This window comes from Candidatus Cloacimonadota bacterium (genome assembly GCA_021734245.1).
Lineage (GTDB): Bacteria > Cloacimonadota > Cloacimonadia > Cloacimonadales > TCS61 > B137-G9.
Genome location: JAIPJH010000005.1, coordinates 1 through 57,671, shown reverse-complemented (window position 1 = coordinate 57,671; position 57,671 = coordinate 1). Strand labels below are relative to the sequence as shown.

Sequence of the window (57,671 nt, the reverse complement as noted above, 5' to 3'; positions counted from 1 at the left end):
AATTATACAACTTTTTTTACTTTGTTGCTTTTGATGCAAGTAGAGCAAACTCTTACTTTTTTTACTTTGCCATCTATCTCTGCCTTCATTTTCTGAAGGTTAGGATAGAATTTTCTTTTTGTGGCGTTCAAAGCATGACTTCGGTTGTTTCCAACCTGTGCGCCTTTGCCGCAAATATCACAAACTTTCGACATAATTCACCTTCCTAATCACTTAATTTTCATCAGGTTGGACAAAAAAAAATGTAAGCTTTCATCTGGCAAGGAATTTTATTGGGAGAAAAAATATTTTGTTTTTCCACAGGAAAAAATTTATTTATTGTCATATAGAATAGCAAGTGAGAAATATGATAGAGAATGATTAAAAAAGGTTTGAGGGAAATGGAGAGAAGCAGTTTCGAGCAGATATTGCGGAAGCAAAATAAGAAGATATTCAACTACCTTCTCAAAATTCTGCGCAACCGCGAAGATGCTGAAGACATTTTGCAGGAAACCTTTGTTGCCTTTTACAAAAAAATGGAAACGATCAGCCAGGAAGCTCATGTTTCCTATCTTTATAGAACTGCTCACAACAGAGCTCTAAACCTTATCAAAAAAAGAAAAAAACGCGATAAACATTCTATCAATTATTCTGAGATGGAGCATCTTCCTGCCGGAGAAAAAGAAGCAGAAATAAATAATAAAAATATTGAAATTCTTAAGTCAGCATTTTCCCAACTGCCACAAAAATATGCTACCATATTGGAGATGCAGTTTTATCAGAAAATGAGTTACAGAGAAATTGCAAAAGTTTTAGAAACAACAGAAAAGGCAGTGGATAGCAGGTTGGTACGTGCCAAACGAAAACTAAAAAAAATAATTTCGCAGGAAATGAAGCGAAAAAAAGTCTTTAAAAGCAGAGGTGAGAAAAATGAAGAAGAAAGAATGCAGATATTCGCATAAATTGAATGCTTATGCCGACGGTGAGCTTTCTAAAAATGAATTTGAAGAAATTCAAAAGCATTTGAAAAGCTGCTCGGCTTGCCAGCAGAATTTACGCGAGATCACAAACTTGAGTTCTTTCCTGGATAAATATGAAGAAGAAGAAGTTCCAGAATACTTGAATCAGAGAATTCTGGCTACTGTACAAGAAATGGAAACAAAACATTACTGGTTCGGTAAAAGAATTGTCAGCTTTTCCATCGCAGCTTCGATGGCAATTTCCTTTTTAATTGGAATTCTTCTGGCAGACGTTACTTATCAAAAATCATTTCCTGATAATTCCACAACAGCCAGCAGCAGTGTTTTCAATTTTGGAGAAGAGACTCTTTACAGTTTTTTTGAAGGAGAAGAATAATGCAAACGCGAAACATAAAATACCTGCTGCTCATATCGCTGGCATTCAATCTTGCTTTTCTGGGTGGTTTTGCTTACAGGTTTTTCTTTGCACCTTTTCCTCGTGCGGCTATCCATCCCCACGAAATGAGACCGCCAGCCAGGCAGTTTTTCTATGAAAAAAGAGATGAATTACAGGTATGCGGCAGAGAATTTACCGAAAGTAAAAAAGATTTCCTAAAATCTCTCGTCGCTCCTGATTTTCAAGAAGAAAAAGCTTTGGAAATGATGCGAATAAGTGTAGAAAAACACATGGAAATGGAAACTGAGATCGGAAAATCTATGATCGAGCTTCGGAAAAAAATGAGTGCTGAAGAGGCTAAACGGATATTTGGACAAATGCAGATGCATGAAAGACGTTTTGAAAGACACCCGGGTAGAAAAATAAAGAATAAGTTTTAATATTTACCAAAAATAGAAGTGAAAAGTTGGAAATGTTCAATAATTCCGAACTCAGTAAATTGAACAATTTACCCAAAAAAAAGAAAAAAAATGGAGGAAGAAATGAAGAGAATAATTGTAACACTGGTATTAGTAGTAGGAATTGCAGCTGCATTGGCAGCATTTGATGGAATGGGCGAAAGAAATGGCTGGCAAGGTAGAAAAAATCAAAAGATGATGAACCAGGAAATGCAGCATCATGGCATGGGAAATCCAATGGGAATGTTGTGTGAAAATCTGGATTTGACTGATGCACAAAAAGACAAGATCGATGAACTCAAAATAGCTCATGATAAGAAAATGATTCAGTTACACGCTGATGAGAAAATCCTGCAAGTCGATAAAAAAACAGCCATGATGGATCAGGATTTTGCAAAAGTAAAAAAGCTGACTGATAAAATTTATGATCGGAAGAAAGATATAGCTTTAGCTAAGATCGATCATCACGAAGATGTGTGGAATGAACTAACTCCTGAACAGCAGGAAGAAGCAAAAGAAATGAGAATGATGGGACATCAAAACAGGAAGATGCAAAACAAGAAAATGGAACATTGCAAGGAAGATAAGTAGCATAAAATGCACTTAAGTAAGGGAAATAAATACTGAAAACTGACGTGCGTTCTCCTCAAACAGGCCGGGTCGTAAAAGCGATCCGGCTTTTTGTCTGAAATTAAAACTCAGGAAATAAACAAATTTCAGATCTCCAATCCAAACATATCTTCCACGCGTTCCTGCATGAATTTAATAGCATCTTTAATTCCTTCATTATAGAAGAACGGACCAATTTTTTTCGTAAAGAAATCCAATAGTAAAATAGCTGCCAGCTCACCGATTTCTTCATTTCGTTCATTGTAAAAGAAACTGATAATTTCTTCGATAATCTTTTCTCTTTGTTCTTGGGAAAGCTCTATTTTCTTTTTCTTCATATTTTCCTTATCCTCGTTTCACAGCTCCCGCTGTGAAATGCTGATCTTGGGCAGCTCCTGCTGCAGGAAGTATTAAGAACTGGCAGCCGGAGCTATGTGAATATAATTGAACCCAATTGTACGCAGATTATTGGTTAATCCGCCACCACTTCCACCTTCATCCTGTCCGGATCTTCAAAAAATACTGCATAATAATCTGTTCCTCCGGCAAATGGATGGCGATCTTCATACAAAATTCTGATTCCCTTTGCTCGCAGTTTTGCCGTTAAATCATCTACGGATTCTCTGCTGGAACCATGAAAGGCCAGATGATTCAAGCCGGAACGGCAGCGATGATATTTTACGTCTCGATATCTCTCTTCGGTCTGCACAAAAACGATATAAGTTTCTGCCAGCTTGAAGCTGATTCCGCTTTCCCAAATCTGAAATTTTCTGTAACCTAATTCTGATAAAAACCAGCTCCAGAATTCTTTTGTCTTTTGCAGATCATCCACGTAGATCTCTATGTGATGCAGTTTGCCGAAGTTCACTACATTCTCCATTCTGTTTCTCCATATTTCTAACTCCCATTGCGGTAAATTTCTGCAAGCCAAATTTATTGTAAAAACCTGTCATTTTTTCATCACAAACCAGATCGATCATATAAAATTCCTTCAATTCTTCCAGCATCAATTCCACCAGTTTCCGGCCAATTCCCTTTCCCTGATATTCCGGCAAAACTTCTAACAGCGGAATATAAGCCGCCTGAACTCCATCCGATATTGCATTGATAAATCCAAGCACTTTTCCATCTTCAACTGCTGCCAAAAACTTGTAACTGTATTGCAGGATTTCATAATGCTTTTTGGGGGAAGGCGAATTTGGCCAGCCAACGAAAAATCCGGTCAGCATTTCGGGTTTTAAATTATTAATTTCCGATGTATATTTTATCATTTTCTTCCTTTTTTCATAACCGTCCTTCGACTTCGCTCAGGATGACACAAGTGGTTACTGAATTGATTATTGTTTTTCACTTCTTTCTTGTTTCATTGCTTCCGCTGCGAAACTTTTATTTTCGCAGCTCTTGCAACAGTTTATTGATTTTTCGGTAGCCTGATCTGCGTGACGAGATTTAATTTTATTGATATAATTCATTACTTTTCCAATCTTTTTATCAGGATATTCAATTTCAAATTTTACTGATAATTTCTTGGAAATCTCATCAAACATTTCAATCATAAAAAACAGGCTTTTCCAGCAATCATTTAAATCATACTTTGAGAAAGTTTTGTGCAATTTTTGAATAATATCTGCAGATATCTTCTCTTCCAGATTTTTGCCCAGACTGTTCATTCCCTGCAGATTCCAATTTGCTTTTTCTGCTGCCTGCCAGATTATCATCTGCTGCAGAAAATATTTGATCGGTCCATTTGAAAGTTTGCAGGCAAACCAGAGATTTCCTCGAGACAGATATTTGGCAATGATAGCAGCTTCGAAATAGAAGTTGTAGATCGTTTGCAGGAAAACATCTTTTGAAGGTTTAGTTACCGGGTAACCATCGTAAGAAGGTTTGGTTAAGTTGTCTGCAATATTCAATTTATCTAATAAAATTTCATAGCCGTTTTTGTAAAATTCCGGCAATTCCTGATTCTTTATCCAGCTTTCCAGAATTGAAACCGGCCACAGCGAAAAATCTACTCTGCGGGAATTTTGGTAGATCACCAATCTCGTGCGAATGAATGTATCTCGATAAAAAGTTCTCTCTTTTTGAAAAACGACGATTTCATCGAATTGTGTGAACCACTCATCATTTTGCAGGAATTGCTCAGTGTCTTCCACAAAAAGATTGATATCGAAATCGGATAACTCATCCTTTTCTTCACCGGCAGCCAGTGAGCCTTCCAGAATGATCACTTTGATCTGGTCGATCGTCTCTGCCCAATCGATGATGTTTGTTAAAATTTTTTCTTTATTCTTCATATGTGAACAAATAAATTCTCTACCAGTTCTGGCAAATAATTTCTGAAACAATTGACACAAAAACGATCATCATTTCATTCATCAAAATATGAATTTGATAATGATTGAAAAAAGTAGGAAGATTGTAGCTTTGGCTTTGATCATTCTGGTTTGTTCGCCTTTGGCGGGTCAAACACCGGAAATGATCGAAATACCAGCTGGAAGCTTTGTGATGGGTGCTGACAGTTTAGGATTAATTGAACATCCTGTAACACTTACCAACAATTTTGAAATTGGCAGATTTGAGATTACTGTTTTGGAATTCTGTGATGTCTTGAACTATGCTCTATCCGAAGAAGAATTACTGATAATTCCAGAAGAAAGTGTGAAAAATCTAAATGGTGATCAACAGGAACTCTTAGATCTTGATTCAAATACATGTATGATAGATTTCACTGGGTTTGAATTTGTTTTTTCAGCGGGAATGGAGCAGTTTCCTGTTGTGGAGCTGACCTGGTACGGAGCAGCATTTTATTGCAATATTCTTAGTCGGATTCATGGGTTTTCTGAGTTATATGACCTGAATTCGTGGCAGTGCCAGATCTATTCTGAAAGTGGATTCAGACTTCCAACTGAAGCCGAATGGGAATATGCTGCAAGATATAATGACCAGCGCTTTTATCCCTGGGGAAATGAACCGCCGGATTCTACCAGAGTGAATTGTTTTGGCCTGGGAATTGGAGGTTTAGCAGAAGTGGGAATTTATTCACCGAACGGAGACAGTGAACTGGGTTGTTCTGAATTTTGCGGAAATGTCTGGGAATGGTGTAATGACTGGTTCGATGAATATTCTATTGCTTGCCAAATTGATCCGACTGGACCCGATAACGGAATAAGAAAAGTGATTCGTGGAGCCGGTTGGATGAGTCCAATTTCACAAGTTTCTGCTGTCCAGCGATCCCGAAATTATCAGGATCACAGCTATTTTGACTTTGGTTTCAGAATTGTATTTATTCCGGAAGAAGTATCAATTGATGATGAACTGGAAACAGAACCAGTAAAATTCAAGGTTTATCCAAATCCATTCAATCCAAGTACAACGATATATTTTGAAATCACCAGTCTTCGCAATGCTACGAGCAGGCAGGCGAATTCACACGAATTATCACGAATTGAAATTTACAATCTGAAAGGGCAGAAAGTGAAAACTCTCCCCGTCAACCCTTCCCAAAGTCACACAGGTTCCCTCACCTGGAATGGAACTGACGACAGAGGAAAACCAGTTTCAAGTGGAATGTATTTTTATTCAATCAGGACCGAAAATAAACATATTTATAAAGGAAAAATGCTGCTGCTGAAATAACTGCATCCAGGTTGTAGTATTCAATGTTCCTCTTCACCTGTCTGCTGCCTTCATTTTGAACTGTTTCCAAAATGGAAATAGTTAAATTGTTTGAAACTGTTCGGAATATCCAAACAGTTGAAGTTCGTAGAGTTACTCAAAATTTTCGATAAGTTCAGAATTAATCGAAAGAATTTCTCGTTGCTCTGCATCGGGATTTTCCAAATTTTCTCCCCTGTTTGAGGGGAGATCCGGCGTGTGCCGGAGAGGGGTAAATAATGAAAATTCGATTTTCAGCTTGCTGAAATAAATTTGGCGAAATACCCCTTGGCTCTGCCACGGGGAGAGTCAAATTTAAGAATTTTCTTTATTTCCTTCACAGCTACTAATCTTCGTGTCTTTCCAAAATCTCTTTTACTTCCTTCAATTCTCTGATTATCTTTTTCTTCACTTCATTCTTATCGACTGTAAAATCAAGTTCAATCTGGTTTGGTTGTTTTTTTACTACCTTCAGTTTTTTACGAGCACCTTCGATTGTAAGTCGCTGCTCATAAAGCATGTGTTTAATTTTTTTTAAAAGCTCGATATCTTCCGGTGTGTAACGGCGATTTCGACCCAATCTTTTGCGTGGCTTTACCTGTGGAAATTCCTTTTCCCAATAACGCAGAACATGCGCTTTCAGGTCCAGCAAATTACAAACTTCACCGATCGTATAATAAAATTTACTCATTTTATTCTCATTCAGACAAGATCACAGGATCATTCTGTTCACTTTTCTTGAATTTAAGTTTCTTTTTCACGATTATCCAAATTAGCATTATACCTGCTCCAAACACAAAAACAATTGGAAACCACCAGAAATATTCTGTAAAGAAAGAATTTTGAGTACATAGTAACAAATTATTGGAAAGGATCGTCTGCTCGAATAAATTGGATTGCTGCAAAACTTCTCCGGTGGGAGAAACGATCATAGAAAAACCAGTATTTGCGCAACGATAAATAGAACGGCGAGTTTCCACAGCTCGAATTTTGGTCATCACTGCATGCTGATACGTTCCGGCAGAACGTCGGAACCAGGCATCGTTAGTAATATTGACGATAAAATCTACACCATGTTTAGCCATTTTTGTTGTTAACTCTTCAAAAGCAATTTCAAAGCAGATCAGCGGAGAATAAGTATAATCCTCAACTTTGTAAAATTCTTGTTTCGTACCGTATTCCCAGTTTGCCTGCCCCAGATGAACATTCCATAAAAACGGTAGAAATTTTAAAAAGGGCATTCTCTCGCCAAAGGGAACCAGAATATTCTTCACATAATAAGCATCGATCTTGCCAGTTTTGCCAAAACGGGTAGCTGCATTATAATAATAATAACGTTCTCCTCCAGGATGTGATTTTCCGGCAAATTCATAATGCGGCATTCCCATAAAAATATCAGCATCTATTTCATTAGCCAGCTTTTGAACAAGATTTTTATGAACGCGACTTTTGAGGGTATAAACCGGAAGTGCCGATTCCGGCCAGATGATCATATCTGGATGCTGCTCTGCGGCTTGCTTTGTCAACTTTGTATATCTTTCCACAGTTGTATCTTTAAACGAATCCTGCCATTTCATTTCCTGGGGAATGCTGGCTTGAACCAAGGAAATTTTAGTATTGGTTTCTTCAATCTTCAAAGTATTCAAGCGTAAAATTCCAAATCCAGCCCATAAAGTCATTAAAATACTTAATATTATAAAATTCTGCTTGAAATTCGAATTCATTTTCCAGAGCAGAAAACTGACGGAAATAATGAAAACTGAGATCAGGTAAATACCACCAATTTCGGCAATTTGAATAAAAGGAAGATAATCTGCTAAAGAATAGCCGATATTAAACCAGGGAAATCTGAATTCACCAAAATTCTGTAAATATTCAAAAGCCATCCACGAACAGAGAAATGAGAGAAATCTCAGCTTGGAAAAATAGTTCCAGACTAAATTTATAAGAATAAAAAGTAGCGAAAAATAGAATCCAAACAAAATGAAAAGACCAAAAAAACCACCCAAAGTTACCAGGCTGATCCAGTGCAGAGACACGAGAGTATAAACTACGGCAAAAACGATGCCGGCCTGGATCTGTTTTTTGTAGGAACGGTTTTCCGAAAACCAGGAAAAAAGTGGGATAAAACCGAAGAATACAAGAAAACCCAGATGGATCGGAAGGCGGCTGAGTCCCATTATTAATCCCGCTAAAGCTGGTTTGTAAAAATGGGAGGTTCGAAAGAAATTAGCGAATTTCATATTGCAGCTTACCTATCAGGATTTTAGATTTTCCCACTAAAATCGTAAAACCATTTTTTTGATGAAATTTCCGCCACTTTTGCACGGAAATGCAAAAACGAGATTCACTTTGTAAATGCTGAATATAATATGGTTCCAACAAAAATTTCTGTTGTCTTTGAATTTGATAATAACCAGTTAGTTCAGTTTGTTTCTGTCCAAAATTATCAAAGATGAGTGTGACATTATTTTCTTTGTCGTTAATAATTATTTGATTGTTATTTAAAATCAGGTTTGAAGGTGTTTTAAGAAGTTGAAAACTACCAAACTGAAAATCATCGGCGGAAGTGAATAAATTGGTAGAAACGATTTCATTTCGGGAGCGATCGTAAATGTAGAAAGTTTCATCCAGAGCAACATCAAAAAGCACAGGCTCAACGAAATTATTCAAAGAAAATTCAGTAATAAATTTTCCTTCATCATCAAATTTTTTAATTTTTTTGGCAAAACTATCCAAAGCCAGAAGACTGCCGTCTGGAGCTAAAGTAATGTCAGATAGATTGCTGAAATTTACTTGGTCAAAACCCATTCCACCGATCGTATTTACACGTTTGCCATATTTATAAATATGGATCAAATTATTACCTTTTTCCTGTACGAAAGCAGTTTTGTAAGTAGAAGAATAGAGGCATTTTTGTGGAGTGAAATCGGGATAAATTTCTATAATAGTTTCAAAGCTGACGGGAACATAATTTTGCTGTAACTGAATTTCTGAGCATGATGCAAGAACAAAAATAAATAGCAATAGAATATGAACAGGTTTCATGATCTTATTCTACGAATTTAATATCTTTCAGTTTTCCTTGGATGGTGGTTCTGCCCTGCCAGGTGTTAAATTCCAATGAATAGGCAATATCAACCAGAGAACCTTTTTTGAGGAAAGGTAGAAAATCACCCAGATTAAAGCCGATAAGATCGAGTGTGCAACCGTCTTTCATCACTTTTAGTTTGAGATGATTTTTTCCAACATTATAAGGAAAACCAATTATCATGACTCTTTCTGTGAAGAAGGTTGGACGCATATTTCCCGGTCCGAAGGGAGCAAATTTGTTCATCCATTCCAGCAGGTTTTCATTTATCTCGTAAAGTTCCAATGAAGATTCGATCTTTAGAGGTGGAATCAGCTGATCTGGAGTTACATTTTCATTCACATATTTGGAAAGTTTGTTCTCCAGAATATCCAGATATTCCATCAAAACTGAAAGACCGGCAGCATATTTATGACCACCGAAAGTTTCCAGATAGCCTTCTACAGATTGCAGGGCGTCGAATAAATTGAACCCGGAAATACTTCTTCCCGAACCACTTCCCACGCCGTCTTTAAAGCTTATCATGATAGTTGGTTTGTAATATTTTTCTACCAGTTTGGAAGCTACAATTCCAATAACTCCTGGATGCCAGCCATCCGAAGAAACTACTATCAGAGAATTCTCATCCATGTTTTTATATTTCTTTTCAATTATGTCGCAGGCTTCCTGGAAAGTTCTTTGATCAATCTGCTGTCGTATGGAATTTTCTCGTTCAATTATTTGAGCAAGTTCTTCACTTTCTTCTTCATCGACAGAAACCATCAACTCCACAGCCCGTAGAGCGCTTCCCATTCTTCCGGCAGCATTTATGCGTGGAGCGATCCCAAAAACAATATCACTGGAATTTAATTCTTTGTGAGAAAGCCCGGCAATGTTGATAAGAGCATTCAAACCTATATTATGCTTTTCTATCAGACGTTTAAGACCGATGCTGGCAAAAATACGATTTTCTCCAACCAAAGGAACGATATCAGCGATCGTGCCAAGTGCAACCAGATCTACATATTTATCAATCAAATCGCTTGTATCCAAATTCAATTTTGTGTAAACCGCTACCAGGAGTTTATAAGCGACTCCCACTCCAGCTAGTTCTTTGAAGGGATAGCCACTTTCTTCCATTTTGGGATTGATAATGGCATAAGCTTTCGGTAAAATTTCCTTGGGATTGTGATGATCGGTTACGATAATATCGATATCAAGAGCATTTATCTGATCAACTTCTTCGATAGCATTGATGCCGCAATCTACGCTGATAATAAGTTCTGTGCCGTTTTCTTTGATCTGATCTACTCCACTGAGAGAAAGTCCATAACCGTCTATCATGCGGTGAGGAATATAAAAATCGATGTTGGCACCAATTTTTTTTAGACCGAGGTAAAGCATGGAAGTGGAAGTAGTTCCATCCACATCATAATCACCATAAATAGTTATTAATTCTTTATTTTGGATAGCTTCGATAATTCTGTTTACGGCTTTTTCCATATCGGGGAAAATAAATGGATCGTGAACATCATCCAGGTTGGGATTGAAAAATGATTTGATCCTTTCAATATCAATTGTTTCTCGGCGGATCAGCATTTCTGCTATCAATTCCGGGCATTTGATTTCTTCGATAATTTTATTTTTGTGTACTAATTGTTCTTCCGTCAAAGGCTCAGAAATCTGCCACCTTTTTTGCATTGATCTATCCTTTTTTTTCTTTTTTACAATATTACTGTGTCAAAGAAGATATTAAGCCGAATTCTGTTTATCACCTAACAAGTGATAGAGCGTCTATTTCTCTAAATCGGATATTGCTATATCCAAATGGATTCGCAAGCGACCGATTTTAGCTGCCTACCCGAAAGCGAATCGGGCCGATTCATTGCTTTCCTATTTGGCATTGCACCGGATAAGGCTTTCCGAGCATCTCGATTCACATCGAGATCTGGTGGTCTCTTACACCACCATTTCACCCTTGTCTCGAAAATTCGAGACGGTTTGTTTCTGTGGAGCTGGCTTCCCGTTGCCGGGACTTTCAGTTAGAAAGTATCCTGCCCTTTGGTGTTCGGACTTTCCTCCCCAGCACCTAATTTGAAGTTTTTGAATTCAAAAACTTCAAATTAGGTGCTGAGACAGACACTTTATCCTCTTTGACACTTATTTATTTATAATAATCAATTTTCTGGTTTTGCAACCAGCATTCTTCCACAACTTTCACAAGTTACCACGTGCTTACGATTTTTGATTTCGATAATAAGCTGTGGGCGGATAACATAATGACAACCGCTGCAACTGCCGTTTACTTCAAAAACAACAGCTTTTCTATTTTTATTTTTGATAAGAGCTGCATATCTTTTTACAACAGATTTAGGAAGCTCGGTTGCCATTTCATTTCGTTGAGCTCTTATCTCATCGATCTCTTTCTCTACTTCTATGATCTTTTTCTTCAGTTTTTCTTCGTTTGCATTGAGTTCGGTCTGAGCTTTGTTCTGAATTTCCTGTTCATCTTTTACCTGGTTTCGCAAATTGGCTTCTGCTTCCATGAGTTCGATTATCTCATCATCGATTCCTGTATTTTTGTTTTCCAGATGGCTGACTTCACTGTTCAAAGCTTTGTATTCTTTGTTGGTCTGGATTGTGAGAAGTTGATTTTTATACTTATCAATCTTTTCTTTGTTGCTTTTTATTTCAAGTTCTTTTAACTTCTGGTTCTTCAGGTTTTCATCCAATAATTTTTGTGTGTCTTCCAATTGTGCATTTGCAACTGCCAAATTTTCCTTCAGGCTGCTCAATTCTTCTGGAAGGCTTTGCATCAGACTTTCTTTTTCTCCGATGATGTCGTCGCATTTCTGCATCTCGATCAAAATGTCCAATTTCTTACTCATTTATAATCTCCTAAAAATAGTTCGCATGAAAACATGAAATTCTGCTGAAAATAAAAAAAAGCATCTACCGGGGCAGGTAAATGCTTTCGTCTATAATTAGCGAAATTTTTATAAATTATGATCTCATTTTCTTTCCACACCACTATGAAAATACCTTCTTCTTAATTTTTTATACAATAAATTTATATTACACATATTTGTCAACCTTATTAATTACCATTTCGTTATCAATAAAGGTAAAAATCATCTTTCCTTTTTCGCTTTTTACTTTGGAAGAATGATTTAAAATGCGGAATAATGTTTCAGGATAAACCTCTTTTATCACGCTGATTTTATAACGTTTGGGTGGTTTTTTTATTGCTTCTTCGATCTCTTTGGTATATTTTTCTTCCAGGAATTTGATCTTATTGTTATAATCTTGAACCAGTTTCTCATCAGGATCTTGTTTTTTCGGAGTGTTTATAATTAGTTGATTAAGCTTGAATTCTTCTCTTTTCAGCAGTTCTTTTGTATATGTGGAAAGCGCAATTTCAACTTCTGTGATAACGGGATTTTCGGAGCCGATACTGTATAATGAAATCGAGTTTGCAGATTGCAGCATCCCACCAATAACTGCACTGTTTTCTTCTCCCCAGATGCCTTCGCTGGCACTCAATAAACAATTTTCCACTTCGTTGTGGAATTTGATCTGCCCTCCACTAACGATACGAGCATTCTCAGCAAAATCCATTGTAACATCACCAGTAACAAAAATGCCATAATCCCTACAATCTTCGATATCACCATAGATCATCAGATCACCAGAAATATTCAAATTCGATTTGTAAACTACACCATTTATAACCAGATCACCATGTAGTTTCAGATCAACGTTTTCCAGGTCTTCATTGATGTAAAAGTCAGATTTTATCTGGATCTTTTGAGAGCTGTCGATGTATGGATAACCGGATTTCATAGCGATCAGCTGGTTTGTTTCATTATCAAACTTTATATCCTTTCCAATATAGTTGTAAACTGATGTATCATGTTTGCTGAATTTTGTGACGTCATTTCCAAAGATATCTTTTCCAGACTGGCTGGATAAAGCTACAGAAACTTCTGCTAAAGGTTGTCCTTTTTCGATTGAAACGAATTGCTCCATTTCGAAAACACTGAAGGAAGAATCTGGATCAAAGCATTTTGCGCGGTCAAATAGTAGTGATATTTCCGGCTTGGAATTTGGATTAGTTCCCATTGCTATCAAAAACGGTTTGCCGGCTTCTTTTTCCAGTTTTCGCTGATTATTATATTTGATGGCTGCTGAATAGCCGTGAGATATATTTGCCTGTTTCAAAAGCTTCAATATTTCATTTTCATCGATGAATACCGGTGTTTCTTTAAACGTGAGATAAGCAGCAAAATTATCTTCTGAAATAGTTAATAAAACTGTTTCGCTGCTGTTTACATAAGTTTTTCCGGGTTTCATAATACTTCCCTAACTAAAATTTTGTACGAAATCTATAACTTCCTGAGACGAAGCACCAGGGGTGAATATTGCTTTAAAACCTGATTTCTTCAGGCTGTGTATATCTTCTTCGGGAATAACTCCACCACCAAATAAAATGATTTCATCTCCAACTTTATCCTGGATCATTTCAGCGATTTTCGGGAACAAAAAATTATGAGCTCCCGAAAGTAAACTAAGTCCGAGGAATTTTACATCTTCCTGAATGGCAGCATTCACTATTTGCTTTGGAGTTTGGCGAATTCCGGTATAAATTACTTCCATACCGGCATCACGCAAAGCTCTGGCTATGTATTTGGCTCCTCTATCATGTCCATCCAAACCAGGTTTTGCGATCATAACCCTTATCTTTTGGTTTAAATTCACACAACCCTCCAATTTATGAAAAAACACAATTATCGAAATCAATCTGGCGTCAACGTTTTTCTGAAAGTAAAAAGGCTCCTAAGAAAAACTCAGGAGCCTATATAGTTTACTGTCAGCAAAAAGCGAACAGTCAATTACAAGTTTTTATTTCAATAAGATCATCTTCTTTGAGACACAGTTTCTATCAGTTTTCAAAGTGCAGAAATAGACGCCGCTTGCCACACACTTGTTATTCAAATCCTTTCCATTCCAATATATTTCATATGAACCGACCGGTTGTTCACTATCGATGAGTGACTTTACTTTCTGGCCTTTAGTGTTGAATATGTCCAATTCTATCTTTCCTGGTTTTTCAATGGTATATGTGATTTTGGTGCGTGGATTGAAGGGATTGGGAGAGTTGGAGAGCGAAGTGTTATTGGATAAAATTTCATCATCTATAATATCAGTTAGAATTTCATATTCATATATTGAAATGCACTCTAATTGTGTAACTATAGCATAATTTGTATTCGCATTTTCTACGAAAGATAAATCTCTATACCAGCTATTTAGCAAAATCGAATCAAATGGCTGTAATTGACCTGACGGATTGTTACTTAAATCATATAAGCTCAATGTGCAGTTCTTTGCTGAAAATAAAATATCATCTTTAATTTCCATTTTCCAATAATAAGAACGTGAATCTAATACGAATTGCAGAGATGGATTAATCGGATCAGTTAAATCATAATACCTATTATTAAATGAGAGATTTAGTAATTGTAAATATTGTCCGATATGTGAAAGATGACTGTAATTATCTATCCCGAAGTTAGTTATGCAGTTCTCCAAGATTGGTTGATCATTCTCAAAGTTGCTATAGATATACAAATCATTGCTTCCTGTCAGAGCTTGAAAATAAGCTACGTTGTCCTTGAAAAAACCTGTTCCTACGGCTTCAGGTAGATCAAAACTAGCAACGAGTTGAGGATTGTCAGGAATCGATATGTCATACTTATTAATTACATAATTCGGGTAGCTATATTGAATATATACTATATCACTCTCAGTCGGATTTATGATAAAATCAGATTCAAAATTTGGAGCAAAATCATATAATAATATTGGAGACGTCATATTAGAAATATCGAAAAGAGATATATACTGAAATTCATCATGATCATAATAAGATATAATTAGTTTATCACTAACTGCTTGCTGATGAATAATATAGCAACTATCGAGTATTGTTGCTACCTTGAATGGATTAGAGATGTCGGAAACATTATAAATCTGACTTCCATAGTTATAACTTGTTGTGATTAAATGGTTGTTGTGATAAATAGAATTTGTATATCTTAAAGCATCATTTAGTATTCGATCTTCATATTCTATATAACCATTATCAAAACCTAAATGAAAAATTCCATCCTGAAATGTACCTAAGTATAAGTTACTATTAAATGACAGTACATGAGAAAAACTGAAGTATAAATTGAAATAAAAGAATTCGGGAAATTCCCAAAAACTCACAAAATCCGGATTTGAATAATCGGAAATATCGACAACTTCAATACCGGAATTTTGCTGGGGTATTATGAGGTAATCATCGATTTTATTCACTCCTCCAAATTTAGAACCTGGCGTCACTGTTGAATAATCTGACAGAAACTGCCAGTTGGATAAATCAGAAATATCCCAGAAAGACACACCTGTATTTGGAGTCATTACTATCTTCTCATTTCCCAACGGATAAATGGATCCTAATCCCAAAGATGAAGCAGATAAATCGACAGAACAGAAGTATTCAATATCGGTTACATCTGAGATATTGTATAAAACAACTGTATCAATAGGATTACTATCAACGTATGCGATAATAGTATCATTAACTGCATGTGTAAATCTGCTAATTTCTATTGTGTTTATCTCATTTAAAGAATACTGATCAAGAAACACAACACCATTTACAAAACCGTTTATTACTTTGTGATATGCAAGGAAACCATTATAATTTTTTAATGACCATACTTCGTAATTTCGATTAACTGAATCAACGATTTGCAATTGATAAGGATCTGTTATGTCAATTTTATACAAAGTTGAAATCATTTCATATTCCTGATCAACAGTTGCTGCAAAAATAAAGTTATCAAAATGCTGTATTGAGTTGATCTCACCTGATAATGGAAGTTTCGAGATTTCTGATAATTCACCGTTTTCTTCACTAATGGAATATACTTCAAATGCATAAGTGGAAAAAGTATAAAGATAAGGGAAGTCAATCTCACCATCAAAATTCTGGTAATTACCGGTTACACCAAAATCAAGAACATGATCCAAAGTGAGTTCGGTTGTATAAATATTTGCAACTACCATTTGCAATAAGAAAAAAATAAATTTCTGCTTCATAAAACCTACCTAAATTTATGACTGATTTTTTTGTCAAACATTAAACTTTTTAAAACAGAAGGGGAGTTTCATTTATTTAATCATTATTTGGTTCAGGATCTGGCTCTGGCTCAGAGCCATCATCTAATGTAATGGTAATTTCATACGTCAGATAAGGAAACATTGCCCCACCTGATAATGTGCCCTGTGTTGCAGTGATATAAGTACCCTGTACACTTGTTGGTACATTATAGAAAGTTGTTGTACCTTGTGAACCTGGTTGTGTAGCTGACCATCCATTTGAAGATTCAATCGTTACTTGTTGTACAGAATTAGTATATTGAACATAAATAACTAATCCAAAACAATTTGAATAAACTAAGCTTAAGGCAAAAGTCATTAGCAAGAAGAATGTGATCTTTTTCATTTGAACTCCTTTGTTTTCCCCCCTTCTGATTTAATAGTAAACAATGTATGTAACATCGCCTACAACCACGATTTTGTATGTACCGTTTGGTTCCTCGAAAATTATAGTGTATTCAAAATCCTCCAAATCATCTTTGGGAATTTCAGGATAATTTAGTTGACCAAATAGAGAAACAGATAAAATGAATCCAAGTAGTAAAAGAAAACTTAATCTTTTCATGTTCACCTCGATTAACTCCTTTTACTATATTTACAATCGAGGTAAGTGATTTGTAACAAAAACGCAGCTAAAGTTATGCTATTAAAGAAATTAAAGTGGGGGGGATGACTCAACATGCTTTGGATTATGATGTGATTACCGGAAAAGCTTATCAGGTTGCTTTACACTATTTATCAGATGAAGACAGTGCTCGTGAAATAGCGCAGTTAACTGCCATCGAATGCTTTATAAATGAACAGGTGCTGAACATAGATACTTTATCGAACTGGATATTTACTGTGGCAAAAAATAAATCACTTAATCTGTTGAAATCGCAAAAGCGTAATATAAATGTGGATCCTATAATGCTCAATCAAGCAGTGAACTATGACAATCCTAAGAAATCGGAATTTGCAGAAATATTATCCGAAGTTCCTAAGTCAATAATCAGTGAAAAAGATAGAAAATTACTGAAACATACATTCAAGAGAGGTATAAAGTTTGCAGCCAGAGATCTAAATCAAAAAGAAAATTCATTCAGGATAAAAATATACCGACTGAGACAGGAAATAATACTATTTTACAAACTGAAAAATGATGTAAAAAGTTTTGATCCAATCCCTGGAACTAAATTGCATTACAATTTAATGAATTGTATCAAAAGGATTCAGAAATCACTTTCCTCTATGGATTACAGTTTTCTTTCTGAATTTGAATTAGATGTTATCTCATTCAGAAGACTGGAAGAAACGGATATCTCTGAAATTATTAAATATCAAATTGATATAATTAAGAAAGGTTTATACGAAGTTTTCGTTTTCTATTTCCAGGCTGATGGTCATTTTAACAGTATTAGGTTTGAGATTTCAGTTGATAAATTTGGGAAATTACAAATGCTGACTTTTCCACAGTTACCAAAAAAGATAGTGAAGATTAATAATCAAGATATTCCCAAGGATTTATGTGAAAAATTGAAACCTTTAAAAGATGGAACAATACCATTAACAAAAGAGGATTTGAACAGAGAACTTACTGAGTGTGTGCAGAATATTGAAGTTGTTTATGATATTGAAGAAGTGGAGTGATGAAGTGTAAAGTATCAACCAAGAAAATTCAATCACATTTTCAGAATTAATGATGACCGTTTCACAAACACAAAAAGGCTCCTAAGAAAAACTCAGGAGCCTATATTGTTCACAGTCAGCTAAAAGCGAACAGTCAATTACAAGTTGATTATTTCATTAAGATCATTTTTCCAATTGATGATTCATTCTCAGTTTGGATCCTATAAAAATAAATTCCTGAAGTTACGATCTTTTTATTATCATCTTTTCCATTCCATTCTACCTGGTGAATTCCTGCTGAGAAAGTAGTAGAAGTTAATTTGTGAACAGTTTGTCCTTTCGAATTGTATATTGTTATATCAACTTTTTCTTCGCTTGGAATTGCAAATGAAATTACTGTACTCGGATTAAATGGATTAGGATGATTTCCAAGAAGAGTAAGATGTGTTATGTTTAAAATATCTCCAGCTTCTGATTCTGGCTCTAATACAAAATCAACAGTAACATTTTCACCAGCTATAACAGTTACATCTACATTTGCAGGATCATCATAACCATCCAGATGGCAGGAAACAGTATAATCTCCAGCCTCAACTTCTATTGAATAATTACCATTTACATCTGTATTTGCAGTATAAGTTCCAGCACTAATTTCAGCATTTTCCAGAGGGTTTCCATTGATATCAGTTACATTTCCTTGGATGAATCCAGTTGTTATTATCAGTTCTATAACAAAATCAACAGTAACAGTTTCACCAGCTATTACAGTTACGTCTACATTTGCAGGATCCTGATAACCATCTAAATGGCAGGACACAGTATAATCTCCAGCTTCAACTTCTATTGAATAATCACCATTTACATCTGTATTTGCAGTATAAGTTCCAGCATTTATTTCAGCATTTTCCAGAGGATTTCCATCGACATCGGTTACATTCCCAGCAATAAATCCGGTAGTTGGTCCGGCAGGAACGAATTCATAGACTCCCATATCGATTTCCAATGTTCCGCTCAAATCACCATCAATTATTCTGTCATTTCCATCCAGATCGTACATGGGTAAAGCAAATGGAACGATTGTATCATCGCCACTATCAATGCAGGGAGATGTTTCGGAAAGATGAAGATCATAACCGCTCAAATCAACAAATTGTGGATCATCGGCAATAACACCTGTTCCTGTTGTACCATCGCTTACACAACTGTTATACACATCAGCAGTTCCGCTTAATACGAAAATGTCTTCTGGTAAATTATTCCACAAAATAGAATTATATAACTCCAGGCTTCCACCATTAACCCAGAATGCTCCTCCGGAAAGAAGAGATTCATTATCTACGGCTGTAATATTTGAAGCTTCTGTAGAGCAATTTGTAATTCCAATAGCAGCTCCAGAACCAAAATCAGTTGTGTTATTGAACATGATCAGGTTTGCCAATTTTACATTTGAATCTACACAATATATTCCAGTACACGCTCCAGCAAAATTGTCTATAAACCAGCTGTTGTAAATCTCTGGGTTTGAGTTATCCCAGGCACTGAATCCGGCAGCAAAAATCGAAGAAGTATTTGATTTGAATGTACATCCGTCAATTATGGGATCGGATGCGTAGGAAATGATTCCCGCACCATAAAATCCACAATCATTTTCCAAAAACATGGAATTCGATATTGCTACATCAGAGCCGTCTCCCAGAAAAACAGCACCACCGTCCCATTCACAATAATTGAACGCAAAGAAGCAATTATCGATAGTAAGATTGGAAGTATTTGTACAATAAATAGCTCCACCGTTGGAATCGGGATCTGCTCCCAGAGCAAAACCTCTTTTGAACTGACAGTAACTGATTTCTGAAGCTGGTAAAGAACTCAGATTTCCATCAATAAATCTAAGTCCGTGCCAGCCGATAGATGGATCTAAAGGTGTAAAACTGATTGAATCTGTTGCAGTTCCATTGGCTGCGATCCTGCCATAAATAATGAATTTGTAATGAGCGTTAAAAATAACATCTACTCCAGGTTCGATCTGCAATTCATCTCCCGACTGAATTGTGATCTCACCATCGATATAATACGGACTTCCAGCTGCATCCCAGGTTCCGCTCACATCGCCAGCCGGAATAACTGTAGAACAAAGTAAAACAGGGATCATTAAAATTAATAATACTACAATTTTTTTCATGATTTCAACTCCTTTTTTGTTTGTTTTATAAATTTATTCAATGGGATAGAATTTTCCCAATATTGATTAAATATCTGCGTAAAAGTTTTTGCTACATCCGTGTGCTCAAAAGATGTGAACGTGAAATGTGATATATTGCTGATATTATTTTCCAAGGTAAAAACTGCGATTTTTTGATCGAAAATAAATAATTTCATTGGCAGTTGTTTTGCCACGCGAACTTCTTCTCCCATGCTGGCAAAATATTTCATGCGTTTTACAAAATTCTCCAGATTTTCAGATTCGATTTGATGAACGGCTTTGTATTTTACTCCTTTTTTTGCACTTGCCTTTTGTACTACGTTCAAATTGTCCAAATTATCTACTTTCATAATATAAGGAGGTTTGCTGAATGCCAATACTTCTTTTTCTGCTTCTGCTTCCAGTTTTTCGAGTGTGTTCATTATCGATGAATTGCTATGCAATATCTTGATCAATTCGCTATCTTTGATTTCTTTTTCTACTTCATAATAAGGAAATAATTCATCTGCAAGTTTATCCATCAATTTTATACGCATTTTCAGGAATGTTTTATTGGAATTGAAGGCTATCTTTGGATTATTTGCCACAAATGTTCTGACCTTTCCATTCATTTCTCGAACAAATCCTTTTTCGATAAGACTGGAAATAATGCCATAGATATTTGATCTGTTCACGCCAATGTTCTGCGCAATCCTGGTGGCTGTAAGTTTATGCTTCAATAGCAGCAAATATGTTTTTGCTTCGTTCTCTGTAAGACCCGTCATCACAAGATCGTTAACAAATTTTTGCATCCACTTCCTCCTGTATTTGTACCACAAGGCGACAACAAATATATTTGGAAAATAATGTCAAACTATAATTTTTGTTGTTAAACGGTACAACATATTTAAAGAGAAAATGTTTAGTTGACAGAAAATACCTCGATATAAGAAATGCTACGCAATAGCAGCACGCTTTTGCGAGGCTGCTTTTGTTTTGGCAAAAGAAAATTTGGAGAGAGGTTATTTATGAGCTCTACTGCCGTTTTGGGTTGTGCCTGGGGCGATGAAGCAAAAGCTAAAATAGTGGATGTTTTAGCAAAAGATGCAGATTATATCGTACGTTTTCAAGGTGGAAATAATGCTGGTCATACAATACTTCTGGATAATGAAAAATATGTATTTCATCTGGTTCCATCAGGAATTTTGTATCCAGAAAAAAAATGTGTTTTAGGTCCTGGAGTTGTTATCGCTCCCTTTGATTTGATCTCTGAAATTGAAGGACTAAAGAATAAAGGTGTAATTTTTGAAGAGCGATTTTTCATCGATCCAAGAGCACATCTGGTGTTGTCAATTCACAAGAAGATGGATGGCAGACACGAATCTGATACAACTCAAACAAAGATCGGAACTACCAAAAGAGGAATCGGTCCTGCTTATTCCGATGCAACAGCCCGAGTGGGAATTCGTTTTGGTGATCTTTATGAAAAAGAATATTTGATCGAAAGGATCTCAAATTTATTTCACTATCATGAAATTCCACAATCAGAAATTGGATCTACGGTAGAAAATTTAATTGAAGCAGGGAAGATCTTAAAACCTTTCATCAAACAGATTCCATATATCTGGCAAACAATCGAAGATGAAAATATACTGTTTGAAGGAGCTCAGGGTTCACTTCTAGATGTGAATTTTGGAACTTATCCTTTTGTTACTTCTTCTCATACAATAGCCGGTGGAATTGCCATCGGCAGTGGATTTGCAAAACCTGTAGATAGGGTAGTTGGTGTCTTTAAAAGTTATTATACCAGAGTTGGAGAAGGACCTTTTCCAACTGAACTTCTGGATGATATCGGAGAAAAAATTCGAGTTCAGGGTAATGAGTTCGGTTCTACAACAGGTCGTCCACGTCGATGTGGCTGGTTCGATGCAGTAGCTGCAAAATATACAACTATGATCAACAATATTGATGAAGTTGCGCTTACTTTGCTGGATGTTCTTACCGGATTTGAAACTTTAAAGATCTGCGTTGGCTATCGTTTGAATAGTGAAAAATTATCTGAATTCCCCTACAATGCCAAGAAATTAAGCCAAGTGGAAACTGAATTTGTAGAACTTCCAGGTTGGAAAGAAGATATCACTGGTATCACAGAATTTAATGATCTTCCCGAAAATGCTAAAGAATACGTTTTTACGATTGAAGAATTATTGGGAAAAAAAATCAGCATGATCTCAGTAGGGCCCGATAGAAAACAGACAATATTCAAGACAGTTAAATAAAATTTTGTTCTTTGAAGTAATAATGGCTAAATATAGAGTAGTTAAGTATTTGAAGAAATAAATCTTGACAGTCAAGAGCTCTATTTCAGTTTGTTCCAGCTTTGTAAAAAGCAATAGAATAATAAGTTATGAAATTGAAATAGATAATTTTAATAAGGAGATTTAGATGAAAAGGACTTATCAACCTCATAACAGAAAGAGGAAAAATAAGCACGGTTTTCGTTCTCGCATGGCTACCAAAGCCGGCCGCAAAGTTTTAGCGCGTCGTAGAGCGAAAGGAAGAACTCGTCTTACTGTTAGTGATTAATTATTTTAGATTAAATCTATAAGTGATTTGTACTGTGCCACTTGATATATTCAGTAATTGAAATAGCATTAGCAGTAGTTTTATAGATGAACTTCATCACTTCAAAAAAAGAATATCAGGAAGTTTATGCCAGGCACAGCAAAAAACATGGAGAATTCTTTACTTTTCTGATCCATGAAATACCTGAAGATACGTTTTCAGCAGGCATCATTGTTAGCAAAAGGGTTGGAAAAGCGGTCAAGCGCAACAAAGTGAAAAGAAGAGTGAGAGCATATTTGCGCGAACTTGGCTCTCAACTTCCCAAGAAAAGGAAAATTGTGATAATTGCAAAGCCCCAGGCTGGTTTGGCCAGCTGGCAGGAAATAAAGAAAGACCTGGATAATTATTTCATACAATAAATTCGATGAGAATTTTTAATAAATTTATGCTGCTGCTGATTGGTTTCTATCGACGCTTGATTTCGCCGATGCTGCCATCATCTTGCAGATTTACTCCAACCTGCAGTTCATATTCTTATCAGGCTTTCCAGAAATATCCCTTTTTCAAAGCTTTGTGGCTATCTGTCGTTAGAATTCTAAAATGTCATCCGTTTCATTCCGGTGGTGATGACCCACTGCCATAGATGAAAAAGATGTCTATTATCCGCTCTTATAAATTTAGCGGAACTCACCGAAAATCTTAAGGAGAAATTATGGACAAACGCACCATTCTTGCCCTCTTACTGATTCTGGTCGTATTCTGGATCAGCAGTGAATTTATCTGGAAAAGTAATGTTCCCCAACAGCCAAATGAACAACCAGTCGAAAATGTAGAACAAACAACAACTCGATCAAATAGAGACCTGCAGCAAACTACTTCCCAACCAAATACTGAAAACTCAAATTCTATTGAACTGACAGAATCTGACGTGGCAATCGATAATAATATTACTCTGCAAAACAATCTTTTAAATTTGACATTTTCCAATTTGGGAGCGGTTATTACCTCGATCGAACTGGTTGAATACAAAATGGCCGACAAAGAAACACCGGCAAATCTGATTCCTTTGGATCAGGATATTCTGGGCATGGAATTGAAATTGGAATCAGGTAATACCATTAATTTGAGTACGATACCATTTCAATATGAAACCAGGGATCGCCAGATCATATTTGCTGCAGAAACTCAGTATGGAAAAATTCAGAAAAGTTTCAGCATAGAAAATAATTATGAAGTAAAAATGCAGATCAGGATCGATTCGGAAAGTTCCATGGAATCTTATCAACTGGCTTTTGACAGCGGAATTGCCGATACCGAAAATTATTTGAAAATGAAAAGCAGAGATTACAAAATCGTTGGTCAAATCAATAATGAATTAAATAAATTTACACTTTCCAAATTGAAAGAAGACAGAATGGTAAATGGTCATGTGAACTGGGCTGCGATAAAATCAAAATATTTTACGATCGCTGTAATTCCGGATGATCTGATCGATACAGATAAGCTGGAAGCATTCAATGCTGGTGACAGCCCGGCAATGAACTTGAATGTAAACACCGATCGCAGCATGGTTTCGCACAATTATCATTTATACCTGGGACCGCTGGTTTACAAAAACTTGGTTACCTATGGAAACGGCATTGAAAATGTAGTGGAAATGGGACCAAAATGGCTGCAATGGATTGGGAAAATTTTCAAAGGATTTATCTCTTTCTTATATAGTTTAATTCCCAACTGGGGAATTTGCATCATAATTTTTTCTATTGTTCTGAAGATAATTCTCTATCCACTTACTCATAAAAGTTTTGAATCTACTACCAAAATGCAGAAGATCAATCCGATGATGAAAGAAATTCAGAAAAAATACAAAAAAGATCCGCAAACCATGAATGCTGAACTAAAGAAACTCTACAAAGAACACGGTGTAAATCCGATGGGTGGCTGTCTGCCGATTCTTATTCAAATGCCGATTTTGTTTGCTCTATATCCCATTTTACGTTATTCCATCGCTTTGCGACAAGCCAGTTTTCTGTGGCTGCCCGATCTTTCTGAACCAGATCCGGTTTGGGCATTACCAATTTTGATGGCAGTTTTCATGTTTGTTCAGCAGAAATTGATGGCGCCTTCCAAACAAAAACTGGAAGAAATGGACGAAAAACAAAAAGCTGCTATGCAGAGCCAGAAATTGATGATGTATTTTATGCCGGTGATGATGTTCTTCATCTTCAAAGGCCTGGCTTCAGGATTAGTTTTATATTGGACAGTTTTCTCAGTAATTGGATCTGTTCAACAATATTTTATCAAGAAAAAATTCAATTAAGGAAGACATTATGCAAAGTATCATTAAAGAAGGAAAATCAACTTCTGCCGTTATTGCAGAATTCATGAAAGAAAAAAATGTAAGCTTGGACGATTTTAAATTTGAAGTGATCGATGAAGGTTCCAAAGGACTGTTTGGATTGATCGGAACAAAACCTACAAAAATTAAATTCCTGCTGCCGGACGTTTCAGAAAAGATCAAAGAATATGCAGAAGGAATTTTAAAAGGTATCAATGGTGATTATTCAGGTTTGGAAGTTACTTTTAAAGATCGAAAATATTATGTTGATATCAAAAGTAACGATCCGGGATTTTTGATCGGTAAAGAAGCCAGAATGCTGGACAGTATTCAACATCTTTTGAACCAGATGATCAACAAACAGGAAAAGAAAAAGCTAAGACTTCGAGTTGATGTTGATGGCTATCGTGAACGCAGAAAACAGGCACTTCTGGATAAAGTTAGAGATATTATTTCCAAGGTAAAAGATAGAGGACGCAGCATCACGATGGAACCTCTGCATGCGGCAAATCGCCGCGTGGTTCATCAATTTGTGGAAAAAGATAAAGAACTCCGCACCATGACGATTGGTGATGGAGAATTTAAAAGAGTGGTAATTTTACCGTCTTCAGCAAGTGGTGATGATATTCCCAAAAAACGAAACAATCGTCGCAATAATCATCGACCTTATCGAAGAAAAAAAACTGCTAATCGTAATTAGGAATTCTATATGTCAAAGAATCTGATCTTCTTCAAAATGCAGATAGGAAAATATGTTTGTAATGTGGTTTCTGCAGGTAGCTGGATGGGCGACGGCGGAGCTGCAATGGGTGTGATGCCCAAAGCTTTGTGGAAAAAATTACTTCCTTGTGATAACAAAAATAGAATTCCACTGGCTTTAAATTCTCTGCTTATCCAAACCGCTGGAAAGAACATTCTCATCGATACAGGAATTGGCAATAAACTTTCCCCCAAGAAAAAGGAAATTTACCAGGCTTCCGATTTTGATCTTCTAGAAAACTTGCATAAACTGGATTTGAAACGCGAAGAAATCGATTACGTAATTTTGACCCATCTTCATTTTGATCATGCCGGCGGAGTGGTTACAAATTTTGCTGGCAAACCTGAACTTACATTTCCCAATGCGATTCATGTTTTCCAAAAAGCAGAATGGGAAATAGCTCAAAATCCTGATGAACTGAATAAAGCTTCCTACAATTTTAAAGATGATCTACAGCTTTTAAATGAAAGTGGAAAATACAAGGTTATCGAAGGCGATTACGAGCTTTTGCCGGGAGTTAAAATTGAACGTACCGGCGGTCACAGCGAAGGGATGCAGGTTGTGCGCATGGAAAGTGACGGTGAACTGGCTTATTATGCCGGAGATATAATTCCAATGCAATCGCTTAAACATCTGGCTGTAAATTCTGCTTTCGAAATTTGCCGCAAAGATTCCTTCATTGCCAAAAAGAAAATCCTGACCGAATTGAAAAATCGAAACGGAATTTTATTTTATGCTCACGATTCACAGAGATTATGGGAGAGAATGTAGGAGCGTAATCGTCTAAATAAAATGAAACATAAACTCATAATTGTCGAAGGAATTCCCGGTTCAGGAAAAAGCACAATTGCCAAGAAAATAGAACAATATCTTATATCTAAAAATATAAAAGCAAAAATGTATCGGGAAGGAGATGCTCATCCTGCCGATCTGGCCTGGCTTGCCTGCATTCCTACTGCTGAATATATTGAACTTCTAAATAAGTTTTCCGAGCAGAAAGAAATAATAGAAAAAAATACAATAATTGAAGGTGAATTTGCTCTGGTAGCTTATTTGAATCTGGGATTCCTGATTGGTCAGAATGATCTGATGAAATACCTTGAATCCAAAGAAGTTTACGACGGCAGAGTAGGTTTTCAAATTTTTAAATATTTGCATTTCTGTCGTTGGCAGAAATTTGTTAATGATACAAAAGATGATGAAATTGTAATATTTGAATGTTCCTTTCTGCAGAATCATGTGAATGAATTGATTTTAGTATACAACAAAGATTATGGCTTCATTAGAAATTATCTTTCCGAACTTGCTGATATTATTCAATCTTTAAATCCCTTGATGATCTACCTGAAACAGCAGGATGTAAATGAAACAATTCGCAGAGTTGCTGCTGAGAGATTATCTCCCAAACCAGAAATCGAACCAGATTGGATCGATCGTGTAATTGAATATATCGGCAAAAGTAAGTACGGCAAAATGAACCAAATAATTGATTTTGATGGTTTAGTAAAATACTTTGAACATCGACAAAATATTGAATTGGAACTTCTACAGGATTTGCCGATAAAATCTGGAATTGTGTTCGATCCCGATTTTGATTGGAAAGTAATTTGGAATAAGATAGAAGCAATTTTGAATTCTTAGATGACTTTTTTCTCAAGTAACCAGGTGGTATAAATATGCAAATACTCAATTTTGATGGTGACGAGATCAATAAAATGCTTCTACTGAAATAATAAAGATCTGTCGATAATTTAAAGGGATTTCATATTGAGAAATCCCTTTTTGTTTTAACAAAGTTTTGTGCAATTCTTGTGTAAGAAAATTTTCAAAGTGATGAAATGATTCCGCAGTTCAAGAAAGCCTTAATTAGCTAACTACCTATAAAATGCTGAGATAACAATATTATGAAATATTTTCTGAATGAAAATATTATCTGGCACAGCAATTGCAATCCTAATAAAGCAAATAGGAAGAGGAAATTAATATCAAGTGCCAGATATTCTTCTTCCAATATAGTGTGTTCTTGCAGCTGATTTTGAAAAGCTTAACGTCCCACGAAATACAATTTGAGAGGTGCATAATGTTAAGCAGAAAATCAGTAAGAGCAGAAAGGCGAAAAATATCAGGTGTGTGCTAAAAAGCTCCTTCCTTTTCATCTGTTATTTTTCGCTCTTTTTCTTTAGTTAAACTTCTGAAATTTTTCGAAAATGTACAAGTAGTTTTTTTCACATTTCAATAATCATAAAATTAAATTTGCGGAACGCTATAAAATAATTACCTTCTCAAATATACCCCCAGGGGGTATTGGAGATGGGTATGAAAAGAAAAGTAAAAAATGATGCGCACTGGAAATTTATTTATTTGCGCAAGCGAATGATTGCGATCTATGTTTCTATGCTATTGATAAGTTTCTCTCTTTTTGCTCAGCAACCTTTGGATAACATGGTCGAGATGATCTGGCAGCAAAATGCTGGAATTCAGGCTATGCAGAATCAAATGGAAATGCTAAAAGAAAAAGAAACTTTAGTTCAAAAACTGATGGATCCGATGCTGGCAATAGAATACAGCAGCGTTCCCATCGATAGTTGGGTGCTGGATGAAACACCGATGAGCGGAATCCAGTTCAAACTACAGCAAACCTTTCCTTTTCCCGGCAAAAATAATCTTCGAGAGGAAATAGCATCTTCAGAGCTGACCGCTAAAAACTGGGAACTGGAAGAGATGAAACTGCAGCTGGCAGGACAGTTCAAAAAAATCTATGCCAGCCTGGCAATGGTGCGGCAATTGGAAAAAAAATCTGAAAAACACATAACTTTATTATTGCAGCTCAAATCTTCACTTCAAACTAAATATGAAACAGGAAAAGCAAATCAACACGATCTGCTCAGGTTGGATATTATGGTGCAGAAACTGCAGGATGACCTGAAGGATTTTCGGCAGAAAGATAACGAACTTACAGCAGCTTTGAATTCTATACTAAATAGGAATTATAATGAACCAATTCTAATTAATAATCTTATTACTATAGAGATATCAGAAAAATTGACGGAACTTCTGGAAACTGCCAGGCAAAACCGACCGCTGTTAAAAAAAATGGAGCAAGAAGAAAAAACTCAAAGATTGGAGATGAAACTTGCTCATCGAGACAGATTACCTGATTTAACAATTTGGGCTGGATATCGTTATCGCCAGGATATTGGGACAATGGAAAGCCCTGATTTTGCTTCGGTGGGAATATCCTTTCCAATTCCATTCGATTTTCTGGGAAGAACCAGGGCAAAATACAAGATGTTCAATTACAAACGAAAAGCTGTTGAAAATAGTTACAACGATGCTATAGCCAAGCTGTCAGCTCAATTGGAAAAGGAATTATCTTCCTACCAGCGAGCAAATGAAAAAATGGCAACTTATGAAAATGACCTGATTCCTAATGCTGAGAATGCTCTGAAAATGACACTGGCAGCTTATGAAAATGGCAAAGCAGATTTTTCATCGATCTATCAGGCTCAACTGCAGATTTTGGATTTTGAAAGAACTCTCATCAAAACCAATAACCAGATTTTAATAAGTCAATTTTCGATTGAAGCATTGACCGGATTTAAGGAGAAATAAATGAAGAAAATAATTTTGATTTTAGCAGTTACTTTACTGTTCATCTGGGGTTGCAGCGCTAGCGATAAAGCACAAGTTTCACAAACCGATCAGCATGAACATGCCGAAGGTTACTACACCTGTCCGATGCATCCTACAATAGTGCAGGATGAGCCGGGAGATTGTCCGATCTGTGGAATGGACCTGGTGTGGCAAAGCAATTCCGAAGCTGACACTTCAGAAGAAAATTCCAATGATTCCAATGTTCTTACCATCGATCCGGTGGTGGTTCAAAATATGGGAGTTCGCATCGAACATGCTGACAGGAGAGATATTGTCCGCAATATTCGCACGGTGGGAAAAGTGCAGCTTGCAGATGATAAGAGCTATTCCATAAACCTGAAATATTCCGGTTGGATCGAAGAGATTTATGCTGATGAGATCGGGCGGGAAATTAAAAAAGGTGATCCTCTCTTCCAGATATATTCACCCGAATTGATCTCTGCTCAAGAAGAATATCTAAATACAGTGAAAACTTTTGGAAAAGAAAGTGACCTGGCTATCTCAACCAAGCGTAGATTAAATTTGTGGGATCTTTCCGATAAATATTTAGACACACTTATCAAGGAAAATAATGCTCAAAAAAATCCGGTGATCTCTTCACCTTTTGCAGGTTTCATTTTGCATAAAACTATGCAGCAGGGTTCTTTTGTGAAAGCGGGTAAAGATCTTTACCATCTGGGAAACCTGGATGAAATCTGGATCATGGCCGATGTGTATGAATTCGATATTCCATTTTTGAAAGTGAACAGTAAGGTTGAAATTGACATAGCTAATTTTTACGGTAAAAAATTACACGGAAAAATCGATTATATTTATCCAACCTTAAATGAAAAAACGCGAACCCAAACTATCAGGATAGAATTAGATAATTTTGGCCATCAAATGAAACCAGGCATGTTTGCTACTCTCAATATTAATTCTGAAGTTTTATTAGATGTGCTGACGATTCCTACTGAATCGATCATCAATTCCGGAAATAGAAAAATCGTATTTATCAGCTTGGGAGATGGTCGTTATGAAGCTCGTGAAATTGAAATCGGCGTGAGTGATGATCTGGAATATTACACGCAGGTTGTGTCCGGTTTGCAGGAAGGAGAAATCGTAGTAACTTCTGGTCAATTTTTGCTGGATTCGGAAAGTCAATTGCGGGAAGCAGTACAAAAACTTCTGGATGCAAAACTGGAAACTCCCGCGGGTAGTTCACACGATCATTCTCAAAGTGAATCATTCTATTATACCTGCCCGATGCATCCGACGATTGTTCAGCATGAGCCAGGAGATTGTCCCATTTGTGGAATGGATCTGGTGAAGAAAGAAAAGTAGGAAATCATGTTAAATAAAATTACAGAATTTTCTGTTAATAACCGGGTGTTCGTTCTCATCATCACAGCTATCGTTATCGGAATAGGAATTTGGGCAATTTATAATACTCCGGTAGATGCCATTCCCGATCTTTCCGATGTGCAGGTTATCATTTTCAGCGATTATCCGGGACAAGCTCCGCAGGTGGTGGAAGATCAGGTGACTTATCCGCTTACGTCGGCGTTGCTGTCTGTACCTCATGCCAAAAGTGTGCGGGGTTATTCCTTTTTTGGATTTTCCATGGTTTATGTTATTTTTGAGGACGGAACCGATATTTACTGGGCACGTTCCCGCGTATTAGAATATTTGAATGTAGCTCAAAGCCGCTTGCCGGAAGACGTTTCCGTTCAGTTAGGGCCGGATGCAACCGGAGTTGGTTGGGTCTATATGTACACACTCACGTCAGATCGGCACGATCTGCAGCAGCTTCGCTCGATCCAGGATTGGTATCTGAAAAATGAATTGATGTCGGTTCCGGGAGTTTCGGAAGTGGCTAGTGCCGGTGGATATGTGAAACAATATCAGGTGGAAGTAGATCCGGAAAAACTGCGGGCATACGGACTAAGTTTACAGAAAGTAAACATGGCTATAAAACGATCCAACAATGATGTTGGTGGTAAACTTCTGGAAATGGGTGAAACCGAATACATGATCCGTGGAAAAGGGTACATACAATCGATAGAAGATTTAAAAACAATTTCTGTAGGATTGGATAAAGAATCCAGCACACCAATTTATCTTTCACAGATTGCCAATATCCATATCGGACCGGAAATTCGGCGCGGAATCATCGAAATCAACGGAGAGGGTGAAGCAGTTACCGGTATCATCGTGATGCGTTATGGCGAAAATGCTGTTGATGTGATAAATGGTGTAAAAACTCGTCTGGAATCTCTACAAAAAGGTTTGCCGGAAGGTGTTCAAATCCACACCTCCTACGACCGCTCTTCTCTTATTCAACGCTCTATCGATACACTTAAAAACACTTTATTTCTGCAGATGCTGGCTGTGACCATCGTAACGATGATCTTCCTGCTGCATTTACGCAGTGCTTTTGTGGCTATTTTCACTTTGCCGGTGGGAATTCTCATCAGTTTTATTATCATGAAAATCTGGGGAATTTCGGCCAATATCATGAGCCTGGGAGGAATTGCCATTGCCATTGGTGTGATGGTGGATGCTTCCATTGTAATGGTGGAAAATCTGCACAAACAGCGAGAACGGCATAAAGATAAATCGCATCACGAAATGGTTTTGATAGCTGCCAAGGAAGTAGGACCGGCACTGTTCTTTTCGCTGCTCATAGTTACAATCAGTTTCATGCCAGTGTTCAGTTTGCAACAGCAGGAAGGCAGGCTTTTCATTCCCCTGGCATTTACCAAAACTTTCGCCATGGCAGCCGCAGCGCTGCTGGCAATCACGGTTATTCCCGTCCTGATGTTTTACTTCGTGCGTGGAAAGATCAGGCCGGAAAACAAAAATCCTTTAGCTCGATTTTTTATTGCTGTTTACCGTCCTGTCATCAAATTTGTACTTTGGTTTCCCTGGCTGGTCATCATTTTAGCAGTCATTATTTTACTCTCGACATATATACCGTATAGCAAGTTGGGTTCGGAATTTATGCCGCCTTTGAATGAAGGTGACCTTTTATACATGCCGACCACACCACCTGGAATTAGCATTACAAAAGCGAAAGAGCTTTTACAGCAGACAGATAAGATAATTGCTTCTCATCCGCAGGTGGAACACGTTCTGGGAAAAATTGGCAGAGCAGATACTTCCACCGATCCGGCTCCGCTTTCCATGATAGAAACCACGATCATCCTGAAAGATAAAAGCCAGTGGCCGAAGGGAAAAACCATCGAAGATGTGATTCGTGAACTGGATGAAATGGTGCAATTTCCCGGTCTTACAAACAGCTGGACAATGCCGATAAAAACCAGGATCGATATGCTGGCTACCGGTATTAAAACCCCAGTAGGAATTAAACTGATGGGAGATGATCTGCAGCAGCTTTCTGAAATTGGAGAACAGATCGAAGCTTTGTTGCGTCCGATGCCGGAAGTAACTTCCGCCTATTCGGAGCGTGTAACTGGTGGAAATTTTATTGATATCATGATAGATAGAGAAAAAGTGGCGATCGAAGGATTAACTATCGGTGATGTGCAGGATGTGATAAAAAGTGCTCTGGGTGGAATGAATGTAAGTTACACAGTAGAAGGCTTGGAACGCTATCCTATAAATGTGCGTTATCCAAGAGATCTCAGAAATAACATCGACGCTTTAAATCGACTCACAATAACCAGCCCAATGGGTTATGCAGTTCCATTGGGTCAACTGGCTGAAATCGAGATCGTGAAAGGTCCGCCCATGATCAAAAGTGAAAATGCCCGGCGTACAGCCTGGATCTTTGTAGATCTAAAAACATCAGATGTAGGCGGTTTCGTGAAAGAAGCAAAAGAACTCATAGCTAATCATGTGGAAATCCCCAGTGGTGTTTCCCTGATCTGGTCAGGTCAATTTGAGTATATGGAACGAGCTGCCAAACGACTCAGAATTGTTATTCCAATTACTCTGGCTCTCATCTTCCTGATCTTGTTCATGAATTTTAAAAGCGTAACAGAAAGCTTTATTATGATGATCACAGTGCCTTTTGCACTGGTGGGTGGAATTTGGCTGATGTATTTTAATGATTATAATATTTCGGTGGCTGTGGGTGTCGGTTTTATTGCTTTAGCGGGATTAGCCGCGGAAAATGGAGTTGTGCTGCTGGTTTACCTGGATGAAGCATATAATCGCTGGAAAAGAGAAGGTAAATTGAAAACTATTTCCGATCTGAAACAAATCGTGATGCAGGGTTCTGCCGAAAGAGTGCGGCCGATCCTGATGACAGTTTCTACCGATGTGATCGGTCTTCTGCCGATCATGTTTGGAACCAGTACCGGAATCAGAGTGATGAAAAGAATTGCTGCTCCCATGGTGGGAGGGCTCATCTCTTCTGCTGTGATGACATTAGTGATTTTGCCAACGATCTATTTCCTGTGGAAAAGACATCTTATGAAGAAAGAGAAAGTGTGATGAAAAATTTCATTCCGAAAAATTCTGCCAAGGAATGTCTAACAAAGAATCTTGGTTGTATAATGAAAAAACTTTCCCAAAGCATGGAAAAGGATTATTTGATAGAAGCTTTGGTAAAGTAAAAATTTGGAGGAAGAATGATAGATTACGGATTTTATAAAGAACTTGATAAAACATTTGAAGAAACTGCCGAAGTTGTTCTGGCAAAACTGAAAGAGCACAAATTCAGCATTGTCAGCCAGATCGACCTGAAGCAGAAATTCAAAGAGAAACTGAACATAGATTACAAGCAGTACACTATTTTGGGATTATGCGATCCGCAGAGTGCCTATAAGGTTGTTACTACCGAAGAAAACATTGGATTGATGCTGCCCTGTAATATGATCGTGTATGAGAAAGAGGATAAAACCGTTATCGCTATTATGCGCCCATTTGCCATGATGGCCAACCTGGAAAATCCCGAATTGGATGGTGTAGCTTGTGATGTGGAAAACCGATTGAAAGAACTTTTTGATTCAATAAAATAGAAGGAGAATAAAATGGAAAAAATATTAATACTCGTATCAGCTTTAGTGCTGATTTTCCTGTTGGGGGCTGACGAAATGTTCGACAGCAAGATGAATGAAATTGCTGAAAAATACTTATATATCCAGGAAATGCTGTCCTTGGATAGAACAGATGAGATTACTCAAAAAGCAGCTGAAATTGCCGATCTGGCAAAAGATTTGGATGTGAGTAATGTGCCAGAAGAACACAAAATGCATTTTGCAAATCTACCGGAAAAAATCGGCATAAATGCTCAGAAGATCAGTAAAGCTGAAACTATCGACGGAATGCGGGCAGCCTTCAAAGAGCTTTCCAAACCGATGGCAATGTGGGCCAGCATGATGCAGCCGATGGGCATGAATGTGGCATTTTGTAGCATGGCTCCAGGCAGCTGGCTGCAGCGGGGAGATGAAATTATGAATCCTTATTACGGTGATAAAATGTTGCATTGCGGTGAGATAGTTTCTGAGGGAAAAGAAATGGAAAGTGAATCTGAAAATAAAATGCATCATGGAATGGAGCATAAATGATGAAAAGAATTTCTACACTGATCTTCATTCTGTTGACTCTTTCTCTTCTCTTTTCGCAAGAATTTGAAAGATATTCCGCAGAAGATTTCAAATCCAGGTTGGATGAACTTATTAAGGAGGAAGCAGATTTTGCACTACTGGATATTCGTACTTTACCGGAATATCAATTTGGTCATATAGAAGGTGCTCAACTTATAGATTTTTATGGAAAAGATTTTGTGCAAAAATTGAATGAAATGGCTAAAAGTAAAACATACCTCATCTATTGCCGCAGTGGAAATAGAACTTCACAAGCACTACAGATAATGAAACAGCTGGAATTTGATAATGTGATCGATCTGGAAAATGGAATCGTAAGCTGGTTGGAAGCAGGTTTTGAGGTAGTGAAGTAAATAACACTCCGATGTCCGACATTTGCCGGACATTCGGAAGCATAAATTTATTTCATCAATAACATTTTGCAGGATTTCGAGTATTTTCCCGATTTTAATCTTGCGAAGTAGATTCCTGATGAAACAGGATTTCCGTAATTGTCATCACCATTCCAAACTACAGAATAACTAAGTGGCTTGCCACATTCTTCGATACAATGCTGCGCATCACTCAGAATGACAGGCAGAGTCTTTACTTTCTGGCTTTTTAAGTTGTAAATTCCGATGGTCGCAAACGAGGACGTTTGCGTTACATTGAAGCTGATTGTAGTGGATGGATTGAAAGGATTTGGGTAATTGGTCAGTTCAATTTGCGGCTCAACGAGATTGTTCTGTGCCTGAACTTCCTGTGGCTCTATAATACGAATTCCATCGATGGAAACATCAGCATAACTGAATCCGGAACAGGTATATTTTATTTTTACAGTTTGTCCTATATAGTTTGTAAGATCCAGCGAAACATATTTCCAGGTCCATTCTTCCAAACCTATGTTTGCAGTTTGCCACAAGTCGGTCCAGGAAGTTCCATCATCATTGGAAATGGAAGCCGTAATTCCGGGGTAATTGGGATAACGATCACAAAAACCAACATAAAAATTCCAGTCCAAATAATCTGCAACAGGAAGTTGAATTTCCGGTGAGATCATTACTTCGTTCAAATTGGCATAAGCTACGAGAGAAGTGGCAGAATGTGTGCTGTTGCTATTGGTTTCAGAAAAACTTTCCAGAGAGTTTTCCAGAATTTGCCAGGTAAAGTCGGGATTGGTGGTATTCAATTCCCAATTGTTTTCCCAGCTGCCATCGAAATTTTCTTCAAAAATCACATTTCCCCGGGTGATTTCGAAATCCACTGATTTCGCACGTAGCTTATTATCTTCTGCATATGCTATCACAGTTATTTTATGATTTCCATTTCCCAGCATACTCAGATCGAAACTGCAGCCAATCGGGTATAAACCGGTTTGAATCAAATCATTATCCACAAAATAATCAATCGAATCAATTGCTGTGATTCCAGTTTCTTCAATTTGTATCGTCATATTTGATTCTGTATTGAAAACAGTTCCAGCTTCCGGAGAAATAATGTTAAAATCAGGGCAATTCTGCCAGGTTTGATTGATATCGATATCTACCGAACCGAACATATTCAATTGATACGGCATTCCACTGAGCGGGAAACTGTACCAGCCGTTATATCCGCCGCCCCAGCCAAAATTGAAATGATATTCTTCATCCGTGTTGTAGCCATCCACAACAATTTGATGTCCAGCCGTCGGAGCCAGAATTCCCAACCTGGCAGGAAGAGCCGCTTTCATGTTTTCTGCTAATCTTTTGAAAACATGAGGTTCATCTTCCCACAATAGATCGGTTGTATAAAAACCGAATCTGCGAAAAGCATTGATGATCTGTTGATCATAATAATTTCCTGAAATATTGGAAGCATAAGATTGTTTGATGGCAGCACCACAAGCGAAAACGAGAGCAGCAGATTGTTCGGGAGTAAGATATTCCTCGCCAGAATAAACATCCTCAATCTGATTCAAATAATTGTTCAATTCCGGATAGGAAAGAAATCCATGATCATGGTTGTCATCATCGATGATGTAATTATTTGCTCCCGAACTATACATGTGATAATCATCATCGTCCGAAAGTTGAGTATGATTTATTTCACGATGAAAATTCAAAATTTGTGACATGACAATAGAAGGACAACCAGCTACACAACGCTGAGAATTTTGAGGGTCGATCGGACAAAACTGATTGTAAGGATAACTTTGAGTCCAGTTGGTTTCCAGCCAGCCTCCTGTTGGTGTCGTTCCAGCTGGCGGCCATTGTTCAAAACGTGTTCCCGTACTCAGCATATTATTCCATTTCTGCTGGTTCTTCTGCTTGAATTGCATATCTAACTTTTCAAGATACGAATCTGTAACTTTTCCCAGCCAGTATTTCATAATTTCCAATTCATTTGGATCGGATGTAAAATCGTTCAAAAAAGAATAGGCCAGGATCGGATGGATTTCATTATCTGCCGAAACCAAAACGAAACCTTGCGGAGATAAATTTGCCAGAAAAGCAATATTCACATTTCGATTATTTGTAAATTGCTCGATTTGATCAATTTGATTTGTCACATTTTTCACTATTAAAAATTCTTCAGCTTTCTGTCTTGCTTCATTTAGAGTCGTGGGAGCTGCATTTAATAAAAAAATGGATATAATAAAAAAAACCATAAACAACTTTTTCATTGATCCTCCAAATATTTTATACATCTAATATGCAAATAAAATGCCAAATATCTAAACCAGAAGAAATAAAGTCATCTCAAACAATCCCAGAAGTTTTTGAAGATGTTCAGATTATAATTAATCAGATTGATATCTTCCATTTCGTTTTTATAAAAAATTCTATCGTCTGGATTTTGTAAGAAGTGATTTTCCAACATTTTATTGCCATCTTCCCAAAGCATCTCAGGATGGAATTGAATTCCCCAGACAGGTTTGTTCTTCATTTGGAACGCCTGGATTTTAGAACTTTCATTGATAGCAATTATTTCAAATTTTTCATCCAGAAAACATACTTCATCATATCGAGATTCCAGAAAAATTGGCTGAGAGATCTTCTTGAAAATGCGGTTTTTTGTGATTTTCATCTGTTTCCAGCCAAATTCTGGATTTGCACTTTTGCAAACCGCTTCATCACCGCAAACTGCTTTTGCGATAATTTGATGGCCATGGCAGATTCCCAGGATTGGTTTATCATGATTCAAAAAATGCTCGATAACTGTAAAAATCTTACCATCCCATTCGCTTCCATTTGATGCAGAAAGTTCCGATCCTGAAAGAAGAAGATGAGAGAATTCCGAAACAAGGTTGATATTGTCTTCCAAAGTCATGACAAAATATGATCTTCCGAAGGTAATTCTTTCTGCAATCACATTTGTAAAATGATCTCTAGCTTTCTGGTCGATAATCGTATTTAAAATTAATATCATTCATTAGTCCGTCAATATTTTTTTACGCAAATTTTTAGGTTTCCAGAGATGCTTCAAAATTCCACATTTCTGCTTTTTTATCAATTTATTCCAATTTGCTATATCCAGATCGATAATAGCAACAGCCGCAGTAGGAAATCGCTGAGTTTCTCCAGTTAAAATTTTTATAAGCAGTTCCATGGCAGGATTATGCCCAACGATCATGATTTGACCTGGAGAATTATCCAATTTTGTAAGAAAGGTTAAAATTGTTTTGGGATGAGCCAGATAAAATGAGTCGAAGAATTTGATTTTTGATTCATCCAGTTTTAATATCGAATTTGCCAGTTCTGTAGTCTGACGAGTTCTAAGAGCAGCAGATGAGAAGATCATTTCTGGAATCAGGTTTTCATTTTTTAGAAATTCTGCCATAAAAGGTGAATCGCGCCTTCCTCTTTTTTTGAGAGGACGATCAAAATCATCCAGGCCTGCATCTTTCCAGCTGGATTTTCCATGACGCATTAAGATTATTCTTTTCATATTATTTCCAAATTTTATTTCTCTGACTAAAACAAATATTTAAATGTCCAACCGTCAAGATAAACAAAAAAATCCCGACCGAAGCCGGGATTTTAAAAAATGATTGAAGATATTTCTATTTAAAGAAAATATCGATGCCAACACCTACGTCGAAACCGGATTCTTCATTGTCAACATCATCCCAGTCGCCGCCGTATTTACCAAGGCCCATTTCATATAATACACCGGCATCCAGATAAATATTTCCTGCGATTGGATAAAGATATCCAGCATAAAAAGCTAAATAATTTGCGCTGAATTTATTAGCTCCATTATCAGTAGATTCCATCATAAAACCAGCGCCACCGTAAATTTTATCATAAAAATAGCGACCACCTAAACCAAAAGCAAATTCTGTCATTGGATCATCCCAAGCATCAGAATTTGCATTCACGTAACTTAATAATACATCTACACATACATTGTCAATTACGAAATAACCACCCCAGGGCATGATCTCAATAGCATTTACCGGATCTGCATCTGAATTCATTTTGTAGCTTTCAAATCCGATCCAGCCACCAACGGTTTTTGTGCCTTGCTCAAAAGCAAAAGCTGATACTGCAAATACTAAACAAAACAAAAGTACAAATACTTTTTTCATTTTTTCTTCTCCTCTGAATTTGGTTAACACATCACTTTACAAAACCTGATTTCGAAACCTGCGATCATTCTTTTATTTATCTGAATTCAAATTTCTAATTAGTTGAAGAAATGTGTCAAGAAAATCGCACAAAACAAAAAAAAAGAAGTTCCTATTAACATATTAACACGGAACTTCTTTTTATCAAATTATGTCTATTTCAGCATCAGCATCTTGCGGCTGGAAGTATAATTACCGGATTTTAGTTTATAAAAATATACTCCGCTGGCTGCAGTTTTTCCTGTATTATCTTTTCCATTCCAGGTTACAGTATGATCATTTGCTGTTAATTGATCACTGATTAGTGTTTTGACCAATTCTCCCTTCACATTGTAAATACTCAAAATAGTATAAGCTGGCTGAACAAGTGAGAAAGAAATTGTAGTTGTTGGATTGAATGGATTTGGATAGTTTGCATTCAACTGATTTGTAAGTTGAACGATCTGTCCCGCTTCAGTTCCAGAAAATAGAGCTATATCATCAATATACCAATAATCAAGGCTGAAACTATCACCGTCAAACCAGAAAGCAACTTGGAAATTGTTTGAGCCAACATCTGGAGTATTAATTGTAAGACTAACACTTTCCGGCCCAATATCTCCAGTTGGGAAAACTTGTGAAGCTACATTCCAGGTTGTTCCACCGTTACTAGTTGTGGCTATCCCAATTGAATATCCGGCCCCATCATAATCATCCAGCATATGTGTATATTCCAAATTTACTGAATTCATTCCTGCTGTAGCAATTACAGGAGATGTAAAGTAGCTGCTTCCTACAAATGATGGAGTCCAACTGAATTCTAATTCCGGAACTGTGCCACCGGCATTGTCAGTTCCAACTTCGCTCCAATTTTCCTGTCCATCACCCATTACACTCCAGCCGGCTGGCGGGAATGTTCCAGAGCTGAAATCTTCCATAAGCAATTCATCTCCAGTATCTTTCCAGATGTAAATTTCATCAACATAAGCACCTTCATAGTTAATGCTGTAATCGCTGGTAAATATGTAGGCAATCCAAACCTCGGGCTGACCTGTCAGATCACCAAGAGTGTAAACATCAGTGAGATCAAAATTCTCATATTGCCAACCACCAGAAGAACCAGACCATTGTAAACCATAATAATTTGTACCATCTATGGAAGCCATTAATTTGAAGTAGTCATAATCTGATTCTGTTTCGTACCAGAGGTCATATTCGATATCTGCATCAACGGCATCTGCCAGGCTGAAGGGTCCATAAACCATCCAGGCGTTCATGTCATTTGGATAGATTTGTTCTGTGGGAGCATCGTCGCCACCATCTGCACACCAACCGCTCCAAGAACCTACGGATGAATTATCATTGTTATCACTCCAATAACAATCTATTGTTGCATCTGAATAGCAATCCCAATCATTCGGCCAGGCTCCTTCAAAATCTTCACTTTTAATGACCTGCCAATCGCGGCTGCCTGTTACTTGTTGGTTGATGTTTGTTTTAAGTTCATCATTCGTTTCATCGACTAATTGCATTACGTTTGGATTGAATACCGCCGATGTAGGCTCACTTCTTCCCTGATCACAGGTTCCTTTGGCTAGCAGTGCTCCTGCTAACAAGGTTAAAACTACTAATAAAACTACTACTTTTTTCATCTTTTCTCCTTTGTTATTTTTTTTTGGATTAGTCATAAATATTCTCGAAACACTATATGATTCAAAAATGTTCTACTTGTCTTCAGGGTCAAGCAAATTGAGTTAAAATTATAATAAATTATTTATAAAAGATTACCTGACTTTCAAACCAGTGATTTGCTTTCCAATGTTCACCTTCACTCAAGTTGCGATATGCCATGGGGATGTAATCAAATTTTAGTGTTTCACCGGGAGCAGCAATTTCTGCTAACTCGATTTGCCAGGGTTCTACAACACTTCCGGGAGCCCAGCCGGCACGATCAAATTTCCAGGTTCCATCCTGTGGTCGGCAGGAATTCAAATAGCAATCTGTTTTCCAGAGTCTGTTTTCAAACTTCTCATCGTTAACGTAAACAGTTCTGTCTGCCGGCATAAATTCGGCTGCGTTATTGGTGTTGGGATGCATGCCGTGACCTGTTACCATCAATCTCAGTTTAGCATCTTTTGCTTCTTGGGGCATTTTCAATTTCAGTTGTGGAAGATGATCACTCATTGGATCGAGAGGATTTCCGTAGAAAAAGCTGCCTGACCACAAATTTACAACTTTTATAGGAATGCGTTCAGGAATTCCCGGATAGAAATCGAGATCGACCGAAACGTACCAGCCGATTTGATCTTCGGGATTTTCTTCTTTTTTCTGCCAGGTATCTACACGCAGATCCATTTGCTTTTTTCCACTGAAAAGCGGTAGAAAATCTGTTACATCAACTTTCCAGATATAGCCACGATTGTAAGGAGTGATAAAACGACAAATCTCGTAACGCACCGAATCCTGCCAGATGTAGACAGCAGCACCACGATCCCAGGGATCGAAACCGCCCGGCATATCAGTCATTTCCAAAGTGAGAACAACACGACCGATCTGATCTTTGAATTCCGGGAAGATAACCTGATGCTCTGTTTCTCGATAATCGATAAAAATCGGCTGTTTATCTATTGCTTTTATAGATATTGGAGCTTGGTAATTCTCTGCTTCATTCTCCATTTTCAGTTTAATATCATCCAGGATAATAGTTGTTGTCTGATCGGAAGTTTGTCCTCCAGCAGCCAATCGAACAGCATAGGGTTGCATCTCAGCGATAAAGAATTCATCGAAAACAGATTTATCTTCTATCTTCAGGGTAATCTCAGATCCACCAATTACCTGATGAATTTTCAGGTAAAATTCTTTGGCTTCTTCCTCTTCAGGATCTGCACGAAATTCTATGGGGGAAAGGATTTTTTTGATCTCTTTTCCGTTCCAATGCAGCGAAATTTCTCTTTGCGGCCGGTTGTAAAAGTTTCCATCCGGACCAAACCAGGCGCTGGTAGCAGGGTTGCATACATCAAATCCAATTGCAAAACTTTTTTCAATATTCGGCTCATGCCACTTCACAAGGTCAAGGTTGAGTTTAAGGTTGAGAGTGTCTGCACCGAAGATTTCCGTGTTCAAAAAGGCAATACCGCAGCCTTCAGCTCCTGGAGTAATATACATCTGCCAGCTCAGTTCGATATCCTGGTATTTATTGTCATTCAAAACAGGAAATACAGCAACATTTTTATGATTGTTCAAAATCCCGCCATTTACCAGATGCAGAATGCCATTTTCTATTATCGGTTCATACCTTTTTCCATATTTATACAAAACAATGCTGCTGTCTGGTTCATCAAAATTTCAGGTATGTTCCATTGATTGTAAAATAAATGGTAAAAAAAGAACAATTATAATTATTATTTTTTTCATTTCTTTCCTCTATTGTATGAGAAGTATAATTCGCAAAGGTGGAGCTTTGCGTTATGCTTTTTTCAGTCTGATCATAAACATCGTTCCACTTGGCTGATTGTTTTTCACCCTCACAGAACCGCCGTAATTTTCCACAGCCTTCTTCACGATGAAAAGCCCAAGACCGGTATTACCGGAATTTCCGTAAGCAAAACTTTCTTCAAAAATCTTATCTCTAATCTCTTCGGGAATGCCAATGCCAAAATCTGCAAAGTTTATTTGTACGAATTGCTTTCGAACTAAGATGTCGATTATTATTTTTTCAGTTTGAGAATGCTTAACAGCATTAGAAAAAAGATTATCAAACACTGATTCCAGCATCTGATCTGCCAGAACAGAACCTTTACCGTTTATTTCGATATTGAGCATGGAATAATTGGAAATCGTTTTTTCTAGTATATCTTTTCTTAAATCTATAGGATATAATTTTTTATCATCACTCAATAGATTGGATAGATTTCTTAATTTTCTGATCAAATTGATACTTTTTTCGATCTGACGCGGAATTTCTTCCAGATAGGAAGATTCTTTGGAATCATTGTATAATCTCATGGCGCTGTTCATCACGGAAAGATTATTGATGATATCGTGACGCAGCATTTTATTGGTTAATTGAATATGATCATTTCTTTCCTTTAATTCTTTATTTTGAATGCTTATGGTTGCATTAGCTTTCTGCAGTTCTACGTTTTTCAGGTGCAGATAACGATTTTGCTGGATCTGTTTTTCCATTTCATATTTTGCCTGAATTTCCATTATTTTAGCTGAGTTTTCCTGATTAAACATAGCTTCTTTCATTTTGGTTGCTTTCACAAAATTTTCGAATGCTTTTTGATAATCTTGTTTCTTTTCATAGTAAGACGAGAGAAGTTGATAATGGATATGTTTGACCGGACTGTCATCGATTTGGGAAAGCAACTGCTGGCTGCTATCCAGGATAGCTTTGCCAGCTTCAAAATCATTATTATCAAAATGACAATCACAAATATTGTGTAATAATTGAAGAATATAAGATTTGTTTCCGATCTCTTCCATGATCTTCAAACTGGCATCAAGATTTTTTAGAGCCTTGTCTATCTTTCCCATTTTGGCATAAATATTTCCGATGTTGTTATAAGTATTTGCCATCTTGGCTTTACCGCCGATCTGCTGTCTGATCTTCAGCGAATTCTGATAATATTCCAATGCCATCTCCAGATCATTATTTTCACTGAACAGCATTCCCAGATTATTGAGGCAATCTGCCACTCCCAATTTATCATCGATTTTCTGGCGGATTTCCAGTGATTCCTTCAAGTATTTTTCTGCCTGCTCAAGATGTTTTAATTTCAAGTGCAGTAATCCAATACTGTTTTTGGCAACGCCAATTCCCTCTTCATTTCCCAATTCTTCTTGAATATGAAGCCCTTTTAAAAAATACTTCATGGCTGCCTGGTCTTCCATTAAATCATCGTAAACGATTCCCAGCCAATTATAAGCACCTGCCAGATTATTTTTTTTTCTTACCCGAATTATTTTGTAGACTGCTTTTCTGAGTTGAACTTTGGCTTGTAGGCTTTTTCCCATATTGTGCAAAGTAACGCCGATCGCCATTTCCAAACTGGCAGCCTGCGACTTATTATCCAGTTTTTCGTAAAGAGTAAGAGCCTTTTCAAAATAATTCTTGGCAGTGGAAAATTCATTTTTTCGCCAATAGGCAAGACCAAGCTTCTGAAAGCAGATAACAATATATTTTTCTTCGGAAATCTGCTGTGCCAATTGCAGTGCTTCCTGCAAATAAGCCAGACTTCTATCTTCATCCGAATTTTGAATATACTGATCGCTAATCTGACAAAGCAATTCAATTTTTTCTTTTCCTGCAGCGTTTTTCAATTTATGTTTCAATTCATCAATTTCAGCCACTAAATCTCTCCTATATTTCTATTAAAATTTACTCCTCGATTTGTCAGTATCATGAATATTTTGTCCAGTCGTTTTACAAAATCAGAATAATCTTTTTTATCAGGATCGATCCAAATTAATTCTGCTAAAGCGCTCATTCTGGGCAATGCCATGTATTCTACTCTTTGTTCAGATGGCATCCATTCCGTCCAGACGTTGCCCTGAGCACCTAAAATATATTTTGCTTCATCATCAGAAAAACCGTTAGGAACGGGATCGTAGTTATAAACTTTTTCCAGCGTTGTAACTCCAAAAGCACCTTTATCGTCTACGTTCTGTTTCCAGTCGAAATAAAGATAGGGATTTGGACACATCACCACTTTGCAGCCGCTGGCGAGGGCTTTTCTGGCAGAATCGATCCCGTCTTTGCGCCAGCACATCACCAGCATTTCTTCATTCACTCCGCCATCGGTGATCTCATCCCAGACGACGGGAATTTTTTTCTGTCGCCGTATAAACCGGGCGATTTGCTGCATGAACCAGCTTTGCAATTCGTCTTCATTTTTCAGGTTTTCATTTACCATGCGCTGCCGGCAGAGCGAACATTCTTTCCAATAGGATTTATCTGCTTCATCGCCGCCGATATGAATGTGTCGGGATGGAAAGAGTTCGAGCACTTCCTTCAAAATATCTTTCAGAAAATCAAATGTATCATTCTTTCCGGCGCAGAAAAGATCGGGATTTGTGCAATAACCACCGGGTGCAACTTGCAGTTTTTTTTCACGGCAGGAAAACTGTGGAAAGGCGGCAAAAACTTCGCTGCTGTGACCGGGCATTTCGATTTCTGGCACAACGCATACAAAACGATCTTCTGCATATTGAATTATTTCTTTTATTTCATTTTGAGTGTAAAATCCACCGTAAACTCCATTTGCTTCTTCTTTTAAATTTTGTCTTTCCAGCCAGGGAAGATGTTCCAGGTTCTTTCGCCAGGCACAGGTTCTGGTAAGTTCAGGATATTTTTTTATCTCGATCCGCCAACCGTTATCGTCCGTAAGATGCCAGTGGAAAACATTGAATTTATGCATTGCCAGCAGATCGACATATTTCTTAATAAACTCGATCCCGAAAAAATGACGGGACACGTCCAGATGCATTCCGCGCCACCTGAATCTTGGTTTGTCCTCGATTTCGCAACAGGGAATCTGTAGCGGAAATTTTAATTTGGAATTTTGCCAAACTTCTGCGGGAAGAAGCTGCAGCAATGTTTGAATTCCATAAAAAATTCCATTTTCTGCTTCAGCCATAATTTCTATTTTACTTTCAGAAATTATTAAACTGTAACCTTCTTTTCCCAATCCGGCATTTGTAGTTTCTAATGAGATGAAGTTATGTGAATTTGCCAGGAATCCTATCTTAACCCCCATTAAATCATAAATTTGATTTATCAGGTATTCAGCTAATTTTGCTGATTTTTTAGCTTCTGGAATAATCTGGATTTTTGTATTTGAATTTAGAGTGAAATAACCTTTTCGAGATTTTATTCTGGCAGGTTTGGGAATAACGTTATACATCAGAATAATTTTTGAATTAATCTCTTACAGGTTAGTTTTACCAGTTTGTGATGGTCTGTGAGATATTTCTTCCAGCGAGCGATATATTTTTGTAAAACAGGTTCAGGGCGGATAGCGTTTAATACTTCCAACTGCCGTATTTGCAGATCGAGATAAGAAGCATTCAAAACACCTTTGAATCTTTGATCATAAAGTGCCCACCAGCCGTTATCATATTTTTCAAGTTGATCGATAATTCCATTCACACCTTTATCGAAAAGCAGTTTGGAATTTTCATTTCTGGTGATGCGAAAATGATCCCAGATTCCAAATAAAGCAAAGATATGACCATTGAAAACATGCCCTGGATTATTGGGATTTGGATATTCTTCGAACCACCAATTCGCAGCCTCAAATTTATATGCTACTCCATCATCTGCCATTGATTTTTGAAAATATTGAATAGCTTGATCGCAAACTTCCAGATGTTTTTTTTTCTTATCAACAGAATAAGCTCTCAAGAGAACTGAAATTCCCTGTCCCTGTGCCATTCCGGAGATCCAGCCATAGGGAAGATTAGAGATTTTATCTTCGTATAAATATTGCCATTTTCCATTTTCATGATTTTGGATAAACCAGTTGGAAAGCTTCAAAAATATTCCAAAATCTGGTTTTGATTTTGGAAGTTCCAATTCCCAGACAGCAAGAGCATATTGTGCTATCGTAACAGGATTGTATTGATCTTCAGAAATTCCAGGAAACGATACAACCGGAATTCCATTCTTATCGAATCTGTAATTTTCTTTTATATCTAATTCCAGATATTTTCGGTTGGGGTGAACATAATAATGTTTAATTTTGGAGGATGAAAGTTCATCTGTTTCTGCAATATATTGCTCCTGAGAAACAAAAAAATGTTTGTAGGGTTTTTTTAAGATCAACTTACCAATATTCATAAAAATTCACTCCAAAAATATTGATATGCAGAGTGCAGATGGAATCAATTTTGGTCAAGCAGGATGTTTTTTTCAATTTTTTCCGATTGACGTTTTGTTCATTAATAAATATCAAACTTTCATAGTTTGTTAAAAAAAGTGGAGGGTAAAATGAAATACTATATTTCTTTTGATTATGAAGGATTGGCAGGAGTTACAAACTGGCAGGAAACTTATGGAAATCAACGTTTTAATCAACTGGCAACTGAGCAGATGAATTCTTTTCTAAAAGGAATATTTGACTCTGAACCTGAAGCTGAAGTTGTGGTTGCCGATTCTCATGCCAACGGCGATAATCTGATCTGGGAAAAACTGGTCGGCAATACCAGGCTCATCAAAGGTTATCCTCGCACATATTACATGATCGAAGGCTTGGACAAAAGTTTTGATTCATTGATCCTTTTTGGGTATCATGCTCCGGTTGGAATGCCGGGAAACATGGATCACACATATTCTGCATCGTCATTTTATTCAGTAGAGATCAATGGCAATAAAGTTAGTGAAATCTGCATCAATGCTATGACGGCTGCTGAAATTGGTGTTCCTCTGCAGTTTGTATATACCGATGATATTACATCAAACTGGCTGCACGAAAATGTTGACCAGGAAATCAAAATCCTGGTTTCCAAAAAAGCCATTTCCCGTTATGCAGCAGAACTCTATTCACATCAGGAAATTTTGAAGAAATTATTTGAATCAGGAAAAAAGCTCACTTCATTTCCAAACTATTTTTACCAGCTTTCCGATAATTATTCCTGCAAAATACAAGGCATCGACACTAACATCGCTTATGCCTGTGCAATGGTGCCAGGAGTAGAATTGTTAGATCCCAGAACTTTGATCTTTGAATCAAAAGATATGCAAACTTTATATCGCTACTTAATGACACTTTGCATGGCAGCAGGATCGGTGAATAACCTTTATAGATAATAATTATTGAATTTTAACATTGTAATAGTTTGACTTAGGTCAAACAAATAGATTGCTTGACACCCAAAGTACCCACAATTTTATTGAACATATGAAAGATATATTCGTAACTTACTATTTTAATGTCGGTTAACAATCAACAAAAAATTATAAAAAACTAACAGAGGTGGTATTTTGAAATTTAATTTGTTTTCAACAGAAGACAATGTAACTCGAGAAATGGTAGTAGATTTTTTATATAAACATTTAGATCGATTTCGCGATTCTAAGGAAGACATCAACAAATGTTTGGATTATGTTTTTTCAACCCAAAAAAGTGAAGGCGGTTTTATTCTTCTTGCTAAGGAAGCCGAGCAGCTGGTTGGAATTGTCGTGATGATCCAAACAGGAATGAGTGGCTACATACCAGAAAATTTCCTGGTTTATGTAGCTGTAGATTCAAAAATGAGAGGTAAAGGAATAGGCGGAAAATTAATTGAAAAAGCCATTGCTGAAACTAATGGAGATGTTGCTTTGCACGTAGAATATGACAATCCTGCAAAAAGATTGTATGAACGTATTGGTTTCAGCAGCAAATACGCAGAAATGCGTTATCAGAAAAAGGATTAAGTCATGGCAAAATTATTGGTTCGTACCAAGAAGATAATCTCAAATATTGAAAAACTTTCAGATTATCTGGAAAAAAATAATATTACTTGGAGTTTAACTGCTAAGGTTCTTTCCGGTCATAAAGAAATTTTAAAACCAATCCTGAAATCTTCTACTGTAAAAAAAACTCATTCTGTTGCAGATTCCCGTCTTTCCAATCTAAAGAATATCAGAGAACTTGCTCCCGATATCAAAACGATGTACATAAAACCACCTGCTATTCAGAACATAAAAACAGTTATTGATGTTGCTGATTTCTCTTTAAATACTTCCTTGAATACATTGGAGGCTTTGAATGAAGAAGCCAAAAGACAGAAAAAACTGCATAAAGTTATTATCATGATTGAAATGGGAGAATTGCGGGAAGGTGTGATGCGAGATGAACTGATAAATTTCTATTCCCAATGTTTTGAACTCTCCAATATTGAAGTTGTAGGAATTGGTACAAATCTGGGCTGCATGTACGGAGTAGAACCTACTTTTGACAAACTGATCCAGCTTTCTTTATATAAACAGCTTATCGAAGCGAAATTTGATCGTAAGATCGACCTGATTTCCGGTGGAAGTTCCATTACCTTACCCTTGATTTCGCGAAAAAAAATTCCCAAATTGGTAAATCATTTCAGGATTGGTGAAGCAGCATTTCTGGGGCTAACGCCACTTACTGGCAAGAAATTCAGAAATCTTTCTACAGAAGCATTTGAATTTGACGCCAATATTATCGAAATGGAGCAGAAAGAGAGTAAACCAGATGGTAAACTCAGTGAGGGAAATGTTGGTCATGCTGCGGAAGCTAAAAACTCAGCAATAAGCTATAAAGCTATCCTGGATTTCGGTGCTTTGGACGTTAATACAGATGATATAAAACCAAAGGATAAAAATGTAAGGTTTTTTGGAACAACCTCCGATATGACTGTTTACGATTTGGGAACCAGTGTTTTACAAAAGAAATTTGACGTTGGATCAATCATTAGATTTAAGCCAAATTATATGGCTGTTGCCAGATTGATGAATTCCAAATTTATCGAGAAAGAGATCAGTTAATCTTTGATTTTATAGATGCTCTGCCAGGGGGATAATCAAATTTAAGAATTTTCTTTATTAAAAAAAAATACATCTTTAAAGGCTTCGACTAGTTTCCAGTTGAAGCCTTTTTTTATGTCCACAAACGAACAAAAAGCTGTCCGCCAACGAACAACTTTATGGGGAACAGGGACATTATAATATGACATAAAGTACTGCCATGTAAGCAGTAAACAGTTTTGGAATGGAAAATGCAGAATTGTATGACAATAAGTGAAAAAAATAGATGATAAAAAAAGACGAAGTCTGCTTCGGGCAGGAAGCAGACTTCAAGTGAGTTGAATGATCTATTTAACTCAACGTCCCACAACGGATAATTTATTTATCATGCCAGAATGCGCAACCTTTTTTTTATCATTTATTAAGAAAATTCAAAAAGGATAAGGAGAAAGCATGTTAGAATTGAAAGGGATATTTAAATATTATTCCAACAATTTTGTAAAAACTTATGTACTTAGAGACATCGATCTAAAGATCGAAGAAGGTGAATTTGCCACAGTAATGGGACCTTCCGGCGCAGGAAAATCTACCCTGCTTTATATTTTGGGAATGCTGGAAACAATCGACGATGGAGAATATTATTACAAAGAGAATCCAGTTCACAAATTTAACGAGAAAAAACGTACTGACCTGCACAAGCATGAAATTGGTTTTGTATTTCAGCAGTATCATCTCATCGATGAACTTACAGTTTATGAAAACATCGAAATGCCGCTTTTGTATCAGAAAATCAAAGGTGCGGAACGCAAATCAATGGTTTGTGATATTTTGGATCGTTTCAATATCGTTGGCAAAAAAGACCTCTTTCCCAATCAACTTTCCGGCGGGCAGCAGCAATTGGTAGGAATTGCCAGAGCTATTATCGGCAAACCAAGCCTGCTGCTGGCAGATGAACCGACCGGTAACTTGAATTCGGCTCAGGGAAAAGAGATCATGGATCTTTTCAAAAAACTGAATGAAAATGGAACAACCATCGTTCAGGTTACACATTCCGAAGAAAAAGCAGCCTACGGAAATCGTATTATAGATCTTCTTGATGGTAGGATCGTTATACAATGAAGTATTTCTTTTGATGAAAAAAGTAAGGAAAAACAGATTTTGAAGAATTCAGCAAATAAAAAAAATGAGTTGAAATTTTATAAATTGTGGACGATGACAAGCTGAGTTTCCTTGCTCCTTCCTTCTTGGTTTGCCGTCGCCACATTTTTTTTTGAGGTAAAAAAATGTTCAAAAATTATTTCAAGATAGCACTCCGAAATATCGGAAGACAGAAGTTTTATTCCATCTTAAATATTTTAGGTTTAGCAATTGGAATTACCTGCAGTTTGCTGATATTTTTATATATCCAAACAGAACTTAGTTACGACAAATTCTGGCACAAAGCTGATAATATTTATCGCCTGACAAATGAAAATGATATGGGCGGCAAGATCGATAAATATTGTAATGCTCCGCGACCAATTTCTCCTGCAATGAGCGAGATTTATCCTGAGATAAAAGCTTACACAAGGGTTTGCGGAGTGAACGGTCTTTATACTCATACAGCCAATCTTTTTTTAGAGCAACAATCCATCACTACAAATAAGATTTTTGCAGTTGATTCAACCTTTTTCGATGTTTTCCAGAATCAGTTTCTATACGGAACCGAAGAAACTGCTTTTTCAGAACAATTATCGATCATCCTCACAGAAAGTCTGGCAGAAAGAATTTTTGGTCGCAGCGATGTGGTGGGAGAAACATTATCAATAGAAAATGCAGTTGATGTAGTGGTTTCGGCTGTTATTTCCGATCTGCCTGGCAAAACTCATTTCGAATATGAAGCCCTCGTTCCATGGAGAGGAGGTTTTGGAGCATATCGACAAGGCGAAGAAAACGTCTGGTACGGCTGGCAGGTTTATCAATATTTTTTATTGGAAGATGGGGTAGATCCTGATGAACTGGTCGCCAAATTCCCAGATTTTGTAGAAGAAAATATGAAGGAAACCTACGATCGTTTGAATGGAACATCTGTGCTGGGATTGCAGCCGATCAAATCGATCCGACTGCATTCTGATCTGGTGTGGGAAATGTATCCCAACAGCGATATAATCTATATTTACGTTTTCAGTATAATTGCAATATTCCTTCTGTTAATTGCCTGCATAAATTACATGAATCTGGCTACGGCAAGGTCTGCCAGACGCAGTCGGGAAGTTGGTTTGCGCAAGGTTTTTGGTTCCAATCGTGGTTCTTTGATAAAACAATTTCTGATGGAATCGATCATCATGGCAGTGTGTGCAGCTGCAATTTCGCTTGTTTTAGCAGAGCTGCTCTTGCCAGTATTCAATCAGATCACCTCACTTGATATTTCCCTGAATCTGATCTCCAATCCGGAATATTTAATTGGAACTTTACTAATTGGATTGCTGGTAGGATTTCTGGCTGGAATCTATCCGGCGTTTTTTCTGTCTCACTTCAAACCTGTAAACACGCTGAAAGCAGAAAATACCAAAGGAACTCAAGGATCATTATTTAGGAAAATACTTATTATTATTCAGTTCAGTATTTCCATTGCTCTTATCATTGGAACGCTTATCGTTATAAAACAGCTTCATTATGCCAAAAATAAAGATCTTGGTTTCAATAAAGATTACCTGATGGCAATAGATGTAGGCAATCCGCAAATGTATCCGCAGATTCAGGCTTTCAAACAGGAACTTGCTAATGAATCCAACGTGATCAGTGCAGCTGCTTCTTTCAATATGCCGGGAACAACATTCAATCGTTCTCCGGTTCGCATGGAAACAGAAGAAGGCGATATTCAGCAGATGAGCAGCCAGTTCATGCAGATCGATTTCGAATATCTGGAAACCATGCAGATGACTCTGAAAGAAGGAAGAAATTTCAGTCGTGAGATCGAAAACTCTTGGGCACAAAGCGTGCTGGTAAATGAAGAAGCAGTTCGCAAATTTGGTTGGGTCAATCCGATCGGTAAACGAATTGTTGCCTTTACAGACAGTCTGGGAAATGACAATTTTGCTGAAGTTGTAGGCGTTGTGAAAGATTTTCATGCAAACTCGTTAAGACAACAGATCTATCCTGTTATCATTTGGCTTATTACTGATGATATGCAGTTTCGCTATAGAGAGAGACTGCGAGTTTTCGTTCGCATCAAAAGCGAAGGTTATCGAAAAACCATCGATAGAATATCAGAGATATGGAGTGAATTCAGTCCTGATGAACCGATCCAGTTCAGTTTTGTAGATGATCAATTGAATCAGCTCTATCAAGGTGAAGAAAAACTGATAATTCTGTTCAGCTATTTCACGTTCATCACAATTTTTATTGCCTGTCTCGGTTTATTTGGGCTGGCAGCTTTCACTGCTGAGCAGAGAACCAAAGAGATCGGAATCCGCAAGGTTCTGGGCTGTTCAGTTCTTCAGATCGTATCACTGCTTTCCAAGGATTTTACAAAATTGGTGGGAGTTTCGTTCTTGATTGCCTGTCCTGTTTCTTATTTTGTGATGAAAGGCTGGCTGCAGAATTTTGCCTATCGAGCTTCTATGAGTTTGTGGATTTTCATTGCTTCGGGAATTCTGGCTCTGTTAATTGCTCTTATCACAGTTAGTGTACAAACTTTGAAATCTGCTACTTCCAATCCGGTGAAAGCGTTACAATATGAATAAGACCTTTCGAAGGTTTTAGAACTTCTTGCTAGATCGACCTTCGAAAGGTTAGAGATGAGTAATGAGAAGTGAGAAAGGAGTAAAATTATATGAAACAGTTTGAAAAACAATGGCTACAAAAACTACAAAATGCTCTGCAGAAAATCGGCAGAGAAGATCTTTTTGATGGTTTGATTTCCGGCAAAGAAGATGAAACGATGATCTCCTGGTCGAAAAAAATGATGGAAAAACTGTCTGAAGAACTTACTCAAAAGCAGATAGAAGAAGTAATGTGCGGTTGTGCCTGCCTTAGACCTAAAACTGACCTGAAAGAGCTGCGCAAAGAATATTGCAGAACCAAAGACATCAAAACAATTCACCAGAAAATGCAGGGAATTTTCGAAGTTTACATCAAAAAATATAAACAGCTTAGTGACCAGCAGATCGACATGATAAACGAACTTGGCATGGGAATGGTGGGAAAGTTGGAGGACAACATTGTAACAGTCTCAAAAATTCCTAAGGAATTCCACAAATATTTTGCCTGTGATGATGAAAAGATGAAGAAATATTATTACTGTCATTGCCCTCGTATTCGAGAAGTTTTACTTTCTGAGGAAGAACCAGTCGATACCAATTACTGCTATTGCGGAGCAGGATTTTACAAAGACATCTGGGAATTCATCCTGCAGAAACCGGTAAAAGTGAAATTAATTGAATCGATCATGCAGGGTGATGACGTGTGCAAAATTAAAATTGAACTATAGGTGGGCAAAATGGAATTAATAATTATTATTGCAGCAATTCTGGTAATTTTATTGATGATCTTATTGATAATTTATCGACGTAAAAGTGAACAGCTAAAACCAAATTATCTGGTTTTCTTTATAACCGGTGTTTGCTGGATGCCGTTGGGAATTGCTACCAGAAATCCTGTTTTCACGATTGTAGGAACAGTGTTTTTTATTATTGGTATAACAAAGCACAAAACCTGGAACCGTGGACCCAAATGGAATGAACTTTCTCCTGAAGCCAGAAAAATCAAAATGATTGCCATCATCGTTCTGGCATTGCTGGTTTTAGGCGGATTGATAACATTTATGTTAGTAAAGAAGGATAATTATGTTCAAAAATTATTTAAAGATCGCATACCGCAACATCATAAAACAAAAAGCAAATTCAGTTATCAATATTCTTGGACTTGCTTTGGGATTAGCAGCCTGCATCCTGGTTGGACTATATATCTGGCAAAATCTTCATTACGATGATTTTCATATAAACAAAGATCGCATTTTTAGAGTTTCCGTTTCCACCAAAACACCACAGGGAACATTTCCAACAGCCGAAACTCCAGCTCTGCTTGCACCAACTCTGAAACAGAAATATCCCGAGATCGATAGTATTGCCCGTGTCTATTTTCCTGATAGAGATCTTATCAGTTCCTCCGATAAAAAATTCTATGAGGAAGAACTGATCTTTGCTGATGATGGATTCTTTGATATTTTTACTTACAAATTCCTGCAGGGAAACTCTGAGACTGCACTCAATGATAAAAATTCAATTGTCATAACAAAATCGGCGGCTCAAAAATATTTTGATTCTCAGGATCCCATTGGTAAAGTTATGAAATTTAATAATCGTTTAGATTTAGAAGTTACAGGTGTTATTGAAGAAGTTCCGGTGAATTCACATTTCACGTTTGATATGGTGGGCACCTACAGTTCACTGGTCGATCTTCCGGTAGGGAATTATCTCGACCAATGGGGAGCAACTTTTGGTTCCTACACTTACGTTTTGCTGCAGCCAAATTCTGATCCTGTTCAATTTGGAGAAAAAATAGCACCATTTCTTAATGAAACCATGAAAGTAATAGAAGGAGTTTACAAAAATTTTATTCTTCAGCCTGTCAGTTCTATCCATCTTTTTTCCGATTTGGAAGGTGAGATTAATCCCAACAGCTCGATTACATATCTGCTTATATTAGGCTCCATTGCACTTTTCATCCTCATACTAGCTTGCATAAATTTCATTAATCTGACCACAGCCAGAGCTGTAAAACGAGCGCGGGAAATCGGAGTTCGAAAAGTTTTCGGCGCTGTTAAACAGCAGCTTATCAGACAGTTTCTGGGTGAATCTATCCTGATAACTTTGATCTCACTGATCTGTGCGCTGGTAATAGTAGAACTCTTTGAACCTGCCTTTAATAAACTAATTGGAACAGAACTTACTTATCAATTTTTCAGTAGCTCCGGTATTATGTTAACTATTTTCCTGGCTGCATTGTTAGTCGGCGTTTTATCAGGATTGTATCCTGCTTTTGTTCTTACGCATTATCAACCTGTCCACGTGATGAAAGGTACTATGCACAGCAGCAGAAGCGGTTCTGCTTTCCTGCGAAAGTTCCTGGTTTTGCTGCAATATTCCATTTCTCTTATCCTGATAATTTTTACTATTATCATCAATCAGCAGATCGGATTCATGCGAGATTTTGACATGGGATTCGATCAGGAAGAAGTGATCGTGCTGAAAACTCCGGAACGAATGTCTTACAACTCAGAAACTATCAAAGCGGAACTGAATGCAATACCGGGAGTTGTTAAAACTTCCACCAGCCTTGGAGTGCCAGTTTTAGGTAGCGGATTTGGTACGAATCTGATTCCTGATTTAGCACATCAGGATTTAGAATTCATGGTTTCTGTTCGTATGATTGATCATGATTTTCTCGATCTGTATGGAATTAAACTTCTGGCAGGTAGAACGTTATCTGAGCTTGGTGAAGTAGATTTTACTACAAAAACATTGGTAAATGAAACTACTGTAAAAAAACTGGGATTTTCATCTCCGGAAGAAGCTTTGGGAAATAATTATACAATTGGTTTAAGTAATGGTGTAAAAAGATTTTCTCCGGAGATTATCGGGGTTGTGAAGGACTTCCATTTCAATTCATTACACGAGGAAGTCTCTCCGCTTCTGTTCATGTATTGGCCCTACCTTTTCCATGAAATTTCGATCAAGATAAGTCCGGACAATGTTCCTGCTACGATAAAAGAAATCAAATCTGTCTGGGAAAAATTCTATCCTGTTCATCCCTTCGATTTTTCCTTCCTGGACGAAAAGATAGATTCCATGTACAAAGCAGAAGAAAGATCGTTCAAGGTGATTTCAACTTTCTCGGTTCTGGCAATCTTCATCGCCTGTTTAGGCCTTTTGGGATTGACCTTTTACACCACAGAACAGCGTCGCAAAGAGATAGGAGTTCGCAAAATTCTGGGAGCATCCATTCCCAATATAATTCAAAATATTTCTGCTGAATTCTTAAAATTGATATTGATCGCGAATCTGATCGCCTGGCCGATAAGTTATCTATTTGTGAATAAATGGCTGGCAAGTTTTCCCTATAAAGTGGAAATCAATGTCTTTGTTTTTATCATGGCAGCAGCCATCGCATTTGGAATTTCCCTGATTACGATTGGTTATACCGTTATTCGCAGCGCAGCTTCTAATCCGGTTGAGAGTATTAGATATGAGTAGCGCCAACATCCTGCCTGCCACACCTTGAAAAGGCTTCAATGGGAGAAATTCATACTGATCAGCCTTTTCAAGGTTAGAGGTGAGAAATGAGATTTGAGAAAAAGAACATGAGAAAATCAGGAAGATTCTCTCGTTCCCAAACTCCTGATTGGGAAGGAAGTATGAAGCAAAACATTTGTTTTGTGCTGGGTAGCCGGAGCTGCGAATAATCTTTGACAATAGAATTGAAAAATTTAGATAAAGCAAATCACTACTGTCCTGTTATAAGTTAAACAATACCAATTGTTTAGAATCGGAGGGTGTAGTTTTTCTGTAATCCGATTTTGTAAGTAGTTGCAAAATAGGCACTTTTTCAAAAAGCGAGACACTCAAAATTTGTAGAA

At 37.1% G+C, this 57,671-nt stretch carries 53 protein-coding genes and 1 other RNA gene; 27 read left to right on the top strand and 27 right to left on the bottom strand.

What is annotated here, in order from left to right; all coding sequences use genetic code 11:
* Window positions 1–2: 2 nt before the first annotated feature.
* Window positions 3–194, bottom strand: coding sequence for a 50S ribosomal protein L28 (gene rpmB, locus K9N40_01730; protein ID MCF7813182.1), 192 nt, complete (start codon window positions 192–194; stop codon window positions 3–5).
* A gap of 186 nt (window positions 195–380) precedes the next feature.
* On the opposite strand from rpmB, the gene K9N40_01725 reads away from it, so the two are divergent.
* From K9N40_01725 to K9N40_01710, 4 genes are all read left to right on the top strand, one after another.
* Entirely contained in the window at window positions 381–941 is a 561-nt protein-coding gene (locus tag K9N40_01725; protein ID MCF7813181.1) for a sigma-70 family RNA polymerase sigma factor, read from the top strand.
* Window positions 910–1,335 (top strand): zf-HC2 domain-containing protein, encoded by a 426-nt coding sequence (locus K9N40_01720; protein ID MCF7813180.1) that lies wholly within the window; start codon window positions 910–912, stop codon window positions 1,333–1,335. The genes K9N40_01725 and K9N40_01720 overlap by 32 nt, the downstream gene beginning before the upstream one ends.
* Window positions 1,335–1,775: a hypothetical protein gene (locus K9N40_01715; GenBank protein MCF7813179.1), complete on the top strand. Its 441-nt coding sequence runs from the start codon at window positions 1,335–1,337 to the stop codon at window positions 1,773–1,775. Before K9N40_01720 ends, K9N40_01715 begins: the two co-directional genes overlap by 1 nt.
* A gap of 102 nt (window positions 1,776–1,877) precedes the next feature.
* Complete coding sequence (locus K9N40_01710; protein MCF7813178.1) at window positions 1,878–2,384, top strand: Spy/CpxP family protein refolding chaperone; 507 nt, start codon at window positions 1,878–1,880, stop codon at window positions 2,382–2,384.
* Between the two features lie 125 nt (window positions 2,385–2,509).
* On the opposite strand, the gene K9N40_01705 is transcribed toward K9N40_01710, so the two are convergent.
* From K9N40_01705 to K9N40_01690, 4 genes are all read right to left on the bottom strand, one after another.
* Entirely contained in the window at window positions 2,510–2,740 is a 231-nt protein-coding gene (locus K9N40_01705) for a DUF2164 domain-containing protein (GenBank protein MCF7813177.1), read from the bottom strand.
* A gap of 134 nt (window positions 2,741–2,874) precedes the next feature.
* A complete protein-coding gene (locus K9N40_01700) occupies window positions 2,875–3,270 on the bottom strand; it encodes a VOC family protein (GenBank protein ID MCF7813176.1) in 396 nt (131 codons plus the stop codon).
* On the bottom strand, window positions 3,227–3,673 hold the full coding sequence (locus tag K9N40_01695; GenBank protein MCF7813175.1) for a GNAT family N-acetyltransferase: 447 nt from the start codon (window positions 3,671–3,673) through the stop codon (window positions 3,227–3,229). Before K9N40_01695 ends, K9N40_01700 begins: the two co-directional genes overlap by 44 nt.
* Window positions 3,674–3,739: 66 nt before the next feature.
* Window positions 3,740–4,699 carry an aminoglycoside 6-adenylyltransferase gene (locus tag K9N40_01690; GenBank protein ID MCF7813174.1) on the bottom strand — a complete coding sequence of 320 codons (960 nt, stop codon included), beginning with the start codon at window positions 4,697–4,699 and terminating at the stop codon, window positions 3,740–3,742.
* 88 nt (window positions 4,700–4,787) lie between these two features.
* Here K9N40_01690 and K9N40_01685 point away from each other — a divergent pair, with 88 nt between their 5' ends.
* Window positions 4,788–6,041 (top strand): SUMF1/EgtB/PvdO family nonheme iron enzyme, encoded by a 1,254-nt coding sequence (locus K9N40_01685; GenBank protein ID MCF7813173.1) that lies wholly within the window; start codon window positions 4,788–4,790, stop codon window positions 6,039–6,041.
* Window positions 6,042–6,405: 364 nt separating this feature from the next.
* Here K9N40_01685 and K9N40_01680 read toward each other — a convergent pair whose 3' ends face one another.
* The 11 genes from K9N40_01680 to K9N40_01630 form a co-directional block, all read right to left on the bottom strand.
* A complete protein-coding gene (locus tag K9N40_01680) occupies window positions 6,406–6,750 on the bottom strand; it encodes a MerR family transcriptional regulator (GenBank protein ID MCF7813172.1) in 345 nt (114 codons plus the stop codon).
* Between the two features lie 7 nt (window positions 6,751–6,757).
* Window positions 6,758–8,302 (bottom strand): apolipoprotein N-acyltransferase, encoded by a 1,545-nt coding sequence (gene lnt, locus K9N40_01675; GenBank protein MCF7813171.1) that lies wholly within the window; start codon window positions 8,300–8,302, stop codon window positions 6,758–6,760.
* Entirely contained in the window at window positions 8,289–9,107 is an 819-nt protein-coding gene (locus K9N40_01670; GenBank protein MCF7813170.1) for a hypothetical protein, read from the bottom strand. Before K9N40_01670 ends, lnt begins: the two co-directional genes overlap by 14 nt.
* Before the next feature lie 4 nt (window positions 9,108–9,111).
* The gene (recJ, locus tag K9N40_01665; GenBank protein ID MCF7813169.1) at window positions 9,112–10,830 is read right to left on the bottom strand and encodes a single-stranded-DNA-specific exonuclease RecJ; all 1,719 of its coding nucleotides are present in this window, start codon (window positions 10,828–10,830) and stop codon (window positions 9,112–9,114) included.
* Window positions 10,831–10,867: 37 nt separating this feature from the next.
* Window positions 10,868–11,284: RNase P RNA component class A (rnpB, locus tag K9N40_01660), an RNA gene on the bottom strand.
* Between the two features lie 22 nt (window positions 11,285–11,306).
* Complete coding sequence (locus K9N40_01655; protein ID MCF7813168.1) at window positions 11,307–12,017, bottom strand: hypothetical protein; 711 nt, start codon at window positions 12,015–12,017, stop codon at window positions 11,307–11,309.
* A 187-nt stretch (window positions 12,018–12,204) separates the two neighbouring features.
* Window positions 12,205–13,482, bottom strand: coding sequence for a FapA family protein (locus K9N40_01650; GenBank protein ID MCF7813167.1), 1,278 nt, complete (start codon window positions 13,480–13,482; stop codon window positions 12,205–12,207).
* A 9-nt stretch (window positions 13,483–13,491) separates the two neighbouring features.
* A complete protein-coding gene (locus tag K9N40_01645) occupies window positions 13,492–13,860 on the bottom strand; it encodes a cobalamin B12-binding domain-containing protein (GenBank protein ID MCF7813166.1) in 369 nt (122 codons plus the stop codon).
* A gap of 171 nt (window positions 13,861–14,031) precedes the next feature.
* Window positions 14,032–16,281, bottom strand: coding sequence for a T9SS type A sorting domain-containing protein (locus tag K9N40_01640; protein ID MCF7813165.1), 2,250 nt, complete (start codon window positions 16,279–16,281; stop codon window positions 14,032–14,034).
* A 76-nt stretch (window positions 16,282–16,357) separates the two neighbouring features.
* Window positions 16,358–16,687, bottom strand: a complete 330-nt coding sequence (locus K9N40_01635) for a hypothetical protein (GenBank protein ID MCF7813164.1) — start codon at window positions 16,685–16,687, stop codon at window positions 16,358–16,360.
* Between the two features lie 30 nt (window positions 16,688–16,717).
* Window positions 16,718–16,906: a hypothetical protein gene (locus K9N40_01630; GenBank protein ID MCF7813163.1), complete on the bottom strand. Its 189-nt coding sequence runs from the start codon at window positions 16,904–16,906 to the stop codon at window positions 16,718–16,720.
* Window positions 16,907–17,010: 104 nt separating this feature from the next.
* Between K9N40_01630 and K9N40_01625 the strand changes: the two genes are divergently transcribed.
* Window positions 17,011–17,970 (top strand): hypothetical protein, encoded by a 960-nt coding sequence (locus tag K9N40_01625; GenBank protein ID MCF7813162.1) that lies wholly within the window; start codon window positions 17,011–17,013, stop codon window positions 17,968–17,970.
* Window positions 17,971–18,118: 148 nt separating this feature from the next.
* Here K9N40_01625 and K9N40_01620 read toward each other — a convergent pair whose 3' ends face one another.
* Complete coding sequence (locus K9N40_01620) at window positions 18,119–20,131, bottom strand: carboxypeptidase regulatory-like domain-containing protein (GenBank protein MCF7813161.1); 2,013 nt, start codon at window positions 20,129–20,131, stop codon at window positions 18,119–18,121.
* Window positions 20,128–20,943, bottom strand: coding sequence for a helix-turn-helix domain-containing protein (locus tag K9N40_01615; GenBank protein MCF7813160.1), 816 nt, complete (start codon window positions 20,941–20,943; stop codon window positions 20,128–20,130). The genes K9N40_01620 and K9N40_01615 overlap by 4 nt, the downstream gene beginning before the upstream one ends.
* Before the next feature lie 216 nt (window positions 20,944–21,159).
* Here K9N40_01615 and K9N40_01610 point away from each other — a divergent pair, with 216 nt between their 5' ends.
* The 14 genes from K9N40_01610 to K9N40_01545 all read left to right on the top strand — a co-directional run bounded on the left by K9N40_01610 (window position 21,160) and on the right by K9N40_01545 (window position 35,356).
* Window positions 21,160–22,410 carry an adenylosuccinate synthase gene (locus K9N40_01610; protein ID MCF7813159.1) on the top strand — a complete coding sequence of 417 codons (1,251 nt, stop codon included), beginning with the start codon at window positions 21,160–21,162 and terminating at the stop codon, window positions 22,408–22,410.
* A gap of 166 nt (window positions 22,411–22,576) precedes the next feature.
* Complete coding sequence (rpmH, locus tag K9N40_01605; GenBank protein ID MCF7813158.1) at window positions 22,577–22,717, top strand: 50S ribosomal protein L34; 141 nt, start codon at window positions 22,577–22,579, stop codon at window positions 22,715–22,717.
* Between the two features lie 86 nt (window positions 22,718–22,803).
* A complete protein-coding gene (rnpA, locus tag K9N40_01600; protein ID MCF7813157.1) occupies window positions 22,804–23,115 on the top strand; it encodes a ribonuclease P protein component in 312 nt (103 codons plus the stop codon).
* 5 nt (window positions 23,116–23,120) lie between these two features.
* On the top strand, window positions 23,121–23,339 hold the full coding sequence (yidD, locus tag K9N40_01595) for a membrane protein insertion efficiency factor YidD (protein ID MCF7813156.1): 219 nt from the start codon (window positions 23,121–23,123) through the stop codon (window positions 23,337–23,339).
* Window positions 23,340–23,408: 69 nt separating this feature from the next.
* Complete coding sequence (gene yidC / locus K9N40_01590; protein MCF7813155.1) at window positions 23,409–25,016, top strand: membrane protein insertase YidC; 1,608 nt, start codon at window positions 23,409–23,411, stop codon at window positions 25,014–25,016.
* A 10-nt stretch (window positions 25,017–25,026) separates the two neighbouring features.
* The gene (locus K9N40_01585) at window positions 25,027–25,734 is read left to right on the top strand and encodes a Jag N-terminal domain-containing protein (protein MCF7813154.1); all 708 of its coding nucleotides are present in this window, start codon (window positions 25,027–25,029) and stop codon (window positions 25,732–25,734) included.
* 9 nt (window positions 25,735–25,743) lie between these two features.
* On the top strand, window positions 25,744–26,565 hold the full coding sequence (locus K9N40_01580; GenBank protein ID MCF7813153.1) for an MBL fold metallo-hydrolase: 822 nt from the start codon (window positions 25,744–25,746) through the stop codon (window positions 26,563–26,565).
* A gap of 21 nt (window positions 26,566–26,586) precedes the next feature.
* A complete protein-coding gene (locus K9N40_01575; protein ID MCF7813152.1) occupies window positions 26,587–27,435 on the top strand; it encodes a thymidylate kinase in 849 nt (282 codons plus the stop codon).
* A gap of 675 nt (window positions 27,436–28,110) precedes the next feature.
* Window positions 28,111–29,406, top strand: coding sequence for a TolC family protein (locus K9N40_01570; protein MCF7813151.1), 1,296 nt, complete (start codon window positions 28,111–28,113; stop codon window positions 29,404–29,406).
* A complete protein-coding gene (locus K9N40_01565; protein MCF7813150.1) occupies window positions 29,407–30,771 on the top strand; it encodes an efflux RND transporter periplasmic adaptor subunit in 1,365 nt (454 codons plus the stop codon).
* Between the two features lie 6 nt (window positions 30,772–30,777).
* Window positions 30,778–33,888, top strand: coding sequence for a CusA/CzcA family heavy metal efflux RND transporter (locus tag K9N40_01560; protein ID MCF7813149.1), 3,111 nt, complete (start codon window positions 30,778–30,780; stop codon window positions 33,886–33,888).
* A gap of 137 nt (window positions 33,889–34,025) precedes the next feature.
* Window positions 34,026–34,415: a DUF302 domain-containing protein gene (locus tag K9N40_01555; GenBank protein MCF7813148.1), complete on the top strand. Its 390-nt coding sequence runs from the start codon at window positions 34,026–34,028 to the stop codon at window positions 34,413–34,415.
* Window positions 34,416–34,427: 12 nt separating this feature from the next.
* The gene (locus K9N40_01550; protein ID MCF7813147.1) at window positions 34,428–34,964 is read left to right on the top strand and encodes a DUF3347 domain-containing protein; all 537 of its coding nucleotides are present in this window, start codon (window positions 34,428–34,430) and stop codon (window positions 34,962–34,964) included.
* A complete protein-coding gene (locus K9N40_01545) occupies window positions 34,961–35,356 on the top strand; it encodes a rhodanese-like domain-containing protein (protein MCF7813146.1) in 396 nt (131 codons plus the stop codon). The genes K9N40_01550 and K9N40_01545 overlap by 4 nt, the downstream gene beginning before the upstream one ends.
* 47 nt (window positions 35,357–35,403) lie before the next feature.
* Here K9N40_01545 and K9N40_01540 read toward each other — a convergent pair whose 3' ends face one another.
* The 9 genes from K9N40_01540 to K9N40_01500 form a co-directional block, all read right to left on the bottom strand.
* Window positions 35,404–37,644, bottom strand: a complete 2,241-nt coding sequence (locus tag K9N40_01540) for a C10 family peptidase (protein MCF7813145.1) — start codon at window positions 37,642–37,644, stop codon at window positions 35,404–35,406.
* A 71-nt stretch (window positions 37,645–37,715) separates the two neighbouring features.
* Window positions 37,716–38,390: a gamma-glutamyl-gamma-aminobutyrate hydrolase family protein gene (locus tag K9N40_01535; GenBank protein ID MCF7813144.1), complete on the bottom strand. Its 675-nt coding sequence runs from the start codon at window positions 38,388–38,390 to the stop codon at window positions 37,716–37,718.
* A 3-nt stretch (window positions 38,391–38,393) separates the two neighbouring features.
* The gene (locus tag K9N40_01530) at window positions 38,394–38,909 is read right to left on the bottom strand and encodes a histidine phosphatase family protein (GenBank protein ID MCF7813143.1); all 516 of its coding nucleotides are present in this window, start codon (window positions 38,907–38,909) and stop codon (window positions 38,394–38,396) included.
* Between the two features lie 115 nt (window positions 38,910–39,024).
* On the bottom strand, window positions 39,025–39,552 hold the full coding sequence (locus K9N40_01525; protein MCF7813142.1) for a porin family protein: 528 nt from the start codon (window positions 39,550–39,552) through the stop codon (window positions 39,025–39,027).
* A 194-nt stretch (window positions 39,553–39,746) separates the two neighbouring features.
* Window positions 39,747–41,222, bottom strand: coding sequence for a T9SS type A sorting domain-containing protein (locus K9N40_01520; protein MCF7813141.1), 1,476 nt, complete (start codon window positions 41,220–41,222; stop codon window positions 39,747–39,749).
* A 118-nt stretch (window positions 41,223–41,340) separates the two neighbouring features.
* Complete coding sequence (locus K9N40_01515) at window positions 41,341–42,885, bottom strand: hypothetical protein (GenBank protein ID MCF7813140.1); 1,545 nt, start codon at window positions 42,883–42,885, stop codon at window positions 41,341–41,343.
* A gap of 150 nt (window positions 42,886–43,035) precedes the next feature.
* On the bottom strand, window positions 43,036–44,925 hold the full coding sequence (locus K9N40_01510) for a tetratricopeptide repeat-containing sensor histidine kinase (GenBank protein MCF7813139.1): 1,890 nt from the start codon (window positions 44,923–44,925) through the stop codon (window positions 43,036–43,038).
* The gene (locus tag K9N40_01505; protein ID MCF7813138.1) at window positions 44,925–46,478 is read right to left on the bottom strand and encodes a beta-N-acetylhexosaminidase; all 1,554 of its coding nucleotides are present in this window, start codon (window positions 46,476–46,478) and stop codon (window positions 44,925–44,927) included. The genes K9N40_01510 and K9N40_01505 overlap by 1 nt, the downstream gene beginning before the upstream one ends.
* Window positions 46,478–47,413 carry a D-glucuronyl C5-epimerase family protein gene (locus K9N40_01500; protein ID MCF7813137.1) on the bottom strand — a complete coding sequence of 312 codons (936 nt, stop codon included), beginning with the start codon at window positions 47,411–47,413 and terminating at the stop codon, window positions 46,478–46,480. Before K9N40_01500 ends, K9N40_01505 begins: the two co-directional genes overlap by 1 nt.
* Window positions 47,414–47,563: 150 nt before the next feature.
* On the opposite strand from K9N40_01500, the gene K9N40_01495 reads away from it, so the two are divergent.
* From K9N40_01495 to K9N40_01465, 7 genes are all read left to right on the top strand, one after another.
* A complete protein-coding gene (locus tag K9N40_01495) occupies window positions 47,564–48,382 on the top strand; it encodes a M55 family metallopeptidase (GenBank protein ID MCF7813136.1) in 819 nt (272 codons plus the stop codon).
* A 219-nt stretch (window positions 48,383–48,601) separates the two neighbouring features.
* Window positions 48,602–48,991 carry a GNAT family N-acetyltransferase gene (locus tag K9N40_01490; protein MCF7813135.1) on the top strand — a complete coding sequence of 130 codons (390 nt, stop codon included), beginning with the start codon at window positions 48,602–48,604 and terminating at the stop codon, window positions 48,989–48,991.
* A 3-nt stretch (window positions 48,992–48,994) separates the two neighbouring features.
* Window positions 48,995–50,074 (top strand): alanine racemase, encoded by a 1,080-nt coding sequence (locus K9N40_01485; protein MCF7813134.1) that lies wholly within the window; start codon window positions 48,995–48,997, stop codon window positions 50,072–50,074.
* A gap of 432 nt (window positions 50,075–50,506) precedes the next feature.
* Window positions 50,507–51,172 carry an ABC transporter ATP-binding protein gene (locus tag K9N40_01480; GenBank protein MCF7813133.1) on the top strand — a complete coding sequence of 222 codons (666 nt, stop codon included), beginning with the start codon at window positions 50,507–50,509 and terminating at the stop codon, window positions 51,170–51,172.
* A 164-nt stretch (window positions 51,173–51,336) separates the two neighbouring features.
* Window positions 51,337–53,778 (top strand): ABC transporter permease, encoded by a 2,442-nt coding sequence (locus tag K9N40_01475; protein MCF7813132.1) that lies wholly within the window; start codon window positions 51,337–51,339, stop codon window positions 53,776–53,778.
* Window positions 53,779–53,867: 89 nt separating this feature from the next.
* A complete protein-coding gene (locus K9N40_01470; protein MCF7813131.1) occupies window positions 53,868–54,524 on the top strand; it encodes a DUF6144 family protein in 657 nt (218 codons plus the stop codon).
* Window positions 54,525–54,879: 355 nt separating this feature from the next.
* Window positions 54,880–57,288: an ABC transporter permease gene (locus K9N40_01465; protein ID MCF7813130.1), complete on the top strand. Its 2,409-nt coding sequence runs from the start codon at window positions 54,880–54,882 to the stop codon at window positions 57,286–57,288.
* Window positions 57,289–57,671: the final 383 nt, after the last annotated feature.

Bases quoted from the DNA above. Each gene is read 5' to 3' on its own strand.
- rpmB (MCF7813182.1), bottom strand. From the start codon at position 194: ATGTCGAAAGTTTGTGATATTTGCGGCAAAGGCGCACAGGTTGGAAAC.
- K9N40_01725 (MCF7813181.1), top strand. From the start codon at position 381: ATGGAGAGAAGCAGTTTCGAGCAGATATTGCGGAAGCAAAATAAGAAG.
- K9N40_01720 (MCF7813180.1), top strand. From the start codon at position 910: ATGAAGAAGAAAGAATGCAGATATTCGCATAAATTGAATGCTTATGCC.
- K9N40_01715 (MCF7813179.1), top strand. From the start codon at position 1,335: ATGCAAACGCGAAACATAAAATACCTGCTGCTCATATCGCTGGCATTC.
- K9N40_01710 (MCF7813178.1), top strand. From the start codon at position 1,878: ATGAAGAGAATAATTGTAACACTGGTATTAGTAGTAGGAATTGCAGCT.
- K9N40_01705 (MCF7813177.1), bottom strand. From the start codon at position 2,740: ATGAAGAAAAAGAAAATAGAGCTTTCCCAAGAACAAAGAGAAAAGATT.
- K9N40_01695 (MCF7813175.1), bottom strand. From the start codon at position 3,673: ATGATAAAATATACATCGGAAATTAATAATTTAAAACCCGAAATGCTG.
- K9N40_01690 (MCF7813174.1), bottom strand. From the start codon at position 4,699: ATGAAGAATAAAGAAAAAATTTTAACAAACATCATCGATTGGGCAGAG.
- K9N40_01685 (MCF7813173.1), top strand. From the start codon at position 4,788: ATGAATTTGATAATGATTGAAAAAAGTAGGAAGATTGTAGCTTTGGCT.
- K9N40_01680 (MCF7813172.1), bottom strand. From the start codon at position 6,750: ATGAGTAAATTTTATTATACGATCGGTGAAGTTTGTAATTTGCTGGAC.
- lnt (MCF7813171.1), bottom strand. From the start codon at position 8,302: ATGAAATTCGCTAATTTCTTTCGAACCTCCCATTTTTACAAACCAGCT.
- K9N40_01670 (MCF7813170.1), bottom strand. From the start codon at position 9,107: ATGAAACCTGTTCATATTCTATTGCTATTTATTTTTGTTCTTGCATCA.
- recJ (MCF7813169.1), bottom strand. From the start codon at position 10,830: ATGCAAAAAAGGTGGCAGATTTCTGAGCCTTTGACGGAAGAACAATTA.
- K9N40_01655 (MCF7813168.1), bottom strand. From the start codon at position 12,017: ATGAGTAAGAAATTGGACATTTTGATCGAGATGCAGAAATGCGACGAC.
- K9N40_01650 (MCF7813167.1), bottom strand. From the start codon at position 13,482: ATGAAACCCGGAAAAACTTATGTAAACAGCAGCGAAACAGTTTTATTA.
- K9N40_01645 (MCF7813166.1), bottom strand. From the start codon at position 13,860: ATGATCGCAAAACCTGGTTTGGATGGACATGATAGAGGAGCCAAATAC.
- K9N40_01640 (MCF7813165.1), bottom strand. From the start codon at position 16,281: ATGAAGCAGAAATTTATTTTTTTCTTATTGCAAATGGTAGTTGCAAAT.
- K9N40_01635 (MCF7813164.1), bottom strand. From the start codon at position 16,687: ATGAAAAAGATCACATTCTTCTTGCTAATGACTTTTGCCTTAAGCTTA.
- K9N40_01630 (MCF7813163.1), bottom strand. From the start codon at position 16,906: ATGAAAAGATTAAGTTTTCTTTTACTACTTGGATTCATTTTATCTGTT.
- K9N40_01625 (MCF7813162.1), top strand. From the start codon at position 17,011: ATGACTCAACATGCTTTGGATTATGATGTGATTACCGGAAAAGCTTAT.
- K9N40_01620 (MCF7813161.1), bottom strand. From the start codon at position 20,131: ATGAAAAAAATTGTAGTATTATTAATTTTAATGATCCCTGTTTTACTT.
- K9N40_01615 (MCF7813160.1), bottom strand. From the start codon at position 20,943: ATGCAAAAATTTGTTAACGATCTTGTGATGACGGGTCTTACAGAGAAC.
- K9N40_01610 (MCF7813159.1), top strand. From the start codon at position 21,160: ATGAGCTCTACTGCCGTTTTGGGTTGTGCCTGGGGCGATGAAGCAAAA.
- rpmH (MCF7813158.1), top strand. From the start codon at position 22,577: ATGAAAAGGACTTATCAACCTCATAACAGAAAGAGGAAAAATAAGCAC.
- rnpA (MCF7813157.1), top strand. From the start codon at position 22,804: ATGAACTTCATCACTTCAAAAAAAGAATATCAGGAAGTTTATGCCAGG.
- yidD (MCF7813156.1), top strand. From the start codon at position 23,121: ATGAGAATTTTTAATAAATTTATGCTGCTGCTGATTGGTTTCTATCGA.
- yidC (MCF7813155.1), top strand. From the start codon at position 23,409: ATGGACAAACGCACCATTCTTGCCCTCTTACTGATTCTGGTCGTATTC.
- K9N40_01585 (MCF7813154.1), top strand. From the start codon at position 25,027: ATGCAAAGTATCATTAAAGAAGGAAAATCAACTTCTGCCGTTATTGCA.
- K9N40_01580 (MCF7813153.1), top strand. From the start codon at position 25,744: ATGTCAAAGAATCTGATCTTCTTCAAAATGCAGATAGGAAAATATGTT.
- K9N40_01575 (MCF7813152.1), top strand. From the start codon at position 26,587: ATGAAACATAAACTCATAATTGTCGAAGGAATTCCCGGTTCAGGAAAA.
- K9N40_01570 (MCF7813151.1), top strand. From the start codon at position 28,111: ATGAAAAGAAAAGTAAAAAATGATGCGCACTGGAAATTTATTTATTTG.
- K9N40_01565 (MCF7813150.1), top strand. From the start codon at position 29,407: ATGAAGAAAATAATTTTGATTTTAGCAGTTACTTTACTGTTCATCTGG.
- K9N40_01560 (MCF7813149.1), top strand. From the start codon at position 30,778: ATGTTAAATAAAATTACAGAATTTTCTGTTAATAACCGGGTGTTCGTT.
- K9N40_01555 (MCF7813148.1), top strand. From the start codon at position 34,026: ATGATAGATTACGGATTTTATAAAGAACTTGATAAAACATTTGAAGAA.
- K9N40_01550 (MCF7813147.1), top strand. From the start codon at position 34,428: ATGGAAAAAATATTAATACTCGTATCAGCTTTAGTGCTGATTTTCCTG.
- K9N40_01545 (MCF7813146.1), top strand. From the start codon at position 34,961: ATGATGAAAAGAATTTCTACACTGATCTTCATTCTGTTGACTCTTTCT.
- K9N40_01540 (MCF7813145.1), bottom strand. From the start codon at position 37,644: ATGAAAAAGTTGTTTATGGTTTTTTTTATTATATCCATTTTTTTATTA.
- K9N40_01535 (MCF7813144.1), bottom strand. From the start codon at position 38,390: ATGATATTAATTTTAAATACGATTATCGACCAGAAAGCTAGAGATCAT.
- K9N40_01530 (MCF7813143.1), bottom strand. From the start codon at position 38,909: ATGAAAAGAATAATCTTAATGCGTCATGGAAAATCCAGCTGGAAAGAT.
- K9N40_01525 (MCF7813142.1), bottom strand. From the start codon at position 39,552: ATGAAAAAAGTATTTGTACTTTTGTTTTGTTTAGTATTTGCAGTATCA.
- K9N40_01520 (MCF7813141.1), bottom strand. From the start codon at position 41,222: ATGAAAAAAGTAGTAGTTTTATTAGTAGTTTTAACCTTGTTAGCAGGA.
- K9N40_01505 (MCF7813138.1), bottom strand. From the start codon at position 46,478: ATGTATAACGTTATTCCCAAACCTGCCAGAATAAAATCTCGAAAAGGT.
- K9N40_01500 (MCF7813137.1), bottom strand. From the start codon at position 47,413: ATGAATATTGGTAAGTTGATCTTAAAAAAACCCTACAAACATTTTTTT.
- K9N40_01495 (MCF7813136.1), top strand. From the start codon at position 47,564: ATGAAATACTATATTTCTTTTGATTATGAAGGATTGGCAGGAGTTACA.
- K9N40_01490 (MCF7813135.1), top strand. From the start codon at position 48,602: ATGGTAGTAGATTTTTTATATAAACATTTAGATCGATTTCGCGATTCT.
- K9N40_01485 (MCF7813134.1), top strand. From the start codon at position 48,995: ATGGCAAAATTATTGGTTCGTACCAAGAAGATAATCTCAAATATTGAA.
- K9N40_01480 (MCF7813133.1), top strand. From the start codon at position 50,507: ATGTTAGAATTGAAAGGGATATTTAAATATTATTCCAACAATTTTGTA.
- K9N40_01475 (MCF7813132.1), top strand. From the start codon at position 51,337: ATGTTCAAAAATTATTTCAAGATAGCACTCCGAAATATCGGAAGACAG.
- K9N40_01470 (MCF7813131.1), top strand. From the start codon at position 53,868: ATGAAACAGTTTGAAAAACAATGGCTACAAAAACTACAAAATGCTCTG.
- K9N40_01465 (MCF7813130.1), top strand. From the start codon at position 54,880: ATGTTCAAAAATTATTTAAAGATCGCATACCGCAACATCATAAAACAA.